Below are 54,838 nucleotides of genomic sequence, written 5' to 3' on the forward strand. Positions count from 1 at the left end.
GGCGAAGTTGATCGCCCCCTTGTTGCCGCTGATCGAGCCGTTGAAACCAAGCTGTTTCAGGACCTGGCGGCTGACTTCCGCAACCGTGACCTTGAGCGTGACCTGATCTTCGCCCTCGATCGTCAGCAGGTTGACGATCTGCGACTGCTGGCGGTTTTCGGCGAAGATATCCGCATCGCCGTTATTGCCCTGTGCGGTGATGTTGCGGGTGGTTGCTTCACCGCCCTTGAGGAAGGCGCGCGCGAGCTTTTCCGCCTGCGACGAATCCTGCGGCGTGCGCACCGTGCCCGACAGCACGATGTTGTCGGAGATGATCTCGACCTTGATGTCAGATTCCGGCAGGAACCGGCGAAGGTTCTGCTGCAGACCAGAGATGTCGCGTTCGATCTCGACGTCGAGGCTGACAATTTCCTCACCGTTCGGGCCGAACACGAAGATATTCGTCTGCCCGACGGTCTTCCCGAACAGGTAGATGCGGCGCGAGGTTCGCGTGACCGCATCGGCAAGCGAAGGATCTGCGACCAGGATGTCGTGCGCATCGGCCGGGAGATCGACAACCAGCGCCTTGTTCAAACCGAGTTGGACACGGCGTTTCACGCCAGGGCCGCCTTCGGTGATGCGGATAAGGTTGGCATCGGAAGCGGCGACTGCATCGCGGACCGACAGACCGACCGGCGCGTATCCGCCTGGAAAGCCCGATACCGACAGGCAGAGGGCTATCCCGGCGACCGAGGACCTACGAATTCTGGCTCTTAGCTTGCTCATGTGCCCGCCCCGTTCACTTCGTCTGCTGTGAGGCAGAACTTTTGACGATCGCCCCTGATTTGATGACCTGGACCTCTGCCTTGCCGCCGCCATGCAGCAGATAATCTGCTGCAACCGTATCGGCTTCCTGGGCATCCGCGACCGAACGGAGAGCAAGCGTCAGGCGCTCTGCCATCTGCTGCGCCACCGTGATGATCTTTGCCTGATCGGGGGTCAGTTCCAGCGTGGCGGTCGTTCCGACCACCGACTTGCTGCCATCCGGCGCCTCCTGGATCTGCTGGTCGATCGCGAGCACCCGGACGTTGTTGAGGACGTTTTCGGTGATGAAATTGCCGCTGTCCTTGTTCTCGCGCACCATGATCACATCGACGCGATCATTGGGGAGCACGAAGCCGCCAGCCCCGGTGGCCACGGAAATCTCGGTCGCGACAGCGCGCTTTCCGGACGGAAGCAGCGAGGACATGATGCGGCTGGAGGAGTCTGCAATCTTCTCGGCGCGGATTGGCTCGCCCTTGAAGATCGGCAGGCGAACGACAGAGCCGGCGACATCGGCGATGGCATCCGGCCGGGCGTCGCTCGTGATAAAGCCTTCGACGACGCTGCCGTTCGGCCACTCTACCCACTGGACCGACTTGTCATTGAGCCGGCTGCCGACGGGAATGTTCTCAGCCGAAACGAGAACTTTCGTCGTCGGCTCCCGCTGGATGACCGTCTCGACGAGGTCCGGGCCCTTCTGACCAGTAAGGCGCATCGCCAGCAGGCCGGCAAGACCTGCCGCTACAACTGCGACTGCGAGAATCATAAGACGAGCGGGCTTCATGAGCTTCCTCGGAGGAATACAAATCAATCCTCGAGAGCATGCGCCGGAATGGTGTAATTATGGTTAATAGGAAGCTTACGATTTGGGTTAACGCAATGTTACCCTGCCGTGCGCGTCGATTAGCTTGCGGCGAGAAGCACAAGATTGACGACAGGCGACTGCTGGAAGGTCAAGTAGCCGCCGATCGCGATCGCGATACCATAGGGAATCTTGCTTTCTGTCACCAGCGAAGCCGGCAGGCGGATCCCCATTGCCATTGCTGTATTGGCGTTTGCTCTCAACAGCAGGAAGATGAGTGTAATAAATCCGCCGACGAAGGCGACGGTCACCAGAAACGAAATCAGGGCGGGCGTAAATCCGAACCAGATTGCCGTTGCCGTCAGAAGCTTGGCATCGCCGCCGCCCATCACGTTCATCGCAAACAGCATGAAGCACACAGCAAACACGGCGGAAGCTGCGGCAATACTCATCCCATAGTCCGCCCATCCAAGACCGACCAGCGGTGCGAAGACGAGAAACGAAACGAGGATAGCGGCAGACAGCTTGTTCGGGATCTTCATGGTGAAAAGATCGCTGATGGCAGCGAGCGCAAGACAGAATGGAACGATCAAGGTTACAATGACAACCATTTCAAGCATCCTTTTGGCGCCGCGTCCCTCGATCTTATGTATCAAGGCCTAAAGCTGTAAAACCGCCCCTGGTGGGGCGGTCTACACATAGACATCACGGTTCTTAAGAACTTACTGCTGGTTCAGCTTGGTAGCGAGGTTCTTGAACTGGTTGTTCAGAGCGCCGCCGAGCGTGGTCGCACCGGCGATCAGGGCCACGGAAATGAGAGCTGCGATGAGGCCATACTCGATGGCGGTCGCACCAGACTCATCCTTCATAAAACGAGCAAAAATCTTGGACATGGAATCTCCTATTCCCACCTACGGTTCAGCACTTACCGACAACTGTTTTCCGCTGTTCGGATAACCCAAACTAACCCTAGACGATTGCTATCGACTTAACGAAGAACCTTTCCAAAGTGTTAACTCCGCTGATACGGCACATTGGGTAAACAACCCACCAACAGCATCATTCAAATCGAAAACTGCGTCCCCGAACATTATATTTATCTAATAAAATATCATAAACATGCGGATATGGGATATTTGCAGCCGCATTTTTGCACGGAAATGCCGCTCTTGCTCCTGTCATCATTGGTTAACGTTTCGGAAAGCTCAGCCTCGATATGTTTACTTAAGGCTTCATTCACCATTCCACGCCATCTTTGAGACACGACTGTTCATCGATTCAAAGGCCACCACGATGGTTGTGCGCAAAATGCTCGTTGCCTTCGCATGCCTTTGCGGCATTGCCACAAGCCTCAGCGGCCCGGCATTGGCGCAGGAAGACGGCCTTGTGCGCGTGTTCATGAATCACGCGCGGGTACTGAAACTGGATAGGCCAGTGGCCAAGGTGATTGTTGGCAACGCGGAAGTCGCCGACGCGACCGTGGCCGACCCGACAACCATCGTCCTGACGGGCCGTGCGTTTGGAACGACCAATCTCGTCCTGCTCGATGAGGACGGCAATGCGATTGCCGACGAACGTATTCTCGTCTCTATTGACGAAGGCAATACGGTTCGCGTGTACCGTCAGACCGAGCGCTCTGTTCTCTCCTGCACGCCCAACTGCGAGCAGCATGTGGAATTCAAGAATACGGCTGGTGCAACGCCCTGACGGCCTTGATCTGACACGACGCCAGACAGAAAATTGCCCAGCTGCGTCGCCCGACCTGCTCTACGTGGACACAGGTGCCTAAACTCTAATCCCATTCGGCAACGGAATATCAATATTCCCCTCCTAGTATTGCGGCTCGAATGGACCGGGGGCGGCAATGCATCAGAACGATAGGCACACTGACGGCGCTGGCGCGTCGCGCGTGCCGGCGACGCACTCTCGGCGTCCGTGGCGCCGGTTCAGCCGGTCCACGGATGGTGCCGCGGCGATCGAATTTGCGCTCCTGGCCATCCCCTATTTCGTGATCGTCTTTGCCATCATCGAAACCTTTGTTGCCTTCGCCGGCGAGCAACTGGTTGCCAATGCCGTCGACACGATGGCCCGCAAGATCAGAACAGGCAACATCACCTACGCTCTCGGCCGTCCCGGCACCGATATGGACCGGACGAAATTCCGGACCGCGTTCTGCGGCGAGATTGCGATCCTGATCAAGTGCGATGCATCGGAAATCGCGACCCCGAACAAGCTCTGGCTCGACGTTCGCAGCTTTACGACCTTCTCGGCGATCCCGAAGACGGTACCCCGGACGCCCGCAAACACCGCTTTCGGCGAACTGGATACGGCCTCCATCAACAATTATTCGCCGGGCGGGCCAAAGACCGTCAATATGCTGAGGGCCTATTACAAATGGGAGGTCATCACCGATCTGGTGCGGCCCTACATAACCAATGTCCGGCCAACCAACGGGACACGGCCCAACTACTTCCTGATCGTCGAGACGGCTGCATTCCAGAACGAGGACTATCCGTGATGGCGACCCCAACAACCAGGCGGGCTGCACAGACCGGATGGCTCTGCCGCTTCAGGGCATTGATCGTTGACACGAAGGGCGCGGGCGCCGTCGAGTTCGCGTTGATCGTGCCGCTTCTGATCTTTCTCTACATCACGGCATTCGAGCTGACGATTGCGCTCAGTGTCTCCAAGCGAACCGCGAGTTCCGCAAGCACGATTGCCGACATCACGACGCAGCAGGCGAGCGTGACCCCGACGTGGCTTGCCACAATGAAGGATGTGACGGGCAGCATCTTTGCGCCCTACGCGCCGCAGAACCTGAGCCTGAAGATCACCGGCGTGCAGCTGGACGCAAACAGCAATCCGACCGTTGCCTGGTCGTGGGATCAGTCTAACGGCAAGCCGTACGCGGTGGGCAGCACCGTCAACGTTCCGAGCGACATGCGCACAGCCAGCACGTTTCTGGTGCGTACAGAGCTATCGGTTACGCACAAGTTGCTGATGATCATGCCGGGACTGCTTCCGCCTCAGCTCCAGACGATCACGCTCAGCCGCCAGTACTACTACCGTCAACGCGTCGGAACCAGTATCGACTGTAACGGCTGCTGACGCGGTCCTCTGCTTCCCCTTTGCCAACATGATCGCGCGACTATATGTATCGCCATCCGGGCAGGTGATTTGTGTCACTTGTCCGCACAGGCGATTTCAATTTCCGGGTGACAGATGGCACGGGCCTTCCTCTTCGTTCTCGATTCCTTCGGCGTCGGCGGCGGCCAGGATGCGCAGGCGTATCATGACCTTGGCTCCAACACGTTCGGCCATATTGCCGAATTCTGTGCCGCCGGTGCCGCGGACCGAGCCGGCTTGAGGCAGGGACCGCTCAGCCTTCCGAACATGTCCTCGCTCGGCCTGCTCGAAATCGCAAAGCTTGCCAGCGGCGACTACCCGATCGGCATGCAGCGGCCCGAACGCGTCTTTGGCCTTCACGGCGCGGCAAACGAACTGTCGCTCGGCAAGGACACGCCGTCGGGACATTGGGAAATCGCCGGCACGCCGGTCACCTTCGACTGGGGTTATTTCCCGACCGAAGGCGATGCGTTTTCGCCCGAACTCGTCGAGGCGATCTGCCGCGAAGCCGATATCCCGGGCATTCTCGGCAACTGCCACGCTTCGGGCACAGACATCATCGCAAAACTCGGAGAAGAGCATGTCCGGACGGGCAAGCCCATCTGCTATACGTCCAGCGACAGCGTCTTCCAGATCGCCGCGCACGAGACCCATTTCGGGCTGGAGCGGTTGTTGAAGCTGTGCGAGACCGTGCGGACGCTGCTCGATCCCTTGAATATCGGAAGGGTCATTGCCCGACCATTCACTGGCGACACGCCGGAGACGTTCGAGCGAAGCGGCAACCGGCGCGACTATTCGGTGCTGCCGCCGGAGCCGACATTGCTCGACCGGCTGGTTTCGGCGGGCCGAACCGTCCACGCCGTCGGCAAGATCGGTGATATCTTCGCGCACCAGGGCATCAGCCGCGTGATCAAGGCAAACGGCAACCACGCCCTGATGGATGCGACGCTCGACACGATGGCGCAAGCCGAGCAAGGCGATCTCGTCTTCACCAACTTCGTCGATTTCGACATGCTCTACGGACACCGTCGCGACGTCGCGGGCTATGCGGCCGCTCTCGAAGAGTTCGACCGGTCGCTGCCGGAAGTGCATCGCCGGCTTCAACCGGGCGATATGGTGATCATCACCGCCGACCACGGCTGCGATCCGACCTGGCGCGGCACCGACCACACACGCGAGCGGGTGCCGATCATGGCGTTCGGTCCCGGCATTCGCTCCCGCTCGATCGGGCTTCGGCCGACTTTCGCCGATATCGGTGAGACAGTCGCTGCCCATCTCGGCATTCCCGCCGGAAGACACGGATGGAGTTTTCTGTGACGAAGAATTTTGTGAAGGCCGAGATCCACTGCCACATCGAAGGTGCTACGCCCCCGCATCTGGCACGGACGCAAGCCCAGAAATACGGCGTGGACATCGCCCCTCTCCTCTCCGGTGACACCTATACCTGGAAGGATTTTTCCGAGTTCATCCTGAGCTACGACGCCATCGCCTCGCTGTTCCGAACGGAAGCCGACTATGCGCTGCTGACGGAGACCTATCTCTGCGAGCTTGCCGCCTGCAACACGATCTACAGCGAGATCATCGTATCGCCTGATCATGGCGACCGCATCGGGCTCGGTGCCGACGCCTATCTCGCCGGTATCTGTGATGGGATCCATGCCGCGAAGGAAAAGACCGGGATCGAGACACGCATCATCGTGACCGGCGAGCGGCATTTCGGCCCTGACAGCGTGATTGCCGCCGCGGAATACGCTGCCCGATGCTGCAACCCGCTCATCACGGGCTTCAACATGGCCGGTGAGGAACGCATGGGTCGTGTCGCGGATTATGCGCGCGCATTCGATATTGCCCGCGACGCAGGGCTGGGCCTGACGATCCATGCCGGCGAAGTCTCCGGGGCATTCAGCGTGTCCGACGCGCTCGATCTCGTGCGTCCATCGCGGATAGGCCACGGTGTACGCGCCATCGAAGATCCCGCTCTGGTCGAGCGGCTGGTCGAGCTCGGAACCGTGCTGGAAGTCTGCCCCGGTTCGAATATCGCGCTGCAGGTCTTTCCGGATTTCGAGAGCCATCCCCTGAAAGCCCTGAAGGCTGCTGGTGTGCGGGTCTGCATCAATTCCGATGACCCGCCGTTCTTCAAGACTTCGCTTGCCCGGGAATACGACATTGCGGCGGAGGTCATGGGTTTTAGCGAAGCCGAAATCGATGCCATGACCCGTGTCGCGATAGAGGCGGCTTTTGTGGACGAGGCGACCCGCGCCGCGCTGCTTGCCAGGTTTGACGCTACAGCGGCACAATGACGACTTGCGCGCGAGACCATTTTCCCGGATGAAGACACGGATAACAGAGAGGTAAAACCATGGACGGCGTGACTGTCATCGATCATCCGCTGGTGCAGCACAAGCTGACCATCATGCGCAAGAAGGAAACCTCGACGGCCGGCTTTCGGCGGCTGTTGCGCGAGATTTCCATGCTTCTCTGCTATGAAGTGACGCGCGATCTCGACCTCACCATGGAGACGATCGAGACGCCGCTGACGCAGATGCAGGCGCCCGTCGTCGAAGGCAAGAAGCTCGTGTTCGTGTCCATCCTGCGTGCCGGCAACGGCCTTCTGGAGGGAATGCTTGAGCTGGTGCCATCGGCGCGTGTCTCGCATATCGGCCTCTACCGGGACCACGATACGCTGCAGCCGGTGGAATACTATTTCAAGGCGCCTGAAAATCTCGATGAGCGATTGCTGATTGTCGTTGATCCGATGCTCGCGACGGGCAATTCGGCGATCGCCGCGATCGAAAAGCTCAAGGAGCGTGGGGCAAAGAACATCCGTTTCCTCTGCCTTCTTGCAGCCCCGGAAGGTCTCAAGAATTTCCAGGACGCGCATCCCGACGTGAAGATCTATACGGCTTCGATCGACAGCCACCTCAATGAAAAGGGCTACATCATGCCCGGCCTCGGCGACGCTGGTGACCGGATGTACGGCACGAAGTAACGCAGTTCAGACTTTGCTTACCTAGATTTCATGCCAATGGCCCGCGGAGCTTTTCGCGGGCCATTTTTTCATTGTCCTTTGTTACCTTCAAGGCGAACTCGCAAAGGATGACCATGCTTCTGCGCACCCTTGTTTTCGCTGGCCTCGCAGCTCTGCTTGCAACGCAGATACCGGCGGTGATGACGCTTGTTGATCGCGTGCCGGAGCCTGCGAGCGGCACTGCGGAAACGCCGAGCTCTGCGAAGGCCCAACCCGCTTCCGTGTCCCCCGGCCGGGTGCGGCTGTCGGCCGATGGCAGAGGCCATTTCAGCGGCCAGTTCCGGATCAACGGCAAGACGGTGGAAGGGCTGGTCGACACGGGCGCATCGGCAGTCACCATCAACGAAAGCACGGCCCGCAAGCTGGGCTTCGGGGTCAACAGTCTCGATTTCCGGTATCAGATGAATACGGCGAACGGCAAGACAGACGGCGCGCGCATCATCCTCGATCGCATCGAGATCGGCAACGTCCGGGTCAGACAGGTCGATGCCTTCGTGCTGCGCGACGAAGCGCTTTCCAGCACGCTGATCGGCATGACCTTCCTGAAAAAACTGAAATCCTTCCAGGTCGAAGATGGCAGCCTGACGCTGATCCCTTAGCGATTACTCGACCCGGCCCAGGATGACCGGCGGCATGACAGGGGCTTCGTCAGACACCGAATAGCAGGCGGTGACGTCGGCTACGGCGCGTGCTGCATCGTCTTGCGTTGCTGCATGGACCATGGCGATCGGCTGCCCCCTGGAGACCCTGGTGCCGAGCGGGAGAATGGCATCGATGCCGACGCGGTGATCGATCGCGTCCCCGGCACGGCGCCTGCCGCCGCCAAGCTCCACCACCGCCATGCCGACTGCGCGCGTTTCGCAGGTGGCGAGAAAGCCATCGGCAGGGGCCAGAACCGGGCGAATGACCGGTGCGTCGGCAAGATAGACATCCGGCCTCTCGCAGAAATCTGCCGGACCGCCCAGCGCATGGGTCATGCGAGCAAAGCGTTCGAGGGCTGCACCGGATGACAGCGCCCGTCGCGCAACCTCTTCAGCTTCTGGCATGGTCGCAACGAGATTGCTGAGGACCAGCATTTCCGCAGTTTCGGCGATGACGATGCTTTCCAGCCGCGTCCCTGCTTTCTCTCCCTTGAGAACCGAGAGACAGTTTCTGATCTCCAGCGCGTTACCGGCTGCATCGGCAAGCGGCTGGTTCATATCCGTCAGCAGAGCCACAGTCTTCAGGCCTGCGCCATTGGCGACATCGACCAGCGAGCGCGCGAGAAGCTCAGCCTCGTCCTTTGACCGCATGAAGGCACCGCTGCCGACTTTCACGTCGAGGACCAGAGTTTCGAGACCGGCTGCGAGCTTTTTCGAGAGGATCGAAGCGGTGATCAGAGAAATGGCTTCGACCGTCGCGGTGACATCGCGGATCGCATAGAGCCTGCGATCGGCCGGTGCCAGTTCCTGTGTCTGGCCGACGATGGCGCAACCGATATCCCTGACGACGGCACGCAGGCGCGTTTCGTCCGGCATCACGTCGTAACCGGGTATGGCCTCAAGCTTGTCGAGCGTGCCGCCGGTATGGCCAAGGCCGCGGCCGGAGATCATCGGAACCGCAAGGCCGCAGGCAGCCGCGAGTGGAGCAAGCATCAACGAGACATTGTCGCCGACGCCGCCGGTTGAATGCTTGTCGGCCACCGGTCGCCCGGCATCCGACCATTGCAGAACACGACCGGAATCGCGCATCGCCAGCGTCAGCGCAATCGTTTCATCCCGCGACATGCCCTTGAAAAACACGGCCATGGCGAAGGCCGCAACCTGACCTTCGGAGATCGTCTCATCCGTCATCGCCGAAATGAATGCGGCTATGTCATTCGATGACAGAACCTCGCCATCGCGTTTGCGACGGATGATCTCCTGCGGGATCATGGCGCCTAGTAGCCGGTGGAAGCGCGGGATGCGGGTGCGCCGCTCAACACGCCGAGGATATCGTCGAGAAGGCTGGAGGCACCGAAGCGGAATGTCGATGGCATGAGCCAGTTCGGGCCCATGGTCGATTCGGCAAGCCGGAGGTAGAGATCCGCATCCGCCACCGTGCTGATGCCACCGGCCGGCTTGAAGCCGATGCGCTTCTTGGAGGCGCGGATGGCCCGCAGCATGCTATCGGCCGCTTCCAGTGTCGCGTTGACGGAAACCTTGCCGGTGGAAGTCTTGATGAAATCGGCACCGGCAGCGATCGCGAGTTCCGAGCCGCGTCCCACAAGCGATGCGTCCTTCAGTTCCCCGGTCTCGAGAATGACCTTGAGGCAGGATTGCGGGCAGGCCGCGCGCACGGCCTCGACCATGTCGGTTACCGCCTGTTCGTCGCCCGCCATCAGCTTGCGATAGGGAATGACCAGATCGATCTCGTCGGCGCCATCTTCCACCGCCTGCCGGGTCTCCTCGACCACGGAGGCGACCGGCAGGTCACCACCCGGGAAATTCACCACCGTGGCAATGCGAACCTTGTGACCGTGGCCCAGGATCCCGCGCGCATAGGCGACAAAGCGCGGCCAGATGCAAATTGCGGCCGCTGCCCCATAGGGTGTCTGCGCCCTCGCGCACAAAGTCTCGATCGCGGCATCGTCGCAGTCGTCGCGCAGGTTCGTAAGGTCAAGAAGCGAGAGCGCAAAGGATGCTACTTCGCGTGGACTATGCAGTTCCATGATCTGCCTCCCTTAAAGAGCGGACATATTTATCGTTGAAAGGATTATATGCAAGCCGTCGGGACGAGTACGGCCGCAGACGGACAGCTATCCAGCTGAATTGAAACGGGAATCAGGCCAGCATTTCCTTGAGGACGGCAGCCAGCCGCTGGCCGCCGACCGGGGCCATATCCTTGGTTTCATCGTGGCTGAGTTCGGCGCCCGTCATGCCCGCACCGAAATTCGTGATCACGGACGCGGCTGCGACCTTCATACCGAAATAGCGGGCGAGGATGACTTCCGGCACGGTGGACATGCCGACGGCATCGGCGCCGAGCGTTCGGGCCATGCGAATTTCCGCAGGCGTTTCGAAGCTTGGGCCCGAAAACCACATGTAGACTCCGGAAAACAGTGGAATGCCGGCTCGTATCGCGGCATTGCGCATATCCAGCGTCAGGCCCGCATCATAGGCCGAGGTCATGCCCACGAAGCGCTGGTCGCCGCGTTCGCCGATCAAGGGGTTCATGCCGGAATAGTTGATGTGATCCGATATCTGCATGACCGAACCCGGCGGCATGTCTTCCCGGAGCGAGCCTGCGGAATTGGTGAGGATCAGGGTCTGGACACCGAGACCGCGCATGACCTCGATCGGGAAGCGCATCGCCTTGGCATCGCCGTGCTCGTAATAATGCGCCCGGCCGGACAGCATGATCACAGGCTCTTCGCCGAGGTAGCCGGCGACCAGTTCGCCGGCATGGCCCGTGACGCCGCTGACGGGAAAGCCCTCTAGCATCGTATAGGGAATGCGGACCTGATCGCGGACTTCCTCCACAAGCGTTCCAAGGCCCGACCCCAGCACGACCGCATGCCGCGGGATAAGGCCGTCCAGCCGGTCGACGAGCAGATCGATGACGTCTCTCATCCGATCGTATCCGTCTCAAAGGCGTAGGGCAGAAGTTCTGCCATCGTCACGGTCTTCTGCACGCCGGCGTCATCGCAGAGATAGATGAGCGTATCGGCCGAGGCGAATTCGGAGATCTTCTGGCGACAGCCGCCGCAGGGCGTGCAGAGCGGAAGCTTTTCGGCAATCACGGCAAGCGACTTCACCTTCTTGCCGCCGCCCATGATCATGGCGCCGATTGCCGTCGGTTCGGCGCACCAGCCTTGAGGGAAGGACAGGTTTTCGATATTGGCGCCGAGATAGACCTTGCCGTCATCGGCAAGGATGGCGGCACCGACCGGGAACTTGGAATAGGGCGCATGCGCTTTCGACATGGCATCGCGGGCAGCTTCGAACAGGTCGTGTGGCGAAAATTCGGACATCGCGATCAGCGCTCCTTGGTATAGGGGACACCGCCGGCCTTGGGCGGGCGGGCAATGCCGATAAAGCCGGCGAGTAGCACGCAGGTGAGGATATAGGGCAGCGCCTGGAAAATCTGCACAGGCACCTCGCCGATCAGCGGAAGCGACTTGCCCTGCATGAAGTTCGCGAATGCATCGAGGAAGCCGAACAGCAGGCAGGCGAACATGACCGGCACCGGTTTCCACTTGGCGAAGATCAGTGCTGCAAGCGCGATGTAACCCTTGCCGGCCGACATGTTGTTGATGAAGGCCGCCGACTGGGCGATCGCGAGATAAGTGCCCGCAAAGCCAGCAAGAAAGCCGGTGACGATCAAGGCCCGGTAGCGCAGCCAGCTGACCGAGATGCCGGCCGTATCGACTGCACCGGGATTTTCGCCGACGGCACGAAGACGAAGGCCGAAGCGCGTACGGTAGAGGATCCACCACGACAGCGGCACCATCAGGAAGGCGATGTAGGTGAGGATATTGTGGCCGGAAATCACGTTCGCATAGAGCGGACCGATGATCGGCACCTCACGCATCATGTCTGCGCCGGGTAGGGTGATGCTGGAGAAGCGGCCGGATGCCGGAACCTGTCCCGTGCGTCCGCCTTGGCTGAACCAGGCCTGGCCAAGCACGATGGTGAGGCCCGCCGCGATGAAGTTCAGCGCGACGCCGGAGACGATCTGGTTGCCGCGGTTGGTGATCGAGGCAAAGCCGTGCAGCATGGAGAACAGGATGGCGGTGACGATGCCAGCACCAAGTCCTGCCCAGGCATTGCCGGTGTAATAGGCGACGCAAGCCGAGGCGAATGCCGATACCAGCATCTTGCCTTCAAGCCCGATGTCGAAAATACCGGCGCGCTCGGAAAACAGGCCAGCGAGTGCAGTAAACAGCAGTGGGATCGACAGGCGGATCGCAGAACCGAGAATGCTGATGAAAACTTCGAAATAATCCATGCGCCTATCTCCCCCCTGCCGGCGATCGGGCAAACTGCTGGTAGGCACGCACGATGGCCGGTCGAAGCATATATTCGAGCGCACCGGCAAACAGGATGACCATGCCCTGGATGACGACGATCATGTCACGCGTGATCGCGGGCATATCGAACGAAAGCTCTGCACCGCCCTGATAGAGGATGCCGAACAGGAGCGCGGAAAGAACGATGCCGGCCGGGTGGTTGCGTCCCATCAGGGATACCGCGATGCCAACAAAGCCGGCGCCACCGACAAATTCGATCTGCAGACGTGCGGATGCGCCCATGACCGGGTTCAGCGCCATCATGCCGGCAAGGCCGCCGGAGATCAGCATCGTGATCATGACGATCTTCGAATACCCGATACCGGCATAGCTTGCGGCAGACGGGCTGATGCCGAGCGTGCGCATTTCATAGCCGAGTTTGGTGCGCCAGATCAGGACCCAGACGAGGAAGCACATGATGAGTGCGATCAGGAACGAGAAGTTGAGCGGAGCCGCACCGAGCTTGCCGCCAAACATGGCGATCAGCCAATCGAGCTTGGGCAACTGGCCGCCCGGCAAAAACGTGCGGCTTTCCGGCGCCATCTTGCCGGGCACGATCAGCATGTGCACCAGCACGTAGTTCATCAGCGACGACACGATGAAATTGAACATGATGGTGGTGATGACGATGTGGCTGCCGCGCTTTGCCTGAAGCCAGGCAGGGATGGCGGCGCAGGCGGCACCGAAGAGTGCTGCCCCGATCACCGCAAACGGCATCGTCACGTACCAGGGAACATAGGCATCGAGCGAGAGCGCCACCAGCGCAGCACCGAGACCACCGAGATAGGCCTGGCCTTCCGAGCCGATGTTGAACAGGCCCGAATGGATGGCGACTGCGACCGACAGGCCGGTGAAGATGAAGCTCGTGGTGTAAAACAGGGTGAAGCCGATGCCTTCGCCGCGGCCAAGCGCACCGACCAGAAGCAGCTGCAGCGCTTCGAACGGGTTTTCGCCGATCGCCCACACCACGATGCCGGAAAAGAAGAAGGCGAGCGCGAGGTTGATCAGCGGGATGACGCCGTAATTGATCCAGCCAGGCAGGGGCACGGATGCGGTGCTCATGCGCCCTCTCCCTTCCAGTCGTTTGCAGGGAGAAGCCCAGGCATCGTAAACTCCAAAAATATCATTCCAGGCCGGATCATGCTGCGATCCCGGCCATCATCAGGCCCAGCGTCTGCTCACCTGCCTCGCCCGACTTTTCGCCGACGACCTTGCCGGCAAACATGACAAGGATGCGGTCCGACAGGGAGCGGATCTCGTCGAGTTCGACCGAGACCAGAAGCACGGCCTTGCCGGCATCGCGCGTATCGATGATGCGCTTGTGGATGAACTCGATCGCGCCGATATCGACGCCGCGAGTGGGCTGGCCAATGATCAGCACGTCCGGGTCGCGTTCGATCTCACGGGCAACGACGATCTTCTGCTGGTTGCCGCCGGAGAAGTTGGCGGTTTTCAGCCGCGCATTCGGCGGGCGGATGTCGTATTTGACGATCTGTTCCTCGGCCTGCTTGCGGATCGCATCGAGGTCCAGCATTGCACCGCCATAGCGGCGGTCGCGGTGGTAGCCGAGGATGGAATTCTCATACTCCTCGAATTTGAGGACCAGGCCCATGTGATGGCGGTCTTCCGGAATGTGCGCGAGGCCGAGCGCGCGCAACATGGCGGGATCTGAACCGGCAATCGACTGGCCGTTGACGATAATCTCGCCGGAGGACGGCTTGCGGATGCCGGCGATGGCCTCCAGCAGTTCCGACTGGCCGTTTCCGGCAACACCGGCAATGCCGACGATCTCTCCGGCGCGGACTTCGAACGACACGTCGTCGACCATCGTCACGCCTCGGCTGTCCTTGACGGTGAGGTTCTTGACCGACAGCAGAACCTTGCCCGGATCGGCCGCGCCCTTTTCGACACGCAGCAAAACACGGCGACCGACCATCAGTTCGGCGAGTTCCTCGACGGTCGTGTCGGCAGTCTTGCGCGTGGCCACGATCTCGCCGCGGCGCATGACGGAGACCGTATCGGTGATCGCCATGATCTCGCGCAGCTTGTGGGTGATGAGAATGATCGTCTTGCCCTGGTCGCGCAGCACGCGCAGGACCTTGAACAGGTGGTCCGCCTCGGGCGGTGTCAACACGCCGGTCGGCTCGTCGAGAATGAGGATTTCGGCGCCGCGATAGAGGGCCTTCAGGATCTCGACACGCTGCTGGCGTCCGACCGGCAATTCCTCGATCACCGCATCAGGATCGACGTCGAGGCCGTAATCGTCCTCCAGACGCTTCAGCTCCTTGCGGGCACTGGCCACGCCCCGGCGCAGCAACTGGCCGCCCTCAGCGCCCAGCATGACGTTTTCGAGCACCGTGAAATTTTCGACCAGCATGAAGTGCTGGTGCACCATGCCGATGCCCGACGAGATCGCGGCCTGGCTGTCGCGGATCGTCACCGGCTTGCCGGAGATGCGAATCTCGCCCTCATCGGCCTGATAGAATCCGTAGAGGATCGACATCAGCGTCGACTTACCGGCGCCGTTTTCGCCGATAATGCCGTGGATCGAGCCTTTGGCAACCGTGAGGTTGATGTTCTTGTTCGCGTGCACAGCGCCAAACTTCTTGTCGATCCCGACAAGTTCGATCGCCGGCTCTTTAGCAGGTTCGAAGCTCAATGATCCGCCCTTCCACTAGATATACAAAAAGGGCGCATGACGACATCGATCGCCATGCGCCCTTTGATGGTTACCTGCTTACATCGGGCAGGCGTTGTCCGACATGTAGTCGTGAACCTTGACGGTGCCGGCAATGATGTCAGCCTTGGCCTTATCGACGGCTGCCTGCATTTCGGGGGTGATCAGCGACTTGTTGCTGTCGTCGATCGCAGCCGAAACGCCGTCTTCCTTGACGCCGAGCGACTGGATGCCGGCCGTGAACTTGTCGTCCTTCAGATCCTTGTAGGCATTGTAGACAGCCAGATCGACGCGCTTGACCATCGAGGTCAGGACCGAACCCGGATGAAGGTGGTTCTGGTTGCTGTCGACGCCGATCGAGAACTTCTTGTTGTCGGCCGCCGTCTGAAGCACGCCAAGACCGGTCGCACCCGCTGCCGCGTAAACCACGTCGGCACCCTGATCGATCTGGTTCTTGGTGAGCTCGCCACCGCGAACCGGGTCGTTCCAGGCAGCGCCGGTCGTGCCGGTCATGTTCTGGAACACCTGCGCATCAGGCTTTGCTGCCTTGACGCCCTGGGCATAGCCGCAACCGAACTTGCGGATCAGCGGAATATCCATACCGCCGATGAAGCCGACCTTGCCGGTCTTCGAGGCGAGGCCTGCGAGAACGCCGACGAGATAGGATCCTTCCTCTTCCTTGTAGAGAACGGAACGCACGTTCTTCAGGTCAACGACGGAATCGACGATGACGAACTTGGTGTCCGGGAATTCCGCGGCAACCTTCTCCATCGCCGATGTCCAGGCAAAGGAAACGGCGACGACCGGGTTATATCCGCGGCTTGCGAAGTTGCGGATAGCCTGCTCGCCCTGCGTATCGTCCTTCGGCTCGAAGTCGCGATAGTCGGTGCCGGTTTCCTTTTTGAACTGCTCGGCGCCGGCATAGGCTGCTTCGTTGAACGATTTGTCGAACTTGCCGCCGGTGCCATAGACGAGCGCCGGCTTGACTTCGGCGGCGATCGCTGTCGACGACAGCGCGGCCACGGCGACGAGGCTCAAAAGTGTTTTTTTCATCATTCAGCCCTGTTTTTTTAAGTTAGGTCCTCCCGCAGCGCCTCACAAAGGTATCGCTCACGGTCACCTGCCCCCCTCTTCGAAGGCTTGGCTGTCGAATACTCTTGCATGGGTGTTGGAAAATTTCACGAGATTTTTTTCGTTTGGTAAAAAACCACAGGCAGGTCGCAACCCTGCTCAAGGCTTCACCAAATTCGCGCCGGCGTCGCTCAAATCCATAGCGGCCTGGGATGATTTTAGGCAGCCAGCCCGGCTAGGCGACAGGACAGCTCACCCCTGTTCCGCGCAAGCCGCAATAGCCGCCGGGGTTCTTCGCCAGATACTGCTGATGGCACTCCTCGGCGTAGTAGTACTTGCCAATCGGCGCGATCTCGGTCGTGATCGAGACGTCACGCCCCGCAGCAGTCAATGCAGCCTGAAACGCGGCAAGCGCCTTGGCGGCCGCAACCACCTGCTCTGCCGACGTGGTATAGAGCGCGGACCGATAGGTCGTGCCGATATCATTGCCCTGCCGCATCCCTTGCGTCGGATCGTGCTCCTCGAAAAACAGCTTCAGAAGCTTACGGTAGGAGACGATCTCCGGATCGAACACGACTTTCACGATTTCCGCGTGACCGGTCAGCCCGGTTGTTGTCTCGTGATAGGTCGGGTTCGGGGTCAAGCCGCCCGCGAAGCCGACCGAGGTGACATGAACGCCCGGGACTTGCCAGAACAGCCGCTCGGCGCCCCAGAAGCAACCCATGCCGAAATACGCCACATCCAGACCTTCCGGATAGGGTTCCTTCAGCGCGCGGCCGTTGACGAAATGATGGTCCGACGTTGCGACCGGTGTCTCTCTGCCGGGCAGGGCCTTTTCAACCGATGGCATGACAGTTTTCTTGCTGAACATATCGATCAAGAACATTTCAACCTCCCGAGTGAGGCGCGCCTCGCCTGCCTCTTGCCCTACCTAGCAGAAAAACGCCCGAACGGCGCGGGTTTCCTGTATCCGACCATCCAGAAAAACAGTGCCAGCCCGAGAAAGATCGCAAAGGCCGGCTGCGCCAGAACCGGGGCCACATAGGGACGCCAGATATCCGAGCCGACATAGGAATTGGCGGAAATCTCCGCCATCGCCAGGCCTTCGGGATCGAAGTTCAGCCAGGCATTGCCGAGGCTTGTCATGACGACCGAGGAGGAGGAAACCGAATTGACCGAGTCCATCGTGCCGGCGACGACGGCTGCGATGAGCGCCGCGAGGCTCAAAGCCCGCATCAGAAACCTTACCGTCCTCATCGCAGGCTCCCCTGATGGCACTCAATCGCTGCAGGAAGCAAAATAGTGGCAAGCCTGATCCGTGACAACGCATGACATAAGATTTGTGCAACTGGCGCAAATCGTCCAGATTCCGGTTGATCCTTGGAAATTCATTGGTATATATCGCGCCGACCGCTGCTTCGCCCAGGGCTTGCGTCGGTTCTAAGGACAGGTGGCCGAGTGGTTGAAGGCGCACGCCTGGAAAGTGTGTATACGTGAGAGCGTATCGCGGGTTCGAATCCCGCTCTGTCCGCCATGCTCATCAACTTTTGTAATCATTTCAAATCCTTATATGTCACTTTGTCCAACAATATCGATTTGTTGGGCGATTTTCTTTTTCCGATCTGATCTTTCCGGCATGGTAGCCACAGCCGCATCGGCCATCATTTGCTGATCTGCATCCCGGGTGTAGCGTTCGACCTCTTTAAGTGAGCGATGACCTGTCACGGCTGCAATCTGATTGGCGCTGTTGTTGGCTTCGGCTAGGCGACGTGCTGCGGCCTTGCGCAGCCCGTGAGAAGTGCAATGCGGCAATCCAGCCTCATTGCATCTATCGCGAAACCAGTTGCCGAACCCGGCCGCCGTGAATGGCTTTCCAAACGCCGTCAGCAGAAATGCAGGCTTCTCCTTCGGAGCCATTTCCAGCGCCTCCATAAGCGATCCATGCATTTTGATTTTGAGTGGTGTCCCGGTCTTTTCCTGCCGAACAGAGATCCGGTCTTTGCTCACGTCTTTCCAACCTAGCTTAACTGCATCGCCCCGCCTCTGCCCCGTGTAGAGCATCAGCGCCATAGCGAGACGCGGCTTTGTTCCTATCGGGTGCTTCGCTTCGTAAGCCGCGATTTCTGCCTCTGTCCATGTGTGGAAACCCTTGGTCTTACTGCTGTAGCCTTTCAGCGCCAGTGTCGGGTCTCGCGCAATCCACTCGATATCGATCGCATGGCGCATAAGAATGCGCAGCATACGAAGATAATTGTTCGCAGCGGCCGGCGTTTCGCTTTTCTTGCCTATGATCGCTTTGACGTGCTGCCGTCGCAGATCCTTCACCATGCGGTCGCCGTGGTCCTGGCGAACCCTTTCGCAGATCCCGCGATATGTCGTCTGCGTGCTGGTCGCGGTCCCTCTGAACTCAGGCGAAGCGTAGTAAGACACTACCAGCGCCGCCATGCTGCCGGCTTTCGTGCGTGCTTTCCCAATCTCGCCATGCGCAGCTTTCTCACTGCGCAACGCCGCCTGGTATTCCTGATCAAACGCGTCCGAAGGGAACTCGGATTTCAGATAGGTCGAGAACAGGCCCTTGCGAAACCTCAAGCGCACATTCTTGTAACGGTCCCGCGCCGGGGAGACATATTTTGGCAAGGCCGTGCGAGAGCGTCTAGCCATCGAGCAAATCATCCCATGAGTTATCCGAGCGCGTTTGAGGCGAGAATGACTTAGAGACAATTCTGACGCCATCGCGGGTAGCGATAACCTCCCCGATGTCCATACCCGCCTGCATCGCGCCACGAATGGCGCGAGCGATGTCGGACTGACGAATGCCAGTGTTCCGCGATTTGCGAGGGGTTGCTGCCGGAGCTTTATCCAATCTCATCACCGAGTGGTTTGCAGCGAAATGCATCGACGATCTCTAATGCGTCACCGAGAAGACCGTTGGCGATTTCCGTGGCGCGCCCGATCGAGGCCGCGATATCTGCGTTTTTACCGCCTAAGTCCTCTGACAGGATGAACGAACCATCGGCGGCAAGATGGACGAGGGCGCGGGCGTTTATAATCAATGTTTCAGCTTCAATGATCTTGTCTCTATGAGCCTTCATGCCGGAACCTCGCCAACCTTGGAGACGAAGTTGCTCACGAAGCGCTCATGATCGTCCCATCCGCCGTCTTCTGCGCGCGCCTGCCCGTAGTAGTGGGAATAACCAAGATCGCGCCCGGATAGCGTAATGATACGTTTCTCCCGAACGAGATATTCCGAAGGCCATCCGTCGATGCTGACGATGTAGATGCCGTCACCCTGAAAGGGCTGAAAGGTGACATCGCCCTGGACGCAAAACCGGAATGATCCATCATCGCGCTTGTTCAGGTTCAAATGCACCTTCGAAACATTCGGATGCATCTGGGTGAGGATTTCACGCAGGCGCGCTGCGCACTCTTGGTACTGGCTCTCCAAGGATTGAGGCAACCGGCCAACTCGGCCACTTACCTTAGCGATCGCCACGGCCGGCAAGGTTGCGGCGTAGCCAGCGGCGGCAATTGTAAAGAATTTCCGGCGCGAGACTCTTGCATCCTCGCCTGTCTGTGATGTATGAATCTCTTGCATTTTGAATGACCTTTCGAAATGACACGAAAAGGCCGACGCGGAGTTTATCAGGACCTTCGTCGGCTTTTTTCGTTTCTGTGGTTTCGTCGCTAAAAACTCTCATCAAGTGAAAAACAATTTCTGAGTTGATCGATCGGCCGTTCTGCTGAGCGGACGATTTGATTTGTGCTCGTAAATTGCTCGGCAGGCGAAGGGGGTACTGCTCCGCCGTACGGCCTTGTTGGATCACGTTGCTCTCCATTAACCATATCACGGTGAATGTAGTATCACGGTGAAGCGATTGACGTCAACCGCGCGATATCACAGTGATACCGAAAAAGTGCGGGGCGATTTTATGGCGGAAAGCAGACCGGGCCGAGGAGCAGATCAGTTCATCGTCAGATTTCCAGAGGGAATGCGCGACAAACTGAAAGCAGCAGCGGACGCTAATGGGCGGTCCATGAATGCCGAAATGATTGATCTGCTTCAGCACGCGCTCGATGACCGGGGCGGCCCCACTCGGGAAGAGGTGTCAGAGGTAATCCATCGGCAGAACGAATACATCGTCGACCTCAAGTCAGCGATGGCGGAGCTCTCGCGGGCAGCGGAGTTTGCGGGAAACGCAGCGGCTGACGCAAATGCTTTACTCGAAAAAGAACGTGAAGTAACGCTGAGTACCCTGCGCCGCGTTCTAGATTACATTCACGAAATACCGCCGGCACTGACGATTTGGGTCGACCACATGGTGCAAATTCTCGACATGGAGTCCGGATGGACAGAAAACGCCGAGGAAGAGAACCTAGTCCTATACCCGAATGCTCCAGAAAACGCCCAGAAGGTTCGCGAACGTTTATCAGCGATCGAACAGCGCCATAATCAGCACATGACAGAACGTATGAAAGAAATTGTTGCTCGATACAGAGAGAACACTGAACGGGCTGATCGTGACGGTTCCGAGGTCTAACCCCTCCAAAGCGGCCAAACTGGCCACTTGCTTTTCCCGAAACAGGGAAATTTTATTCTAATCCTATTCTGGCCTGGACCTCTTGTTGATTTTCGGGACCAATTAGTAGGAGTCGCCAAGTTGGCGACTCTACTTTGCGGTCTGGCTTGATTAGGCATATCAGATTACCGCGATCAACAAGAGGAGTGAGGTCTTATGTTCGATGACTTCCCTAAATCGGATTTCCATATTGTTGGAAGTGATGGGATGCCAAAAGGCTCTGTCAAAGGCATTTACAGCGCAAAGAGCATTACCGTTTTCGATGCGACCGCTAGAATTGAAAGCGGGGACGAGCTTCGTCGCAAGATCCCGAATGGAACTGAGGAAGCTTTTGAGGTACTTGATCCTCAGTTTCACGAGGAATTCGGCGGAATACCGGCACACTTCCAAGTCAAAATCAACCGAAAGGGCGCATTCCAGCCTGGCACTGGAGGCAACTACACTATCCAAATGAACGGGCACAACGCTCGCTTTAATCTTCACTCGACCGACAACTCGACTAATACCGTGAACGACAACCGGGTGTTCACAGAACTGAAAACAGCGATTAGCGAGCATATCACCGACAATACTGCCCGAGCATCGTTGTTAAAGTCGGTGGACGAGATGAGTGCGGCGAAAGCTGATAAGCCTAGCTTTCTAGCTGCATATCAAAGATTTATTGCGGGTGCCGCTGAGCACATGACTGTAATTGCTCCGTTTCTTCCCGCACTAGCGCCAATGTTAGGTTGGAATTATGGACATCAAGTCGTTCGTTGCAGAGACGCTAACGCAGATTCTAGAAGGCGTTCGAGAGGCGCAGAAGAGACCTGGGGGCCAGGATATCGCAGCAGATGGATACAGCATCGGTGCGCCAGATGGACAACTGATGAATGGCGGGACGAGCGGAATTTTTACGACTGTCGGGTTTGATATATCGGTGATAGCCGAAGCGAAAGAAGGGGGCTCGAGTGTGCGCGTTGCAGACACGCACGTTATGGATGGAACCTCAAAGACCGCACAAAATGCCAGCCGCGTGAAATTTTCGATCCATGTTCGCTTGCCAGAAGGCGGCCAGAGCCGAGACGGGCGAGGAACGCGGGCTTCCTATTCGCAGTAAGGAAGTGCACGCGTGGATTACCATCCATTTGATGACTGACTGGAATGATTTCACAACGCACATTGTTGCGTCTAGGAGGGTTAGTTGACGACTGCTGACTGGGCATTTGTAGTTAGCCTGCTCTCTTTTGTCGTTTCCCTCGCGGCTTTTGTTTGGAATGTGTGGTCCAAGTTCATCTACCCCAAACCGAAAGTCCAGATTTCGTTCTTTTCCGGCTTTGTGATGGGCGATGGCTTTGAAGGGCTTGAGATGTTGACGCTGAGCGCGACAAATTACGGGCCTGGGCAGGTTACGCTACATCTCGCCGTCGGACGAACAAGAGTCTCCCGCCTCACGAAACTCAAATCATTCATGTTAAACCCGCTGCATGATTTCCCATCGCAGACTGAATATACGCTCGGACCATTCAGCGGTGGCTTACCAAAGAAAATTGATGTTGGTGAGAATTTCAGCGCCTACTTCACGAAGAAGCACAGCGCTATCGCCGTTCAAAATGTCATTGATGTCGGTTTTACTGACACGTTTGGTAGATGCCACTGGGCCCGCAGACGAGATGTATCGAAGGTTAGGCAGGAGGTTCAGAAAGCTTTCGCCGACGACGGTGAGACTCCCAGCCTGGAATGATCCACAATAACCGTTTCTACTGGCTACAGTTTTGCGAACTTGGCAGTACAACGGTGTTTGTGTCGCCGTCAGCTTGTCGCCGTATGATCTTCAGCTCTCCCGACATCCGCGCGAGGTCGAGCGCCAGTCGCACTGTCCCTTTGCCGACGCCGGCCAATCTGGCCACTTCGGCGTGGGAAAGATCGCAGCGCCGGCCCGCTGCGATCTCTGCTTTGATGACATCCAGGACTTGCGATTGCTTTGCGGTGTAAATGCGATACCTCCTATTGGAAACATTCCTGCGGTTGTTTCGCTCCGCCACTCACGTAGCCTTAGTTTGTTGCATCACCAACTACGACTCAGGCTCGGATGAGTGCGCGCCGCATGACAAAAATCATATAGTCTTTGCAACGGGTTGCCGAAGGTGATCAGACTTTCATGACGAATTGCGGTGCGAATTTGATAAACTGTCATACCGATACAAAAAAACTTTTTTGCAACGCTCCTCAGTTAGTTACATGAAATCCCTTATTTTCCATGAGATTTCCCGCGGAATGCGCTAGCCAAAGCCGGAACAGACTGTTAATCTCCGGTTAAATCAAAGTATGTCATCTTGACAATCACAGAAAAATGTAGTTTCGGCGCCTTGATTATGACTCCTTGCGGAGTTATTTCATTGCTTAGAAATCGACAAAATCAGGAGCAACGATCATGACAAGCACCGGAAAGGATGCGCTCTGGAGCTTTTTGTTCGCAAGCGGTGAATGCCAGCTTGTCAACTTGAAGCTCATGCGCGGTGACGCGCCAGACGTAACGACACAGCGTCTTCGTGAAGAAGTTCACTCGGCACTTCTCCAGTCTCGGACAAGCACATCCGCTACGACTCATTTTTTTGAAAAAGAAGAAATGAACAATGTGGATGTGCGGGAACTTGCCGCCGCCATCTGAATCTATTAGATGTTCATCGATGTAGAAGCCTGGGCGCTCGCTCAGGCTTTTTCTTTAGGTCGGTGGCAGATGCTCCTTAAACAGCTAGTTGAACATTTTGATACTTATACTTGCCTGCCGGTCGGGGTGAATACGGTTCGCGACCAGATCGTCGATCTCGGGATCCAAGACGAGATACGGTTTCATATGGTTGAGATTGACCCCACAATTCTCCGAGGGTTGATATACCGATACAGCAAACATAACGTGCCTTACGGCGAGCCTATCCTTTGCACCGACATTTGCTTGGCTAAAGACCAAGAGTATGAGTGGCAGCGGGTAGTAGCCGTTAAAGAACTGCTGCATATCACGGATACCGATCCGGAGACGGCTCAAAGCGAAGGCGCCGTCGAGAAGCTAATTGAACGACTTTCGCTTCCTTTCGAAATCAGGGAAGAGACGCGATCTTCATTAAACGATCGGGTCCACTTCATTCCTGCCTTGGCGATCCTCGTTCCGAAAGATGTCCGGGACATCCTACGCGACCTACGCCAGAGAGACAAAATCACGCCGATAGATGTAGCGCGAATGGCCAAAATACCTGACAGGTACGGCGCAATGGTGCTGACCGATCTTTTCGAAGACGTCGTATCAGATCTTTGCAAGTAACACTTGGCAGCGCGTGTTCGTAGATCTGCATCCATATTGCAAAACGGTGGCGATCATTTTTAGCGCGGACGCGGCGATATCGTCCGTTCCGATGCCTGGCGCCAGCGAGTGCACAAGGACCCGTGTCGGACTGCGATAACTGCTTCTGCGGGCTATCCACGGCCAGAACTGATGATTTCGACATGATGGGGCGTCCTGTGTGAGATCATATGCATCTGTCATCAGGGCTTGCCGCCGCATCTTGCGGCAAGCCCTGTTTGATTAGGAGCGAATGGCTGCCAGTAAGTCATCGAGATCCGCTGAGATATCGTCAGACGGCTGCGCAGCTGCCTCGATGAACTGCGATTGCGAGATCCGGTCGATGCGTCCACGCGCTTGGCTGCGAGTTGCCCCGGATGCCATGAGCATACGCTCGATGCCGCGCACGATTTGAGAGCGGGGCATATCACTTGCGTCCGGCCCAGCGATCCGGGTCGCGGCGACGATTGCCTTCGGTGTCGGTTGCATAACGTTCCTTTCCGATTGAAAAGCGGCCGGAATTTCCCGGCCGCCGATTTTCGTTAGACTGCCATCTTCAGAAGGCGGATCGCGTTCGGATCTGAGACGCCGCCGCCGACGCGCTTTGTCACGTAGAACAGCACGTAGGGCTTGGCGGTGTAGGGATCGCGGAGGATGCGGATGCCGTGACGGTCGTTGACCGTGTAGCCGAGCTTGAAGTTACCGAAAGCTATCGGCAGCGTGTCGGCCGCAACGTCCGGCATATTCTCGTCGATCTCGACCGGATAACCGAGAAGCGTGGATGGCTGGGCAAGAACGTAGCTTTCCTTCCAGAGATAATTTCCCTGCCCATCTTTCATCGTACGGATCTTGCCAGCGGTCGTGCTGTTCATCAGCCAGCTTGCACCCTGGCGATAGGGAGCGGAAAGAGAGTACGTGAAGGTGATGAGGCCGTCCGCCTGAAGGGCGGTCGCGTGACCCATCGGAACAATCGTCAGATTGCCGCCCGGGTGCCTGCCGTCCGACGCGCCGCCGGCGACATAGGTCAGCAAGCCGCGCGGCTTGTTCACGCCGTCGCCCGCAATGAAGGCAATTCCTTCCTGCTTGGCGAAAACGTCATCAACTTCGCTCGAAAGCCAGTCCTCAATGTTGAACTGTGCATCGTCGAGCAGCTGCTGCGTCACGGCCGGCATCGCGTAGATCTCGCCATTGTCGAAGGTGACGGGCGCGAGAGTGGCGGACGAGGTCTGCGGACGAGACGCCGTTTCGCCTACCCAGCCAGACCCCCATGCAGCCGTATTCCAGAGCGTCGAGTAGGCGCGAACGCCGGTCGCAACGACATTGGAGATCCGCCGCATCGGGCTGATGACCGCAAGCGCCTTGTTAACCTTGCGGTCCCACTCGGTCGGAGCCAAGTAACCGCCGTCGCCGCCCGAACCCGCCGACATTGCGGCCTGGATATGCGACCGCTGGCCGGACGCGTTCGCCTCGCGCAACTCGTTTTCGTTTTTTCCATGGCGCATGAAGCCCGCATAGAGGCGGCTGTACTCAGGATCTGGAGAGGCGTTCTCGATGATGCCGCCGCCGCCCATACCCTGCGCGGAAATCTTCGCGTTGATGTCGTCGATGGCGGTCTGAAAGTTCTTCACTGTGTTGGTCTTGAAGTCGTCGAAAGCCGATTTGACTTCGACGAGCATGTTCTTTGTAGGGTCGCCACCGTTGGCGAAAACGCGGCCGGACACGGCGCGCGGACGAGAGATAACCGACATATCGGCCTCCGATTGATGCGCGAAGGCCCAACTATCGCGGGACACACTTCGGGCATGAGATGAAAATGGGTGAAATTCAGTCGGAGGCAGCGTCCTGCATACCTGTCCGCGCAGCGCCTGGCGTGCGCGCGTTCGATGCTTCGTCAGCCCAGCCTTGCAGCGTCCGGCATGCAAGTTGTCGCTAAGACTCGCCGGAGAGATGGCGAAACAGGAACGCACCGAAACTGGCATGGTTAATTATCCTGGTCAAGCGTGCCGACAAGCCGTCCGCTGTTTTCCAACAGGTTCGCCACATCGGCAGGCGTTGCCCCGCGTGTCAGCATCAGGGCGGCAGCACCTCGCACGGCACCCTCAAAAACGATATCGGCGTCATAGCCGAGCTTGTCGCCAAGACTTGCGACGGCGCGGGCAACAGCGGTGGAGCGGTAAAGGCGAGTGTCAGAATTTGCAGTTTCGTTAGTCATGGTCAGTCCCTTCGTTGCGATAAATAAAAAGCTCAGAAATGGGGAAAAATTACCGGCCCTGAGCCCATCCGGCATCTTATGTATTTGTAATCGCTTCGCTAATTTTCGGCCGCTCCTGATCAGGGGGGCTATCGCGGCCTGATTTTCCTTTTCACGGAAAAAAATCTCTGCATGAGGGGGACGCGGGTGTACAAGCCAGAGCCTCCTCAGACTTTCGACCCCCCTCCCCCTTCGATGACGGTCAGCAGCTGTCTCCGTTCGCGGGCCTCATCCTCGTCAGCCATAAGAGCTTCGGGCGACACGTAGTCGTCCCGGTATGCACCTTGATCGATCTGATCGATCTCGCATCGAAGCACGTGCTTGAGCATGTCTTCACCGACCTCCTCGTGCCAGCGATGCAGTGTGGATCTGAGCAGTGCCACATTGACCTCCCGTTCAGTGACACCGGCTGCACGCAGCCTGACTATCGCGATCTCAATCGAGGCTTCGGCCACGTCGATACCGCTCACCATCTCGCCCGCTCCTCGCGCTGCTTTTGGCTGTCGTGGTAGGCCTTGCTCACTGTCTGGATGTTGTCCTTGTCCCAGAAGAGATCAGGGTCGCCATGATGCGCCTTGATGTGGTCAGCGACGGGGCTGTTCGGAGCAGGATGCTTGCCCACGCAGATGACGCCTGTCTTCCTGCAGGTGTACTCATCGCGTCGATAGACCTCGTCACGCAGCGCTCTCCACTTGCGGGTGTTGTAGAGCTTACGCGATGGATCTTCCTGATCACGTTGACGGCTGCGCTGAGCTTCCGCCTCTTTGCGATCAACGGGCTTTGCAGTGCCAAGCCGAGGCGGCATAGGCGCGAGGCGTGGTGGGAGTGACTTCAACCTACCCATGTGCTGCACCTCCCGAGCTATGCGCCCAGCGAGAAGGCGGCACCCAGCCCTTGGAATGGTTTTCTACATTCTCGTTGGTCGATGATGAGGAACGGAAGGCTTCCACACATTCCCTCTCAAAAGCCCCTTTGACCGTTGCAACGTATGAAGAGAGAGAGTTTTTAACTCCAGTCTCTGAAGCCTTCGGACGTTTGAACCCTATAGCTCGACCAATCCAAGCCAGCCACGACTTACAAATGATCTTGATGACGTTGGTCAGGTTCTTCGCCCCATGCTGCGGACGCTCTCTGACGCTGATGAGCGCACGCTCTTTCGACCGAGCCTTCCTGATCGCGTTCTGCACAGATGTGCGACCGACGCCAGCAAGCCGCGCAACCTCGTCAACGCAGATGTCGCAGAAGCCTTTCTTGCGGCATCGATCGGCTATCACCGACAGGGCGGCCATCTCAGCTTCAGAAAACCCGTTTCGAATATTGGGGGGCATATTGCCGCCGAAGGCCCAGCGCTTGCGCCGATCCACTTCCTTGGCGCGTTCCTCAGATGTCGGCCGACGACGCGCTGCGGCTTTAGCCACACGCTCCGCAGCAAGTGCGGCGGCTTGGCGCTTGTAAGCCTCCGTAGCTGGCTTGGTGCCTTGGCCGCTCGCAAAGTATGCGTCCTGCTCGCGTGGTGGACGGGAGACAAGCCTCGTGCGCAGCAGCGCCGATGAGATTTGGATTCCCTCCATCACACACGCCCCGGAAATGCGAGGGCATGCGCGCGCTTCGACACGTCGATCGCTTCGATAATATCGAGATCAAATTTACGGCGAAGAAACGGTAAGAGCGGTCCGCGCACATCGTCGCGGTTGCGAGAAAGCCACGCTGCAGCAACCCCTATTTTGTTGGGAACGCCGTTTGAAACAACAGTCTTTTCAATGGGGTAAATCTGGCTGTTGGGCTTGCTAAGGCATTGGCGGGAAAGAGGCGGGAGACTTCCGCTCTGTCCGCCATCACTTCCCAACCCAATCTTCAGACTTCCCCGTTGAACATTCCGAGCGCTAGTCGATCTGGCTGCGGTGTTCCAGATACCATTCGACGAAAGCCCCGACGCCCTCGTTGAGGCCGATCTCGGGTTTGCGGCCGGTCAGTGCGAGCAGCAGGTCGGGGCTTGCGAAGGTGCGGGGGACGTCGCCCTGCTGCATCGGCAGCATTTTCCGTTTGGCCGGTTTGCCCATGATCTTCTCGATCGTTTCGACGAAATCCATCAGACCGGCAGGCTGACCACCGCCGATATTGACGATGCGGAACGGACCCTGATGCGACAGCGTGTCGATACCGGCGACGCGGTTTTCCTCAGATGGGATGATCGACGCGAGATCCACGATCGAATCGACGAGGTCGTCGATATAGGTGAAATCGCGGCTCATCTTGCCTTCGCCGTAGATCTCGATCTCCTGATCCTCGATCATTGCCTTGACGAATTTGAACAGCGCCATGTCCGGCCGGCCCCAGGGGCCGTAGACGGTGAAGAAGCGGAAGGCCGTGGTCGGGATCTTGTAGAGATGGGCGTAGCTATGGGCCATCGCCTCCATTGCCTTCTTGCTGGCCGCATAGAAGGTGAGTGGCTCGTCGGCCTTGTCGGTTTCGCGGAACGGAATATCCGGATTGGCACCGTAGACCGAGGAGGTCGAAGCCAGCAGAAGGTGGCCGACATTGGCTTCGCGGGCCGCTTCGAGCACGTTCCACGAGCCGATCAGATTGCTATCGAGATAGGCCTTGGGGTTTTCGAGACTATAGCGGACGCCCGCCTGGGCGGCGAGATGGACGATCACGTCAGGTTTGAATTCGCGGGTTGCCGCCTGCAGCGTTTCCCGGTCTTCCAGCATCGCCTCGACGGGGCGGAAGGATGGAAACTGCACAAGGCCGGCGACGCGCGCTTCCTTGAGCTTGAGGCTGTAATAGGGCGTCATTCCATCGAAGCCGAGAACCTCGTGACCATCCTGGAGCAGACGCCGCGCCAGATGGAAGCCGATAAATCCCGCCGTGCCAGTGATGAAATACCGCATCAATCGTCCCGCAATTGCTTTGCGTAACGTCATAACCGCTTGATGCGGCTATGGACAGACCAATTAGTGGAACAGCCGCAGCCTTGCCGGCGGCGTTCCCTGACGGCCATTCTTGCGATCCACCGCAAACTGGATGAGATCCATGGAGGCCTGATCGGTCAGGGGCTTTGCCATAACGCCCACAACGCCTGAAACTCCGGATGCGACAAGGCCCGGATTGCCGGTGATCATGATGACGATGATGCCGAATTCGGCAAGCGTCTTGGCGATTTCAGGACCCGTCTCGCCGTCTGCCAGCCTGACATCCACGAAAGCGATGTCGGTCTCTCGGGTGTAGTTCAAGGCGACGGTCATGTCGGGTGCAATGCCCACGACGTCGTGCCCGCTGCGATGGACGGCATCCTCGATGTCCATGGCGACAAGCAAGCTGTCTTCGACAATCAGAAATCGGTATTCCACATCAAATTCCTCTGCGCGTTGAAGGAAAACATAGGCGGAAGCGCGGCAGAGGCAAGCCCTGCTCCACATCCGCCGATGCCAAGAGCGCCGCACAACGTTACATCCGGTTACGAAAGGTGACAACCGCTCCGGAACGAGTTTGCAAGTTCTACCGTTGTTAGGCCCGAGCGTATAGAAAAAGGAGAACCACCATGAAGAAGCTGACATTTGCTTCCTGCATCATCCTCGCGACAGCCTTTACCGGCCAAGCCTTTGCACAGCAGGGTACTGTTACAGGCGCCGCAGGCGGCGCGGTCACCGGCGCGATCGTTGGCGGCCCGGTTGGCGCTGCAGTTGGTGGCGTTATCGGCGCTGTCGCCGGGACAGCAATCGACCCGCCACCGCGCGAAGTCGTGACCTACGTCCAGGAACAGCCGCTGCCTACCACCGCCTACAGGGTCGAGCAGCCGATCGCCGTCGGCAAGCGGATCCCGCAGACCGTCGTCGTGACGCCTGTGCCAAGCAATCCGAAATACGCGTACACGGTCGTCAACAACCAGCGCGTCATCGTTGATCCGGAAACCAACACCGTGGTTCAGGTGATCGAGCAGTAAGTTCGATCTGACATCACCAAACAGACAAGGCCCGGCGAGCTTCCTCGCCGGGCCTTTTTGATTGCGGAAATGACTAGACGACGACCTTTTGGTCGACGCGGTCTTCCTGACCGAAGAATTTGAGATACCGCTCGACTTCCGACGGTTCGCCGGTTGCCTTGCGGGGATTGTCGGAAAGCTTGACGGCGGGGCGGCCATTCGCTTCGGTCACCTTGCAGACGACCGAGATCGGCTTGAGACCGGCGATTTCCTGTGGCGCACAATCGGCAAAATCATTGGTGAGGTTTGTCCCCCAGCCGAAGCTCATGCGTGCCCGTCCCTCGAAATGGCGGTAGGTATCGACGATTGCTTCGACATCCAGACCGTCCGAAAAGATCAGAAGCTTCTCTCGCGGATCACGCCCCATCTTGTTCCACCAGGCGATGATCTTTTCGCCGCCTTCAATGGGCGGTGCGCTGTCCGGCCGGAAGCCGGTCCAGTCGGCAACCCAGTCCGGCGCGTCGCGCAGGAAGGCGGCCGTGCCGAACGCATCGGGAAGCACGATCAAGAGGTTGCCGTGATAAAGCCGGTTCCAGTCCTTTAGCACCTGATAGGGTGCCTGGCGCAGGTCCTCATCTGTCTCCGCCAAGGCTGCGGCCACCATGGGAAGTTCGTGCGCGTTGGTGCCGACGGCTTCGAGATCGGAATCCATTGCCAGGAGCACGTTGCTCGTCCCGGTAAAGGCGCCGCCGATCCCTTCCTTCAGGGCTTCGACACACCAGCGCTGCCACATGAAGCTGTGGCGGCGCCGCGTGCCAAAATCGGAGATACGAAGACCGGGAAGCGTGCGCAGACGCTCGACCTTTTCCCACATCTTCGCCTTGGCGCGCGCATAGAGCACATCGAGCGTAAAATAGCCGAGCGTCCGCATGGCCGAGCGGGATCGCATCTCGTTGATGATCGCCAATGCCGGGATTTCCCACATCGTCGTCTCCATCCACTTGCCGTGGAAGGTCAGCTCGTACTGGCCGTTATGCTTGGAAAGTTCGTATTCCGGGAGTTTAAAGGTCGACAGCCAGGTCAGGAATTCCGGCTCGAAAATCTGCTTCTTGCCGTAGAAGGTGTTACCGGTGAGCCAGATCATTTCCTTCTTGGAAAGACCGACAGTGCGGGCATGGTCGAGCTGCTCGCGCAAGGCAGCCTCGTCGATTTCCTCGGCGAGTCTGACGCTCGTCGTCCGGTTGATGACCGAAAAAGTCGCGTTGACGTCCGGATAAAGTTTCCAGATCATCTGCAACATCAGCAGCTTGTAGAAATCGGTGTCGATCAGACTGCGTATGATCGGGTCCAGCTTCCAGGTGTGGTTATAAACCCTGGTCGCAATATCAGTCTTCGTCATGCCTGCCCCTGCCCGGCCAGACGGCCGGCTCCACCACATCGGCGTCTCGCGAGATTTCGAAACCCTGCGCCAATCCCGGGCAAAGTCTTATCGGCAAATGACTTGGCAAGTCCAGAACGCAATTCGGCCGCGAGATCGCGGCCGAACGAGACGGGCCAATCATGGATTTCCGGAGGGACGATCATTGGTTGTCGGGGCCTGCGGCTGGGTGACCGGTGCGTTGCTGGGTGCTGCGCCGGTGGAGTTGCCAGGTGTCGTGCTACCAGCCGGCGGCGTGGCGGTTTGCTCCGTCGGAGCATCTGTCGATTCGCCCCACCACTCTGCGCCGCTCCAGGCGACGACCGCAAGAACGAGACCGCAAACCAGCACGATCAGCATCGGCTTGCCGTAGGAACCCTGCCGCGCTTCGGTCGCAGTTTCCTGAACCGGTGCGCCGTTCGGGTTGGAACTTGTGCCGCGCGAGACGTTCGGTGTGGGTTTGTCGGCATCGAAACGGGTGTTCATGATCACTCCTCCATTGCCGGCATCATCGTCGTCACGCCGGTCCATGCCAGCTAAACCGCGGGTTGGTGCGAATGGTTCCGTTTCGGCCCCTCGGGATCGGGAACATGGCCTAATAGCCGGCTGTGCGGTCCACAACGTGCTGCAGTGCCTCACCCACTTCGAAGCGCTGCATCTGCACCTCGGCATTGCGAAACAGCGCGCGGATATCCGATGCGGAGGCTGCGTGCGGCGTCACGATGACGTTGTCCATGGACCAGAAAGGGCTCTCCTTCGACAACGGCTCCTGTTCGAAGACATCCAGCGACGCTCCACCCAGCATGCCACTCTCGAGCGCCGACACGAGATCGGCCTCGACCTGGCTGCCGCCGCGGCCGGCGTTGATGAAGACCGGTTTGCCAAGAGCGCCGCCTTGACGGAGTTTCGCAAACAGCGACGAATCGAACAGGCCGCGGGTCTCCGGCGTCAGCGGCAGGAGGCCGACGAGGATATCGGTTCGACCGAGAAATGCATTTAGACCATCGGCATCGAACGTCTCGACGCCCTCGATCACCTTGGCACTGCGCGACCAGCCGATGACATTGAAGCCCATGATCTTCAGCTTGGCGACAGAATCGAGACCGAGCTTGCCGAGACCCATGACGCCAACCGTCAGGTCCTTTGCCTCCGGCTGGGCGAGTTCGCGCCACTCGCTGCGACGCTGCTGGGCAAGGTAGGTCGGCATCTGTCGCAGATGACTCAGCGCCTGCAAGACTACCCATTCGCTCATGCGTGTCGTCAGGCTCTGGTCGACGAAGCGGACGATCGGGCGATCCGGCAGTCCGGGTGTGGCGAGGATGGAATCGACGCCGGCGCCGCCGGAAAAGAGCACGTCGAGGTTCGGCGCGCGCTGGAAGAGATCGACATCCGGCTTCCACATGACCGCATAGCGCGCCTGGGACAGATCCGCCGCCTTGTCTGCGGCATGCAGGATGGTTCGCCCGGGGAAGGCGCCCTCGAGGGCCGCGTGCATTTCACGCTGCTCGAATTTGAGATCGATGACGACCGCGCCTTTTTCGGACATGACTTATTCCCGGATTTTGAGATTACTGATTGATGGCGCCGACTTCGACGGCTTCCAGGTTGAAGGCGGCGGCCATCAGGGCGCGGGTATAATCCTCGCGGGGCGCGCGGAAGATCTGATCGGCCGGGCCCTCTTCGACCACTTTGCCGAGCCGCATGACGATGACGTGGTTGGCGAGCGCCTTTACCACCTTCAGATCATGGCTAATGAAGAGGTAGGCAAGGTTGTGCTTCTTCTGCAGGTCGCGCAGGAGATCGACCACCTGCGCCTGCACGGTCATGTCGAGCGCGGACGTCGGTTCGTCGAGCATGACGAAGCGTGGCTTCAGCACCATGGCGCGGGCAATCGCGATACGCTGCCGCTGGCCGCCCGAGAATTCATGCGGATAGCGCCAGCGCGTGGCCGGATCGAGCCCTACTTCGCCAAGCGCCCAGACGACGCGGGTATCGCGCTCATCGGCCGAAAGCTGGCTCTCGTGGACCTTGAGACCCTCGGCGATGATGTCGCCGACCGGCATGCGCGGGCTGAGTGAACCGAACGGATCCTGAAACACGACCTGCAACCGGTCGCGGAACGGTCGCATCTGTTTGAAGCTGTATTTTCCGATATCGTTGCCGATGAAGACGATGCGGCCTTCAGACGAAATCAGCCTTGCGAGCGCCAGGCCCAGCGTCGTCTTGCCGGAACCGGATTCGCCGACGACGCCTAGCGTTTCCCCGGCGCGCAGCGTCAGGTCGACACCATCGACCGCCTTGACGTGATCGACCACCCTGCGCATGAAACCGGCCTTGACCGGGAACCAGACACGGATGTCCTTGCCTTCCATTACCACAGGGCTTTGCGGATCGACGACCGGCGGTTCGCCGCGCGGTTCGGAGGCCAGGAGATGCTGGGTATAAGGGTGCTGCGGTTTCGTGAACACGTCCTCGACGCTGCCTGCCTCGACGATTCTGCCCTTGGTCATGACGCAGACGCGATCGGCGAATTTCCGAACGATGCCGAGATCGTGGGTGATGAACAGCATCGACATGCCGTGCTCGCCCTTCAGCGCGCGCAACAGATCGAGGATCTGCGCCTGCACCGTGACGTCGAGCGCCGTGGTCGGTTCGTCGGCGATCAAGAGTTTCGGCCGGTTGGCAAGCGCCATGGCGATCATCACGCGCTGGCGCTGGCCGCCCGAAAGCTCGTGCGGATAGGCCTGTAGGCGCTTTTCCGGATCGCGGATACCGACCTGGTTCAGCAGTTCCAACGTACGATCCCGCGCCGTCTGGCCGGAGACGCCCTGATGCAGGTCGAGGATCTCGCCGATCTGCTTCTCGATCGTGTGAAGCGGATTGAGCGACGTCATCGGCTCTTGAAAGATCATCGTGATGTCGTTGCCGCGCACGCGGCGCAGGTCAGGTTCCGATGCCTTCAGGAGATCGCGGCCATCAAACAGGATCTCGCCGGAGGGATGGCTTGCCGCTGGATAGGACAGAAGCTTGAGGATGGAATTGGCCGTTACCGACTTGCCGGAACCGGATTCACCGACAAGCGCCAGAACCTCGCCCGGGTTAATGTCGAACGACACCTTGTCGACGGCAAGCGTCGTTGCGCCGCCCTGATGGAAGGCGACGGAGAGATCACGCACGGAGAGAAGCGGTTCGGTCATGGTTTCACCCAAACGTCTTTCTCGGATCGAAGGCATCGCGCACAGCCTCGCCGATGAAGATCAGCAGCGACATCATGATCGACATCGTGAAGAAGGCCGTGAGGCCGAGCCATGGAGCCTGGAGGTTGTTCTTGCCCTGGGCGATCATTTCACCCAGCGACGGCGATCCGGCCGGCATGCCGAGGCCCAGAAAGTCCAGCGAGGTCAGTGTCGCAATCGAGCCCGACAGGATGAAGGGCAGGAAGGTCAGGGTCGCGACCATCGCATTCGGCAAAAGGTGCCGATACATGATCGTGGCATTGCCGACCCCCAAGGCGCGGGCAGCCCGGACATATTCGAAATTGCGGGCGCGCAGGAATTCCGCACGCACGACGCCGACAAAGCCCACCCAGGAGAACAACAGCATGATGCCGAGCAGCACGAAGAAGCCCGGCGGCAGGATGGCTGCGATGATCAGCAGGATATAGAGGACCGGCATGGACGACCAGATCTCGATGAAGCGCTGCATCAGAAGATCGACCCAGCCGCCGAAATAGCCCTGAATGGCGCCTGATGTCACGCCGATGACGGCCGAACAGATGGTGAGCGCAAGGCCGAACAGGACGGAGAGACGGAACCCGTAGATCATCCGCGCCGTCACGTCGCGCGCCTGGTCATCCGTGCCGAGCCAGTTGAGGTTGCCGAGGCTGCAATTGGGATCCTGTGTGCCCTGCGGATAGGCCTTGCAGCGTTCATCGGCAGACATCAGCCAGAAGGGTTTTGTCGGCGCCGAATGGGGGATCTGCGAATTCACCGTTTGATAGGAATAGCGGATCGGCGGCCAGATCATCCAGCCATTGGCCTCGATCTCCTGCTGGATGAAGTCGGAGCGGTAATCCGTGGTGGCGAGGAAGCCGCCGAATTTCTCTTCCGGATAATCGATCATCACAGGATAGAGGATCTCGCCCTTGTAGGACGCGACGATCGGCCGGTCATTGGCGATGAACTCGGCGGACAGCGCCAGAACGAACAGGACCATGAAGATCCAGAAGGACCAGAAGCCGCGCTTGTTGGCACGGAAATTGGCGAGCCGTCGCCGATTGGTCGGCGACATCAGCGGGCGCTTGACGGGCATTGTTTCAGGCGCGGTCGCGGCAGGTGTCTGCATCACACGTCCCTCCGCTCGAAATCGATGCGCGGATCGATCCAGGTATAGACGAGGTCGGAGATCAGGCTGACCACAAGGCCCATCAGCGAGAAGATGTAGAGCGTGCCGAACACGATCGGATAATCGCGGTTGATGATGGAGAGGTAACCGAGGCGGCCGAGCCCATCGAGCGAGAAGATGTTTTCAATCAGCAGCGAGCCTGTGAAGAAGGCCGAGATAAAGGCGCTCGGGAAACCGGCGATGACGATCAGCATGGCGTTGCGGAAGACGTGGCCATAGAGAACCTGCCGCTCGTTGAGACCTTTGGCCCGGGCGGTCGTGACATACTGTTTCTTGATCTCGTCGATAAAGGAATTCTTGGTCAGAAGCGTCGTCGTGGCGAAGGCCGATAGCGACAGCGCGATCAGCGGCAGGGTCAGGTGCCAGAAATAGTCGATGATCTTCTGCCACCAGGTGAGTTCGTCGAAATTATCCGAAACGAGACCGCGCAAGGGAAACCAGTCGAGAAACGATCCGCCCGCGAACATCACGATCAACAGGATGCCGAACAGGAAGCCCGGAACCGCATAACCGACGATGACGATGCCCGACGTCCAGACATCAAAGGTCGAGCCATCCTTGACCGCCTTGCGGATGCCGAGCGGGATCGAGATCAGATAGGACACGATCAGGATCCAGAACCCGAGCGAGATCGACACCGGCAGCTTGTCGATGATCAGGTCGATCACGGACGTGTTGCGGAAGAAGCTTTCGCCGAAATCAAAGCGCGCGTAGTTCCACATCATGTCGAGAAAGCGGGTGAGCGGCGGCTTGTCGAAACCGAACTGCTGCTCGAGCTTCTTGATGAATTCCGGATCGAGCCCCTGGGCGCCGCGATAGCGCGATTCATCGCCACCGCCGCCCTGGCCCATGAGATCGCCACCGCCGCCAGACAGGCGGTCGCCGCTATCCTGTCCCTGAACCTGCGCGATGATCTGCTCGACAGGTCCGCCGGGCGCAAACTGCACAACGAGGAAGGAGATTGCCATGATGCCGACCAGCGTCGGGATCATCAGCAGCAGGCGACGAAGAATATAGGCGCCCATCAGAGCTCCCTGCTTTTCGGCTGTGGCCCGATGCCGGACAAAACTCCGGACGCACGTCCGCTTCGCACGTCTGCTGGGACTGCTCTCGCATCACCGAAATCCGGCGCAGGGGTCAAACGGCAATCCTCATCGTAGGTGCGAATCAATCGGGTCATTTGGAACAGGTGCGCAGAAGCCACGCAAGCCCGTCAGTTTCTATGATCATTTCTTGGCCGCGGTCGACGACCATGACGAGGGGAAGCCGATACCATATTCCGGCAGCTTTGCAGGATGGGTGATCCGGTTCCAGTAGGCGATCTTTGCTTCGCCGGAGTAGAAGAGTGGAACCACGTAACGTTTTGCCAGCAACACGCGATCCATCGCCTTGACTGCGGCAATCTGGTCGTCCCGGTTCGGCGCGAAGACTATTTTCTTGATCAGGGTATCAACCGCCGGATCGGCGATGCCGGCAAAGTTGCGCGAGCCATTGCGATCGACCGACTCCGATCCCCAGTAATCCGCCTGTTCGTTGCCGGGGTTCATCGATTGCCCCCATACGTTCCAGATCATGTCGTAATCGAAGCTGCGGGTCCGATTGATATACTGCGAGGAATCAACGGTGCGAAGCCGTGCCTCTACCCCGATCTTTTTCAGACTTGCGACAAAGGGATTGACGGTACGCTCCAGAGAGGCGCTGCCGAGCAGGATTTCGAAACTCATCGGCTGTCCGGTTTTGGCATTGACCATCCGGTTGCCTTTCAACTCCCAGCCCGCCTCTTTGAAAAGGCTGATTGCCTTGCGCAGATTGTCGCGAACCTTGTTGGGGTCGCCACCGACAGGATTTGTAAACGGGGTGGTGAAGACCGATGGGGGAACCTGGTCCTTCACTTCGTTCAGGATCTCAAGCTCGCGTCCCTGCGGCAGACCGGACGAAGCAAGTTCGGTTCCCCAGAAGAAACTATCGACACGCTTGAGACCACCAAAGGCGAGGTTCTTGTTCAAATCTTCAAAATCGAGCGCGTAATTCAGTGCCTCACGGACCCTCGCGTCCTTGAACATATCGCGCCGGCCATTCGGCACGAGCGCCTGCATGATGCCGCTTGCCCTGAATGGATTGGCGAGCGCTTCCTTTTTGATGCGCCCGTCCTTCACAGCGTCGAAATCATAGCGGGTGACCCACCGGCTGGAACTGTTTTCCTGCCGGTAATCGATCGTGCCGGCTCGGAAAGCCTCGAACTCGACATCGGCATCGGAGAAATAGGTGTAGCTGACGGTCCTGAAATTATTCTGGCCGAGGTTGATGGGCAGGTCTTTACCCCAGTAGTCGTCGCGCAGTTCGAAGCGGATGGCGGATCCGGGCTGCACCGAAGCGATCTTGTAGGGCCCGGACGCCATCGTGGGCTCAAGCGTCGTGCGGGAAATGTCGCGTTGCTTGCCGGCCGCATCCTTGCCTTCCCACCAATGTTTCGGGAGGATGGGGAAGTCACCGACGATCGATGGCAGCTCGCGATTGTTTTCCTGGTCAAACCGGAAGGTTACTTCGCGGTCGCCGGTCTTCTCGACGCTTGCGACATGGCGATAATAGCCGGAATACATGGCACTCAGCTCCTTGAGCTTCGCCATGCTGAAGATAACGTCCTCCGGCGTGACCGGCTGACCGTCAGCCCATGTCGCTTCCGCTCGCAGCCTGAACGTAGCAGTCGACATGTTCTCCGGATAAGACACCGCTTCGGCCAGGAGACCATAGGTGCTGAAGACCTCGTCCTCGGACCGTTTCATCAGCGTGTCGTAAATCATACCGACACCGGCTGCGGAAGCTCCGCGGTCTATCGCCGGGTTGAGGTTGTCGAACGTCCCCTCATCCGCCAGACGCAGTTCGCCTGCCTTCGGAGCGTTGAGATCCACATAGGGCAGTTGCTTGAAATCTGGGGGCAGAGCAAGATCGCCGATGACGGCGATCCCATGCCGCCATCTGGTGCCTGCATCCTGTGCCGCAACGGATGTGCCAATGACCGCGACGGCTGCCACGGTTACAAAACCCATCTTCCACCAAGCCAAGCCCATGCAACATCCCTTTGTCATTCGTGTTGCAGTGAAGCATAGGGCAAATAACAGCAAAAGACAGGCAGCCGCTGTCACAAGCGATTTATCCGCGAAATCCGGCAGCGGATGCGATCTCCATTTCAACAAAATCGCATTCCACGGTAGAAGAAGGACTGATTTGATTTGCGGCGGATGTGCATGAGACCGATTTCTAAGACCATTCTGGGCCTGGCTGCTGCCGCTTTGTTTTGCGGCGCGATTTCCGAACCGACGTTCGCCCAGGAAGAAAAGACTGCAAAACAGCTGTTCGGATCCGTGAAACTGCCCAACCGAGGCGATGCCGAACCGTTGGGCTTTTATGCCAAGGGCTGCCAGTCCGGCGCCGTGGCCTTGCCGACGGACGGGCCGACCTGGCAGGCGATGCGCCTTTCGCGCAATCGCCGCTGGGGCAATCCGGCGATGATCTCCCTGCTGGAACAGTTCTCACGCGATGCGGCCGGTCTCGGCTGGGGCACGGGCATCCTGGTCGGCGACATTTCGATGCCGCGCGGCGGCCCGATGCCAAGCGGCCATGCCTCGCACCAGATCGGGCTCGATGCCGACATCTGGTTCACGCCGAAGCCGCAGCGGCCGCTGTCGCCGGCCCAGCGCGAAGACATTCCGTTCACCTCGATGCTCGACAAGAGCAAGTTCCTGACGGTGGACAGCCGCCGCTGGAGCCCCACCCATGCCCGTCTGGTGATGCAGGCGGCAAGCTATCCGCAGGTGCAGCGCGTTTTCGTCAATCCGGCGATCAAGAAGAAGCTGTGCGAGACCTGGTCAGGAGACCGCAGCCTGCTCGGCAAGGTGCGTCCGGTTTACGGCCATGACGAACACTTCCATATCCGCATGAACTGCCCGCCGGGCGCTGCCGGCTGCGAACGCCAGGCATCGACGCCGTCCACCGACGACTGCAACAGCAAGGCGCTCGCCTGGTGGTTTACCAAGGAGCCATGGGCGCCCCCGAAGCCTGCGGATCCGAACAAGAAGCCGGTAAAGCCGCGCCAGGTGATGCTGTCCAATCTTCCGAAGGCCTGCGCCGCAGTTCTTGGCGCGCCCTCACGCTCCGAACAGGACGCGACTTTCCAAGGTGGCGGCCAGGGCGGTGGGATGGCCTACGCGCCATCGGTACCGCTTCCTGCCGAGCCCACCGGGCTGGACACGATGACGGGCGGCGAGATGCCCGGCCCGGGCTCCGACGTTCCGCTGCCGAGCCCGCGTCCTTCCCGCTGACCGGGATTCCGTCGGGACCATCTTTTCTTCCCGCCGGAGGCAGGCTAGAAGGCCAGCATCAATCGCCAGCAATCCGATCTACGGCTTTGCAGAGGAATTCCATGTCGACGCTTCCCTGCATCGCGCTTATTGCCCACGACCTGAAGAAGGACGAGATGGCGGAATTTGCGCGCCGGCATCAGGCGGCACTATCCAAGTTTCGCATCGTCGCGACCGGCACGACCGGTGGCCGCGTTCTTGAAGCCGCTCCCAATCTCGATGTCACACGCCTGAAAAGCGGTCCGCTTGGCGGGGACCAGCAGATCGGCGCGATGATCGCAACCGGCGAGGTGGGCATGCTGATCTTCTTCATCGATCCTTTGAGCGCGCTTCCCCATGACGTCGACGTCAAGGCGCTGACGCGGCTTGCGACCGTCTACGATATCCCGATGGCGCTCAACCGCGCCACGGCAGAAAAGCTTGTTGATTTCCAGTAGGAGGAGAGAATTCGCCATGGCTGAAGTGCAACCGCACACATTCGCCTTCCCGATCCTGATCGGCGATATCGGCGGCACCAATGCCCGCTTCTCCATCCTCGTTGATGCAACGAGTGCGCCGGATCAGTTCCCGCATGTTCAGACGGCCGACTACGAGACGATCGACGATGCGATCGCCGATGTCGTCCTAAAGAACTCCGTGCACAAGCCACGCAGTGCGATCCTTGCGGTCGCCGGCCCGATCGATGGTGACGAGATCGACCTCACCAATTGCGACTGGATCGTGCGTCCGAAAAAGATGATCGGCGAACTTGGCTTCGATACGGTTCTCGTGCTCAACGATTTCGAGGCCCAGGCACTGGCCGTTGCCTCGCTGTCTGCAGCCGATCGCCAGCCGATCGGTCCGATCGCCGAAGCGACCGAGGCTTCGCGCGTCGTGCTGGGTCCCGGAACCGGTCTCGGCGTCGCAGGGCTCGTTCATGCCCGTAACACCTGGTTCCCAGTCCCCGGCGAAGGTGGGCATGTGGATATCGGTCCGCGTTCGAAGCGGGATTTCGAGATCTTCCCGCATCTGCGCCGCATCGACGGCCGGGTGTCGGCCGAAGAAATCATTTCCGGCCGCGGTCTTCTCAACATCTACAACGCCGTTTGTGCTGCCGATGGCATCGCTCCGAGCCTGGATGCTCCGCCCGAAGTGACCGAACAGGGACTTTCCGGCGAAAACCCGCAGGCGACGGAAACGATCGAGCTTTTCGTCCGCTATCTCGGTCGCCTTGCCGGTGACCTCGCGCTCATCTTCATGGCACGCGGCGGCGTCTTCCTCGGTGGCGGCATCTCGCCGCGGATCCTTGATGCATTGAAGAAGCCCGAGTTTCGTGAAGAGTTCGAAGACAAGGCGCCGCACAACGAGCTGATGAAGACCATTCCGACCTTCGTCGTCACGCATCCGCAGGCGGCCCTTGCTGGTCTCGCCAGCTTTGCGCGCTCGCCTGCGACCTACGGAATTGCGCTGGAAGGCCGTTGCTGGCAGCGGTAGTTGCGCCGGGCCGACGTGCCCGAATGCAACAGCGCGATGGAATCACCCGCGATTGGCTGGCAAAAGCCTGCCCAAGCGTTTAATAGCGCCTTCGGAAATATACTCCGGCATGACGCCGAAACGGGAACGCCCTATTGAACGCCGCAAAAGACAAGAAGCGCCACGTGGATTCCGTCACCATCGTGAGCGTGCTCAAGCGGGTGATCGCCGAGAATGGCCGGGATCACGTGCGATCCTACGCGTTTGCAATATCCTGCCTTGTCATGGTCGCCCTTTCGACAGCCTTCACGGCGTGGATCATGGAAAAGGTCGTCAACGAGGCGTTCGCAAACAAGCGGGCGGATATCGTCTGGCTGATCTGCGGATCGATCCTTGCCGCCTTCGTGCTGCGCGGGTTTGCCACCTACGGCCAGGCCGTGACGCTGTCGAAGATCGGCAACAATATCGTCGCCCGCTATCAGCGCCGGATCTACTCGCACCTGATGTCGCTGTCGGTCGGCTTCTTTGCCGAAGCCCGATCCGCCCATCTTGCAGCCCAGATCAGCCAGAACATCAACGGCGTTCGTGACGTCCTCAACCTGACGGTCACCTCCACGGCGCGCGATCTCCTGACGCTGGTCGCGCTGATCGGGGTGATGGTGACGAAGGACTGGGTCCTGTCGCTCATCGTCTTTGCCGTCGCACCGCCGCTTCTTTATGCGCTGCGCTATGTTTCCAAGCGCCTTCGCGCCGCCACAAGAGAGGCTGTTGAACAGAACAGCCGCGTGCTTGGCGCCATGCAGGAAACCATCCAGGGCATCGCCGTGGTCAAGGCTTTCACGATGGAAGGCGAACTCGACAGCAAGGTGAGCCGCATCATCAAAGCGGCAGAAGGCCGCGCCAACCGTATCGCCCGTCTGTCGGAGCGCACGTCGCCGCTGACCGAAACCTTTGCCGGTTTTGCGATCTCCAGCGTGCTGGCCTATGCGGCGTTCCGCTCGATCTATGACAACGTACCTCCAGGCGCTTTCTTTGCCTTCGTCACCGCGCTGCTGATGGCCTATGACCCGGCACGACGGCTGGCCAAGCTGCAGGTGCAGCTCGACCGTGCCGTCGTCAACGCGCAGATGATTTATGCCCTTCTCGACATGCAGCCGGCACAGCGGGAAATGGCCGGTGCCAAGGATCTCGTCGTCGACAAGGCGCGCGTCGAACTGAAGAACGTCGTGTTCTCCTACGGCAGTGGCAGCCCGATCCTGCGCGGTGTCGATCTTGTGGCTCAAGGTGGCCAGACGACGGCGCTTGTCGGTCCATCCGGCGCCGGAAAATCGACGATCATCAGCCTCATTCCCCGTTTCTACGACCCGGCGGAAGGGGCAATCCTGATCGACGGTCAAAACATTGCCGAGGTCACCAAATCGTCGCTGCGCCATCAGCTCGCCTATGTCTCGCAGCAGCCCTACCTGTTCGAAGGCACGATCCGCGACAACATCCGCTACGGCCGGCCGGAAGCGACGGATGCCGAAGTCGAAGAGGCAGCAAGACTTGCCTATGCCCACGACTTTATCCTGGCGCAGCCGCTCGGTTACGAAACGCCTGTCGGCGAAAACGGCATGAGCCTCTCCGGCGGCCAGCGGCAGCGGCTTTCGATTGCCCGCGCACTGGTGCGGAATGCGCCGATCCTGCTGCTCGACGAAGCGACGTCTGCGCTCGACAACGAGTCCGAGGCCGCCGTTCAGAAGGCGCTCGATACCGCCATGCGCGGACGCACCGTCATCGTCATCGCGCATCGTCTTTCCACCGTCGTCAAGGCCGACAAGATCATCGTGATGCACGAAGGCCGGGTGATGGAAGAAGGCACGCATGAGGTTCTTGCGCAGCGCAAGGACGGGCTCTACGCTCGCCTGAACAACCTGCAACTGCCCGTCAAAGATTTTTCGTAAACTCTCTAGGAAACCCGTCGCCCATGGCCGCAAACGACATGAAGCTTGTAGTGGTTGGCGCGGCAGGCCGTATGGGCCAGGCCCTGATCCGGATCATCCACGAGACTGACGGCGTCACGCTGCATGCCGCGATCGAACGGGAAGGCTCAGCCTTCGTCGGAAAGGATGCCGGTGATCTTGCCGGAACCGGGCCGCTTGGCATCACCGTCACCACCGATCCCCTGAAGGCGTTTCTCGACGCCGATGGCGTTCTGGATTTCACGGCACCTGACGCAAGCGTGACGTTTGCCGGGCTCGCCGCGCAGGCGCGCATCGTGCATGTGATCGGCACGACCGGCTGCGGAGCCGAGCACGAGGAAAAATTCGAGGCCGCCGCCCGCCATGCACGGGTCGTCAAGTCCGGCAACATGAGCCTCGGCGTCAACCTTCTCGGCGTTCTGACGCGCGATGCGGCAAAAGCGCTTCCTGCTATTGGCTGGGATATCGAAATCGTCGAGATGCACCACAAGCACAAGGTGGATGCGCCATCCGGCACCGCGCTGCTGCTTGGCGAGGCAGCGGCTGCCGGGCGTGGCATCGATCTTGCCACGCAGTCGGTGCGGGTGCGCGATGGCCATACCGGCCCCCGCCCTGCCGGCACGATCGGCTTTGCGACCCTGCGCGGCGGATCGGTGGTCGGCGATCATTCGGTCATCCTTGCCGGCGAAGGTGAGCTGGTGACGCTGTCGCACAGTGCCCGCGACCGCTCGATCTTCGCGCGCGGCGCGGTAACTGCTGCCGTCTGGGCGCGCGACGAAAAGCCGGGTTTCTATTCCATGCTCGACGTTCTCGGGCTTTCTTGACACTATCGGAGGAATTCAATTCATGAGCGGTACACTCGTCCTCGTTCGCCACGGCCAGAGCGACTGGAACCTGAAGAACCTTTTCACCGGCTGGAAGGATCCCGAGCTTACTCCGCTCGGCATTCAGGAAGCCGAGACCGGCGGCCAGGCGCTTGCCGATACCGGCATCAAGTTCGATATCGCCTTCACCTCCGACCTCAAGCGAGCCCAGGATACGCTGAAGATCGTGCTCGACAAGCTCGGCCAGACCGACCTTGAAACCATCCGCGACCAGGCCCTGAACGAGCGCGACTACGGCGATCTCTCCGGCCTCAACAAGGACGATGCGCGCGCCAAGTGGGGCGAGGAACAGGTGCATATCTGGCGCCGTTCCTACGACATCCCGCCGCCAGGCGGCGAGAGCCTGCGCGACACCGGTGCCCGGGTATGGCCCTATTACATGACCGAGATCCTGCCGCGCGTGCTTCGCGGCGAAAAGGTTCTCGTTGCCGCCCACGGCAATTCCCTGCGCTCGCTGGTGATGGTGCTCGACCGTCTCAGCAAGGAAGAGATCCTCAAGCTCAACCTCGCGACCGGCGTGCCGATGGTCTACGTACTGAACGCGGATTCGACCGTCGCTTCCAAGAAGGTTCTGGGCGACATGTCCGCCGCCCACTAAGACGCGCCAAGTCTTCAAGATCGCGCCGGCTCGCATGGACAATGCGGGCCGGCGTTTGCATTTGTCAGTTTTCGATCGTGAACTGCACCATGTCGGCCGGAAAGCGGCTGATCGCATACTGAACGGGAACGCCATCCGGATCTGCGTTCAACGCGCGCGTGACCAGCATGATCGCACCCGGCGACAACTCCAGATCCGCAAGGTCGCCGCTGTCTGCGTGCACAGCCGTGATTTCGGTCGAGACGCGGAGATAGTCGGTCAAGCCGAGCGCCACGAAGGCCGCGGTGATCGAGCCGCTGTCGCGATAGGCCTCTGCGATCCCTGCAAAGCGTTCGGCCGGGAACCAGGCGGTTGCCCGTGATACCGGACGGCGATCCGCCTTGCGCAGGGTTTCAAGCCGGATCACGGCAGCACCGACAGCAAGCTGCAGGCGCGACGCCAGATCCGATGTCGCCGGTTCCTCGGATGCCGCCAGCAGCAGACCTTCCTTTTCCTTGGCCTGATCGCCGATGCCCTCGCTGAACCGCGTGCGCCTGGAAATCGGGAAATTCAGCCGTTCCTTGCGCTCGATCAGCGTTCCCCGCCCCTGAACCGCCCGCACAATGCCCTCCTGCGCCAGCGCTGCCAGCGCGCTTCTGACCGTATGGCGGTTCACGCCGAACTCGGCCGCCAGCGCAATCTCCGGCGGCACCTTGCCGGTGGAATCGTAATCGCCGTTCGCGATCGCCGTGCGGATGCGGTCGGCTATCTGCCGCCACAACGCGACGCCGCTCTGCCTTTGAACAATCACCCGATCAGCACCCCTGTCACACGCTTGTTATACCCCACCTTTATTGGTACATGTAATTTGTATGGTTGTCTATATAAATAGACATTTAGGAGATGGCCGATGGATCTTGCGGGAAATCACAAGGCGCTGGCGGAACCGGAAAAGCGGCGCCGCTGCATCGAGCTTCTGGCGCAGACTTCGTGCGACGAACTGAAGGCCGCGTGGAACGGGCTGGCAGAAAAGCCCACCGTCAAACCGGTGCGCGGACCGGAGACCGGTCTGGTGATGGTTCGTGGCCGGATCGGCGGCGGCGGCTCGCCCTTCAATCTCGGCGAAGCAACGGTCACCCGCGCAACCATCCTTCTTGCCACCGGCACGGCGGGCCATGCCCAGGCGCTTGGCACCGACAAGGAGAAGGCGCGGCTGTCTGCGATCTTCGATGCGCTGTGGCAGGAGGCGGAGACCCGCGTTTTCGTCGAAACGGCGCTTCTTTCACCGACGGAAAGCCGCATCGCCACTGAGGACAGACAGAAAGCCGAAGAGACCGCGGCGACCCGCGTCGACTTCTTCACAATGGTACGGGGAGACGATTGATGGCCGTCCATACGCAAGCACTCGCCGGTGGGTTTGCCGACCCGGTCTTCCAATCCCAGACCGTTTTCAAAACGCTGATGGACGGAATGGCGCGGCCCGGAACAATCTACGACGCCGCGCTCCAGGCCGGTCAGCCCGAACCGCTCGGCAATGCGGCTGGCGCGATTGCTCTGACGCTCTGCGATCACGATACCCCCGTCTGGCTGAGTGCCGGGCTTGCAAAATCTGCGATGCCGGAATGGATCGGTTTCCATACGGGTGCACCGATCACCCGAGAAAAGGCGCAGAGCAGCTTTGCCTTCATCGAAGCCGGGATAGCGCCCTCTTCCTTCGGCCTGTTTGCCGCCGGTACCCAGGAATACCCGGATCGATCCACGACCCTGATCCTCGAGGTCTCGGCTCTTGGCGACGGCGAAGAACTGAGCCTGACCGGACCGGGGATCCTCGGCACCAAAACGGTCGCAGTCTCGGGACTGCCGGATATGTTCGGGAGGCTTTGGGACGACAACAGGGCGCTCTTTCCCCGCGGAGTCGACGTCATCCTCACCGCCGGAGCGCAGTTCCTGTGCCTGCCGCGCACCACCCGGATTGCCGGCTAAGCCGAAGGAGATCAAACCCATGTATGTTGCAGTCAAGGGTGGCGAGGCCGCCATCACCAACGCTCACGCATTGCTTGCCGACCGTCGTCGCGGAGACCGGTCACTTCCAGCCCTCACGATCGAGCAGATCGCCGAACAGCTTGGCCTTGCCGTCGACCGGGTGATGGCGGAAGCCTCGCTCTATGATCGGTCGCTCGCAGCGCTTGCGGTGCGCCAGTCGCGTGGCGATCTGATCGAGGCGATCTTTTTGCTTCGGGCCTACCGCACCACGCTGCCCCGCTTCGGTTCTTCCGTCCCGGTCGATACCGCGGCCATGAAGGTCGAGCGGCGCGTCTCGGCGACCTACAAGGATTTGCCGGGCGGCCAGCTGCTCGGCCCTACTTTCGACTACACGCACCGGCTTCTCGATCCCTCGCTGCTGACGGATGAGGTGGTCGCCGATCCTGCACGCAAAGAGGCGTCCGGCGAGGAGATCATGCGCGTTTCCGACATTCTCGCACATGAAGGACTGATCGAGCCGGACGGCGACCTGCCCGATGACCATGCGGCACGGGACCTGACCCGCGAGCCGCTGGAATTCCCAATGGGTCGTGACCTCAGGCTGCAGGCTCTGGCCCGCGGCGACGAGGGCTTTCTGCTGGCGCTCGGCTACTCGACCCAGCGCGGCTATGGCCGCAACCACCCATTCGTCGGCGAGATCCGGATCGGCGAGGTGGAGGTGGAAATGGACATGCCGGAACTCGGCTTCCCGGTCTCCCTCGGTCGCATCCAGCTGACCGAGTGCCAGATGATCAACCAGTTCAAGGGCTCCTCCATAGCACCGCCGCAGTTTACCCGTGGCTACGGGCTCGTGTTCGGGCAGAGCGAGCGTAAGGCGATGTCGATGTCGCTGGTGGATCGCGCCCTTCGTGCGGAAGAGCTTGGCGAGGACATTACCGCGCCGGCGCAGGACGAGGAATTCGTCATTTCGCACTCCGACAATGTGCAGGCGACGGGCTTCGTCGAACACCTGAAATTGCCCCATTACGTCGACTTCCAGGCGGAGCTTGCCATGGTGCGCAAGATGCGCGCCGAGATTGAGGCCGCTTGCCATGCCGATACCGAGATGAAGGATGCTGCCGAATGAGTGCCGATCTCGCCACCTACAATTTCGCCTATCTGGACGAACAGACGAAACGGATGATCCGCCGGGCGATCCTGAAAGCGATCGCCATACCCGGCTACCAAGTGCCGTTCGCGTCGCGCGAAATGCCGATGCCCTATGGCTGGGGTACCGGTGGCGTGCAGGTGACGGCCGCGATCATCGGCCCGGACGATGTGCTGAAGGTCATCGACCAGGGCGCCGACGACACGACCAATGCGGTCTCGATCCGCGCATTCTTCCAGAAGGTCGCCAATGTCGCTGTCACCACCCACACGAAGGATGCGACGATCATCCAGACGCGCCACCGCATTCCCGAGCAGAAGCTGACCGAGGGCCAGGTGCTGGTCTATCAGGTGCCGATCCCGGAACCGCTGCGTTTCCTCGAGCCGCGCGAAACCGAGACCCGGAAAATGCACGCGCTCGAAGAATACGGGCTGATGCATGTGAAGCTTTACGAGGACATTGCCCATAACGGCCGCATCTCCAAGACCTATGCCTATCCGGTCAAGGTAGACGGTCGTTATGTGATGGATCCCTCGCCGACCCCGAAATTCGACAATCCGAAAATGCACATGTCCGATGCGCTGCAGCTGTTCGGCGCCGGACGTGAGAAACGGATCTATGCGGTTCCGCCGCATACCGAAGTGGTCAGCCTGGATTTCGAGGACCACCCGTTCGAGATCCAGACATTCGAGCAGGATTGCGCGCTTTGCGGCGCACACGGGGTCTATCTCGACGAAGTGGTGCTCGACGACCAGGGCGGGCGGATGTTCGTCTGCTCCGATACCGACCATTGCGAAGACCGCCGCGAACACGGCCATGTCGGCGAGATGCTCGCCCCCAACCAGGAGGCTGCGGAATGAGCGACAATCCCCTTCTCAAAGTCAGCGGCGTGTCGAAATTCTATGGCAGCCGGATCGGTTGCCAGGATGTCAGTTTCGATCTGTGGCCGGGCGAAGTGCTGGCCATCGTCGGCGAATCCGGTTCCGGCAAGACGACGTTGCTCAATTGCCTTTCGACCCGGCTGATGCCGAGCGCCGGCAGTGTCGAATACCGGATGCGCGACGGCAATTTCCGCGATCTCTATCACATGAGCGAGGCCGAACGGCGGTTCCTGATGCGCACCGACTGGGGTTTCGTGCACCAGAACCCGGCCGATGGTTTGCGCATGACGGTTTCGGCGGGCGCCAATGTCGGCGAGCGGCTGATGGCGGTCGGTGACCGGCATTACGGCAAGATCCGCGAAACGGCGACCGACTGGCTGGGACGCGTGGAAATCTCCGCGGATCGCATCGACGACCAGCCGCGCGCCTTTTCCGGCGGCATGCGCCAGCGTCTGCAGATCGCCCGCAATCTCGTGACAGGTCCGCGCCTCGTGTTCATGGACGAACCGACCGGCGGCCTCGACGTCTCGGTACAGGCACGGCTGCTCGACCTTGTGCGCGGTCTGGTCAACGATCTCGGTCTCTCGGCCATTGTCGTCACTCATGATCTCGCGGTCGCCCGCCTTCTCTCGCACCGGATGATGGTGATGAAAGACGGTCATGTGATCGAACAGGGGCTCACCGACCGTGTCCTCGACGACCCTCGCGAGCCCTACACGCAGTTGCTCGTTTCCTCGATTCTCCAGGTATAGGACAGACCGATGGCCACTCCACTCGTCGTCTCGGAAGTCTCCAAAAGCTTCATCATGCACCTGCGCGACGGCATCAAGCTGCCGGTCGTCAACGACGTCAGCTTTTCCGTTGCCGGCGGCGAATGCGTCGTGCTCGGCGGCCCCTCGGGGATCGGCAAGAGCTCCATCCTGAAAATGCTCTACGGCAACTATGCCGTCGATGCGGGCCAGATCCTGGTGAATCACCGCGAGAAGATCGTCGATATCGCGGCAGCAGATCCGCGCACGATTATCGAGGTTCGCCGGCATACGATGGGTTACGTCAGCCAGTTCCTGCGCACCGTGCCGCGCGTCGCGGCAGTCGACGTGGTCGCAGAGCCGCTCGTTGCCCGCGGTATCGATGCGGCGGAAGCCAAGGACAGGGCGGTCGAACTGCTCGCCAGGCTGAACCTTCCGCGCGAACTCTGGTTACTTCCGCCCGCCACCTTTTCCGGCGGCGAGCAGCAGCGCGTCAACATTGCCCGCGGCTTCATCACCAGCCACCGCATTCTGCTTCTCGACGAGCCGACCGCATCGCTCGACGCGACCAACCGGCGGGTTGTGATCGAGATGATCGCTGCCAAGAAAGCCGAGGGCGTTGCCATGCTCGGCATCTTCCACGACGAAGAGGTGCGCGAGGCCGTTGCGGACCGTATTCTCGATGTCAGTGCGTTTTCACCACGAAAGGCAGTTGCCGCATGAGTGCCAAGGTCGGTATCAACCCCGTTATCCACGCGACGGCGAGCGTCAGCAATTCGACGATCGGTCGCTACACGGAAATCTCCGAGCGCTGCCGCATCGACGAGGCCGAGATCGGCGACTACTCGTACATCATGCAGGACGGCTCCATCTGGTGCGCGACGATCGGCAAATTCGTCAACATGGCCGCTTCCGTGCGCATCAATGCGACGAACCATCCGACATGGCGGGCAACGCTGCATCACTTCACCTATCGTGCCGCCAACTACTGGGACGACGCGGAAAACGAGACCGACTTCTTCGAGTGGCGACGCGACAACCGTGTGACGATCGGCCACGACGTGTGGATCGGCCATGGTGCCACCGTGCTGCCGGGCGTGACGGTCGGCAACGGCGCGGTGATCGGCGCCGGAGCCGTGGTGTCGAAGGACGTTGCCCCCTATACGATCGTCGGCGGCGTGCCGGCCAAGCTGATCCGGGAGCGTTTCACGAGGGAGGTCGGCGACGGCATGGATCGCCTCGCGTGGTGGGACTGGGATCACCAGACGCTGCGCACGGCACTCGACGATTTCCGGGCGCTATCTGCCGAAGCCTTCCTCGCGAAATATGCGGCGTAGCAGGGCGTTCAAGCCGGGTAAACATGTAACAAAACCTACATAAAACCGACATTCAGGGTTCATGAACGAAGTCTAATCCCATCCTCACCAGGCAATGGGACGGATTGAAAAACATGAAGTTTGAACTGAGGAATGTCACCCGACGTTTCGGCGACCATATCGCAGTCAACGCCGTCAGCGTGGAGATACCTCAAGGTCAGATGGTCGGCGTCATCGGTCGCTCCGGCGCCGGAAAATCGACCCTCCTGCGCATGATCAACCGCCTGCAGGAGCCGAGCTCCGGTTCCATCCGGTTTGGCGATCTCGAGGTTTCCGCTCTCAAGGGCTCCGGGTTGCGCAACTGGCAGCGCGACTGCGCGATGATCTTCCAGCAGTTCAATCTCGTGCCACGTCTTGACGTCATGACCAACGTGATGCTTGGCCGGTTGAACCACCGCTCCACCATCATGAGCCTTCTCAACATCTTTACCGACGACGAGCGGATGGCGGCGATCGCAGCTCTCGAGCGTCTCGGTATCGAGCAGACTGCCATGCAGCGGGCCGGCACGCTTTCGGGCGGACAGCAGCAGCGCGTGGCCATCGCCCGCGCCCTGATGCAGGCCCCGAAAATGCTTCTGGCCGATGAGCCGATCGCCTCTCTCGACCCGCTCAACGCCAAGATCGTGATGGACGCGCTGCGCGACATCAACGAGCGCGAGGGCATTACCGTCATTACCAACCTGCACACGCTCGATACGGCGCGCGCCTATTGCGAGCGGATCATCGGGATGGCCGGCGGCCGCGTCGTCTTCGACGGCACGCCGTCGCAGCTGAATGCTCAGGCCGTCAGCGAGATCTACGGATCGGACCGCGATGGTGCCGGCATCGACGAGACGATGACCTCGACCAGCATCAACAATCCCGTGGCCCCTGCGGCTGCGGGCAAGCAATCGGCCGGAATAGGCAGCCTGGCAAGCGCCAGGGCCTGAGCCGCATCCAGATCGTCTGCCCACGTTAAGGGCGCGTTGCTTCACGACCCAACTCCGGATGATCCGGAAACAGGAGATCACCATGTTCAGAAAAACTATGCTTGCTGCCGCGACGCTCAGCCTGCTCGCCGGTTCCGCCCTTGCCCAGGACGTCAAGGTTCTGCGCATCGGTCTCGACGGCTCGGAAAACGAAGCCGACCAGATCCGCAACACCCAGTGCGTTGCCGATGGCCTGAAGGCTGCGACCGGCGTATCCGAAGTGAAGCTGTTCCCGTCGCCGAACTATAACGGCGTTATCCAGGGCCTGCTTGGCGGCACGATCGACATTGCTTCGATGGGTGCGGCTTCCTATGCCGCCATCGCCCTCAAGGACGACAAGGCCGTCGACCCGATCCTGACCTACACGGGTTCGGACGGCTCCAGCGGTTACTACTCGATCATGGTTGCCCGCAAGGACAGCGGCATCAAGACGCTGGCTGACCTGAAGGGCAAGAAGATCGGCTTCGCCGATCCGGATTCGACCTCGGGCTATCTCGTCCCGAATGTCGCGCTGCCGAAAGAAATCGGCATGCCGGTCAAGCAGTATTTCTCCGAAACCGGCTTTGGCGGCGGTCACGAGAACCTGGTTCTCGCAGTCCTCGACAAGAAGTTCGATGCCGGCACGACCTTCGGTTCGGGCGTTGGCAAGTGGGAAGAAGGTTATAGCGGCGGCAACCTGCACCAGATGGTCGCCAAGGGTAACCTCGACATGGACGATATCGTCCAGGTCTGGAAGTCGCCGCTGATCCCGAACGGTCCGCTGATGGTCTCCAACAAGGTTCCGGCCGACATGAAGGCCAAGGTCAAGGCCTTCTTCATGGAACTGCCGAAGAAGAACCTCGCCTGCTTCCAGTCCTTCACCCAGGGCAAGAACAAGGATTACATCGAAGTCAATCCGGCCTTCTACCAGACGATAGTCGACGCCCGTAAGTCCGTTATCGGCGGCTGATCACCCTTCAAAAGACCTGGCGGCGGCATCTGCAGAAGGTGCCGCCGTTCTGCAACGAGAGACACGGGCATGGCGACGATCAGCAAACAGACGACCGGAAACCTCGGCGGGGACCCCGCTAGCAGACTGGGGCCGGCGGCATCGCTGATGATGCAGCATTACCGGCAGCAGCTGCGAACCCGCCGCGTCTATACCGCTGTTACGATTGGCGTGTTTCTGGTCGTGCTGTTCGCATCGCTGAAATTCGCCAATGACGCCAATGCGGGCAAGTTCTTCGAACGCCTGCCCTATATGTTCGATTTCATTCGCAGCTTCGTGCCTGACAGCCCGATGGAAATCATCCGGGCGATGTTCGACCTTCCCTCCCCTTACGCCGACGGCTCGCTGAAATACGACTACACGGCGGATCGCCACTATATTACCGACACGTTCTACATCCCGAATTTCTTCTACCAGCTGATCATCACCATCAATATCGCGCTGGTTTCGACGATCATCGGTTCCGCCATCGCCTTTCTGCTCTGCTTCTTCGCGTCCACCAATCTTGTCGGCGCCGGGCCTGTGCGTTTCGTCGTTCGCCGCATCATGGAAATCCTGCGTGCCTTTCCGGAAATCGTCATTGCCGGACTTCTGACGGCGATCCTGTCGATCGGGCCGATTGCGGCGATCATCGCGATTACCGTCCACACGATCGGCGCGCTCGGAAAGCTGTTCTTCGAGGTGGTCGAGAATTCGGACATGAAGCCGGATGAAGGTTTGCGGGCCGCCGGTGCGTCTTGGGTCGAGCGGGTACGGTTCGCGATTGTTCCTCAGGTGCTTCCGAATTTCGTCTCCTACACGCTGCTGCGCGCCGAGGTAAACGTGCGCGCCTCGACCATTATCGGTGCGGTCGGTGGCGGCGGTATCGGCGAGGTGTTCCGGCTGGCGATCGGTCGCGATCATGCGGCCAAGACCTATGCGATCATCATCCTGCTGCTCGTCAGCGTCATTGCCATCGACCAGTTCTCGTCATGGCTTCGCCGCCGGCTGATCGGCCAGCAGTCCTTCGAACTTGGCAGGGGAGCAGCCTGATGCCATCGGTACCTGCCATCAATGCATCCGACAGAGAGCGCCTGCGCGAAACCTATCCGCA

General features: G+C 59.6%; 64 protein-coding genes and 1 tRNA gene (2 of these 65 cut by a window edge). 31 read left to right on the plus strand and 34 right to left on the minus strand.

What is annotated here, in order from left to right:
- The 4 genes from ACQY1J_RS19655 to ACQY1J_RS19670 all read right to left on the minus strand — a co-directional run.
- Positions 1-765: the 5' portion of a type II and III secretion system protein family protein gene (locus tag ACQY1J_RS19655; RefSeq protein WP_184654230.1), read on the minus strand. Its footprint begins 792 nt before the window's first position; the window shows 765 of its 1,557 coding nt (coding positions 1-765); its start codon is at positions 763-765; the stop codon falls past the left edge of the window.
- A gap of 13 nt (positions 766-778) precedes the next feature.
- On the minus strand, positions 779-1,585 hold the full coding sequence (cpaB, locus tag ACQY1J_RS19660; RefSeq protein WP_062454122.1) for a Flp pilus assembly protein CpaB: 807 nt from the start codon (positions 1,583-1,585) through the stop codon (positions 779-781).
- A gap of 119 nt (positions 1,586-1,704) precedes the next feature.
- On the minus strand, positions 1,705-2,223 hold the full coding sequence (locus tag ACQY1J_RS19665) for an A24 family peptidase (RefSeq protein WP_062454123.1): 519 nt from the start codon (positions 2,221-2,223) through the stop codon (positions 1,705-1,707).
- Between the two features lie 102 nt (positions 2,224-2,325).
- The gene (locus ACQY1J_RS19670) at positions 2,326-2,496 is read right to left on the minus strand and encodes a Flp family type IVb pilin (RefSeq protein ID WP_062454124.1); all 171 of its coding nucleotides are present in this window, start codon (positions 2,494-2,496) and stop codon (positions 2,326-2,328) included.
- Positions 2,497-2,911: 415 nt separating this feature from the next.
- Here ACQY1J_RS19670 and ACQY1J_RS19675 point away from each other — a divergent pair, with 415 nt between their 5' ends.
- The 7 genes from ACQY1J_RS19675 to ACQY1J_RS19705 all read left to right on the plus strand — a co-directional run bounded on the left by ACQY1J_RS19675 (position 2,912) and on the right by ACQY1J_RS19705 (position 8,356).
- Positions 2,912-3,310, plus strand: a complete 399-nt coding sequence (locus ACQY1J_RS19675; RefSeq protein ID WP_092664131.1) for a pilus assembly protein N-terminal domain-containing protein — start codon at positions 2,912-2,914, stop codon at positions 3,308-3,310.
- 157 nt (positions 3,311-3,467) lie between these two features.
- On the plus strand, positions 3,468-4,121 hold the full coding sequence (locus ACQY1J_RS19680; protein WP_430250628.1) for a TadE/TadG family type IV pilus assembly protein: 654 nt from the start codon (positions 3,468-3,470) through the stop codon (positions 4,119-4,121).
- Positions 4,121-4,711 (plus strand): TadE/TadG family type IV pilus assembly protein, encoded by a 591-nt coding sequence (locus ACQY1J_RS19685; protein ID WP_062454127.1) that lies wholly within the window; start codon positions 4,121-4,123, stop codon positions 4,709-4,711. The genes ACQY1J_RS19680 and ACQY1J_RS19685 overlap by 1 nt, the downstream gene beginning before the upstream one ends.
- Positions 4,712-4,825: 114 nt before the next feature.
- On the plus strand, positions 4,826-6,046 hold the full coding sequence (locus ACQY1J_RS19690) for a phosphopentomutase (protein ID WP_430250629.1): 1,221 nt from the start codon (positions 4,826-4,828) through the stop codon (positions 6,044-6,046).
- Positions 6,043-7,029: an adenosine deaminase gene (locus tag ACQY1J_RS19695; RefSeq protein WP_113167005.1), complete on the plus strand. Its 987-nt coding sequence runs from the start codon at positions 6,043-6,045 to the stop codon at positions 7,027-7,029. The genes ACQY1J_RS19690 and ACQY1J_RS19695 overlap by 4 nt, the downstream gene beginning before the upstream one ends.
- Before the next feature lie 59 nt (positions 7,030-7,088).
- Entirely contained in the window at positions 7,089-7,718 is a 630-nt protein-coding gene (upp, locus tag ACQY1J_RS19700) for a uracil phosphoribosyltransferase (protein ID WP_062454129.1), read from the plus strand.
- A gap of 113 nt (positions 7,719-7,831) precedes the next feature.
- Positions 7,832-8,356 (plus strand): TIGR02281 family clan AA aspartic protease, encoded by a 525-nt coding sequence (locus ACQY1J_RS19705; protein ID WP_184654340.1) that lies wholly within the window; start codon positions 7,832-7,834, stop codon positions 8,354-8,356.
- A 3-nt stretch (positions 8,357-8,359) separates the two neighbouring features.
- Here ACQY1J_RS19705 and deoA read toward each other — a convergent pair whose 3' ends face one another.
- The 10 genes from deoA to ACQY1J_RS19755 form a co-directional block, all read right to left on the minus strand.
- Entirely contained in the window at positions 8,360-9,670 is a 1,311-nt protein-coding gene (gene deoA / locus ACQY1J_RS19710) for a thymidine phosphorylase (RefSeq protein WP_430250630.1), read from the minus strand.
- A 5-nt stretch (positions 9,671-9,675) separates the two neighbouring features.
- Positions 9,676-10,446, minus strand: coding sequence for a deoxyribose-phosphate aldolase (gene deoC / locus ACQY1J_RS19715; protein WP_430250631.1), 771 nt, complete (start codon positions 10,444-10,446; stop codon positions 9,676-9,678).
- 112 nt (positions 10,447-10,558) lie between these two features.
- Positions 10,559-11,347, minus strand: coding sequence for a purine-nucleoside phosphorylase (locus tag ACQY1J_RS19720; protein WP_192087668.1), 789 nt, complete (start codon positions 11,345-11,347; stop codon positions 10,559-10,561).
- Positions 11,344-11,748 carry a cytidine deaminase gene (locus ACQY1J_RS19725; protein ID WP_062454134.1) on the minus strand — a complete coding sequence of 135 codons (405 nt, stop codon included), beginning with the start codon at positions 11,746-11,748 and terminating at the stop codon, positions 11,344-11,346. The genes ACQY1J_RS19720 and ACQY1J_RS19725 overlap by 4 nt, the downstream gene beginning before the upstream one ends.
- Before the next feature lie 5 nt (positions 11,749-11,753).
- A complete protein-coding gene (locus tag ACQY1J_RS19730; protein ID WP_062454135.1) occupies positions 11,754-12,725 on the minus strand; it encodes an ABC transporter permease in 972 nt (323 codons plus the stop codon).
- Positions 12,726-12,729: 4 nt separating this feature from the next.
- Positions 12,730-13,848: an ABC transporter permease gene (locus ACQY1J_RS19735; protein WP_062578673.1), complete on the minus strand. Its 1,119-nt coding sequence runs from the start codon at positions 13,846-13,848 to the stop codon at positions 12,730-12,732.
- 76 nt (positions 13,849-13,924) lie between these two features.
- Entirely contained in the window at positions 13,925-15,445 is a 1,521-nt protein-coding gene (locus ACQY1J_RS19740; protein WP_113166909.1) for an ABC transporter ATP-binding protein, read from the minus strand.
- Between the two features lie 78 nt (positions 15,446-15,523).
- Positions 15,524-16,516, minus strand: a complete 993-nt coding sequence (locus ACQY1J_RS19745; protein ID WP_062580101.1) for a BMP family lipoprotein — start codon at positions 16,514-16,516, stop codon at positions 15,524-15,526.
- 253 nt (positions 16,517-16,769) lie between these two features.
- On the minus strand, positions 16,770-17,420 hold the full coding sequence (msrA, locus tag ACQY1J_RS19750) for a peptide-methionine (S)-S-oxide reductase MsrA (protein ID WP_430250632.1): 651 nt from the start codon (positions 17,418-17,420) through the stop codon (positions 16,770-16,772).
- 41 nt (positions 17,421-17,461) lie between these two features.
- Positions 17,462-17,791 (minus strand): hypothetical protein, encoded by a 330-nt coding sequence (locus tag ACQY1J_RS19755; RefSeq protein WP_430250633.1) that lies wholly within the window; start codon positions 17,789-17,791, stop codon positions 17,462-17,464.
- A gap of 187 nt (positions 17,792-17,978) precedes the next feature.
- Between ACQY1J_RS19755 and ACQY1J_RS19760 the strand changes: the two genes are divergently transcribed.
- Positions 17,979-18,068 (plus strand) — tRNA-Ser (locus ACQY1J_RS19760).
- Between the two features lie 32 nt (positions 18,069-18,100).
- Here the strand turns inward: ACQY1J_RS19760 and ACQY1J_RS19765 are convergent.
- The 4 genes from ACQY1J_RS19765 to ACQY1J_RS19780 all read right to left on the minus strand — a co-directional run bounded on the left by ACQY1J_RS19765 (position 18,101) and on the right by ACQY1J_RS19780 (position 20,370).
- On the minus strand, positions 18,101-19,195 hold the full coding sequence (locus tag ACQY1J_RS19765; RefSeq protein WP_430250634.1) for a tyrosine-type recombinase/integrase: 1,095 nt from the start codon (positions 19,193-19,195) through the stop codon (positions 18,101-18,103).
- 194 nt (positions 19,196-19,389) lie between these two features.
- The gene (locus ACQY1J_RS19770) at positions 19,390-19,626 is read right to left on the minus strand and encodes a hypothetical protein (RefSeq protein WP_430250635.1); all 237 of its coding nucleotides are present in this window, start codon (positions 19,624-19,626) and stop codon (positions 19,390-19,392) included.
- Positions 19,623-20,129 (minus strand): hypothetical protein, encoded by a 507-nt coding sequence (locus ACQY1J_RS19775; RefSeq protein ID WP_430252033.1) that lies wholly within the window; start codon positions 20,127-20,129, stop codon positions 19,623-19,625. The genes ACQY1J_RS19770 and ACQY1J_RS19775 overlap by 4 nt, the downstream gene beginning before the upstream one ends.
- Entirely contained in the window at positions 20,014-20,370 is a 357-nt protein-coding gene (locus ACQY1J_RS19780; RefSeq protein WP_430250636.1) for an Arc family DNA-binding protein, read from the minus strand. The genes ACQY1J_RS19775 and ACQY1J_RS19780 overlap by 116 nt, the downstream gene beginning before the upstream one ends.
- A gap of 93 nt (positions 20,371-20,463) precedes the next feature.
- On the opposite strand from ACQY1J_RS19780, the gene ACQY1J_RS19785 reads away from it, so the two are divergent.
- The 5 genes from ACQY1J_RS19785 (at position 20,464) to ACQY1J_RS19805 (ending at position 24,409) form a co-directional block, all read left to right on the plus strand.
- On the plus strand, positions 20,464-21,072 hold the full coding sequence (locus ACQY1J_RS19785; RefSeq protein ID WP_430250637.1) for an Arc family DNA-binding protein: 609 nt from the start codon (positions 20,464-20,466) through the stop codon (positions 21,070-21,072).
- 195 nt (positions 21,073-21,267) lie between these two features.
- The gene (locus tag ACQY1J_RS19790; RefSeq protein ID WP_430250638.1) at positions 21,268-22,023 is read left to right on the plus strand and encodes a hypothetical protein; all 756 of its coding nucleotides are present in this window, start codon (positions 21,268-21,270) and stop codon (positions 22,021-22,023) included.
- 271 nt (positions 22,024-22,294) lie between these two features.
- Entirely contained in the window at positions 22,295-22,834 is a 540-nt protein-coding gene (locus ACQY1J_RS19795) for a hypothetical protein (RefSeq protein WP_430250639.1), read from the plus strand.
- Between the two features lie 690 nt (positions 22,835-23,524).
- Positions 23,525-23,761: a hypothetical protein gene (locus ACQY1J_RS19800; protein WP_430250640.1), complete on the plus strand. Its 237-nt coding sequence runs from the start codon at positions 23,525-23,527 to the stop codon at positions 23,759-23,761.
- 9 nt (positions 23,762-23,770) lie between these two features.
- A complete protein-coding gene (locus ACQY1J_RS19805) occupies positions 23,771-24,409 on the plus strand; it encodes a hypothetical protein (protein ID WP_430250641.1) in 639 nt (212 codons plus the stop codon).
- Between the two features lie 261 nt (positions 24,410-24,670).
- Here the strand turns inward: ACQY1J_RS19805 and ACQY1J_RS19810 are convergent, their stop codons facing one another.
- From ACQY1J_RS19810 to ACQY1J_RS19845, 8 genes are all read right to left on the minus strand, one after another.
- A complete protein-coding gene (locus ACQY1J_RS19810) occupies positions 24,671-24,916 on the minus strand; it encodes a hypothetical protein (protein WP_430250642.1) in 246 nt (81 codons plus the stop codon).
- A 53-nt stretch (positions 24,917-24,969) separates the two neighbouring features.
- Entirely contained in the window at positions 24,970-26,175 is a 1,206-nt protein-coding gene (locus tag ACQY1J_RS19815; RefSeq protein ID WP_430250643.1) for a phage major capsid protein, read from the minus strand.
- A 233-nt stretch (positions 26,176-26,408) separates the two neighbouring features.
- Positions 26,409-26,639: a hypothetical protein gene (locus ACQY1J_RS19820; protein ID WP_430250644.1), complete on the minus strand. Its 231-nt coding sequence runs from the start codon at positions 26,637-26,639 to the stop codon at positions 26,409-26,411.
- 206 nt (positions 26,640-26,845) lie between these two features.
- Positions 26,846-27,151 carry a hypothetical protein gene (locus tag ACQY1J_RS19825; protein WP_430250645.1) on the minus strand — a complete coding sequence of 102 codons (306 nt, stop codon included), beginning with the start codon at positions 27,149-27,151 and terminating at the stop codon, positions 26,846-26,848.
- Complete coding sequence (locus tag ACQY1J_RS19830; protein ID WP_430250646.1) at positions 27,145-27,522, minus strand: HNH endonuclease; 378 nt, start codon at positions 27,520-27,522, stop codon at positions 27,145-27,147. The genes ACQY1J_RS19825 and ACQY1J_RS19830 overlap by 7 nt, the downstream gene beginning before the upstream one ends.
- On the minus strand, positions 27,515-28,249 hold the full coding sequence (locus ACQY1J_RS19835; protein ID WP_430250647.1) for a hypothetical protein: 735 nt from the start codon (positions 28,247-28,249) through the stop codon (positions 27,515-27,517). Before ACQY1J_RS19835 ends, ACQY1J_RS19830 begins: the two co-directional genes overlap by 8 nt.
- Positions 28,250-28,561: 312 nt before the next feature.
- Positions 28,562-29,569, minus strand: a complete 1,008-nt coding sequence (locus tag ACQY1J_RS19840) for an NAD-dependent epimerase/dehydratase family protein (RefSeq protein WP_430250648.1) — start codon at positions 29,567-29,569, stop codon at positions 28,562-28,564.
- A 63-nt stretch (positions 29,570-29,632) separates the two neighbouring features.
- Entirely contained in the window at positions 29,633-30,028 is a 396-nt protein-coding gene (locus tag ACQY1J_RS19845) for a response regulator (RefSeq protein ID WP_062454141.1), read from the minus strand.
- Positions 30,029-30,219: 191 nt separating this feature from the next.
- Here ACQY1J_RS19845 and ACQY1J_RS19850 point away from each other — a divergent pair, with 191 nt between their 5' ends.
- Complete coding sequence (locus tag ACQY1J_RS19850) at positions 30,220-30,621, plus strand: DUF1236 domain-containing protein (RefSeq protein ID WP_062454142.1); 402 nt, start codon at positions 30,220-30,222, stop codon at positions 30,619-30,621.
- Positions 30,622-30,694: 73 nt separating this feature from the next.
- Here ACQY1J_RS19850 and pncB read toward each other — a convergent pair whose 3' ends face one another.
- The 7 genes from pncB to ACQY1J_RS19885 form a co-directional block, all read right to left on the minus strand.
- Positions 30,695-31,999 (minus strand): nicotinate phosphoribosyltransferase, encoded by a 1,305-nt coding sequence (pncB, locus tag ACQY1J_RS19855; RefSeq protein ID WP_113109321.1) that lies wholly within the window; start codon positions 31,997-31,999, stop codon positions 30,695-30,697.
- 159 nt (positions 32,000-32,158) lie between these two features.
- A complete protein-coding gene (locus ACQY1J_RS19860; RefSeq protein WP_139283899.1) occupies positions 32,159-32,503 on the minus strand; it encodes a hypothetical protein in 345 nt (114 codons plus the stop codon).
- Positions 32,504-32,612: 109 nt separating this feature from the next.
- Complete coding sequence (locus ACQY1J_RS19865; RefSeq protein ID WP_430250649.1) at positions 32,613-33,563, minus strand: 2-hydroxyacid dehydrogenase; 951 nt, start codon at positions 33,561-33,563, stop codon at positions 32,613-32,615.
- Between the two features lie 22 nt (positions 33,564-33,585).
- Positions 33,586-35,214: an ABC transporter ATP-binding protein gene (locus ACQY1J_RS19870; RefSeq protein WP_430250650.1), complete on the minus strand. Its 1,629-nt coding sequence runs from the start codon at positions 35,212-35,214 to the stop codon at positions 33,586-33,588.
- 4 nt (positions 35,215-35,218) lie between these two features.
- Entirely contained in the window at positions 35,219-36,361 is a 1,143-nt protein-coding gene (locus ACQY1J_RS19875; RefSeq protein ID WP_430250651.1) for an ABC transporter permease, read from the minus strand.
- Positions 36,361-37,446: a microcin C ABC transporter permease YejB gene (locus ACQY1J_RS19880; RefSeq protein WP_092663919.1), complete on the minus strand. Its 1,086-nt coding sequence runs from the start codon at positions 37,444-37,446 to the stop codon at positions 36,361-36,363. The genes ACQY1J_RS19875 and ACQY1J_RS19880 overlap by 1 nt, the downstream gene beginning before the upstream one ends.
- Positions 37,447-37,647: 201 nt before the next feature.
- Entirely contained in the window at positions 37,648-39,489 is a 1,842-nt protein-coding gene (locus ACQY1J_RS19885; RefSeq protein ID WP_430250652.1) for an extracellular solute-binding protein, read from the minus strand.
- A gap of 177 nt (positions 39,490-39,666) precedes the next feature.
- On the opposite strand from ACQY1J_RS19885, the gene mepA reads away from it, so the two are divergent.
- The 6 genes from mepA (at position 39,667) to ACQY1J_RS19915 (ending at position 45,674) form a co-directional block, all read left to right on the plus strand.
- The gene (mepA, locus tag ACQY1J_RS19890) at positions 39,667-40,740 is read left to right on the plus strand and encodes a penicillin-insensitive murein endopeptidase (protein WP_430250653.1); all 1,074 of its coding nucleotides are present in this window, start codon (positions 39,667-39,669) and stop codon (positions 40,738-40,740) included.
- 101 nt (positions 40,741-40,841) lie between these two features.
- A complete protein-coding gene (locus ACQY1J_RS19895) occupies positions 40,842-41,216 on the plus strand; it encodes a methylglyoxal synthase (protein ID WP_062454150.1) in 375 nt (124 codons plus the stop codon).
- A gap of 16 nt (positions 41,217-41,232) precedes the next feature.
- Positions 41,233-42,252 carry a glucokinase gene (locus ACQY1J_RS19900; RefSeq protein WP_430250654.1) on the plus strand — a complete coding sequence of 340 codons (1,020 nt, stop codon included), beginning with the start codon at positions 41,233-41,235 and terminating at the stop codon, positions 42,250-42,252.
- Positions 42,253-42,386: 134 nt separating this feature from the next.
- Positions 42,387-44,174: an ABC transporter ATP-binding protein gene (locus ACQY1J_RS19905; protein WP_430250655.1), complete on the plus strand. Its 1,788-nt coding sequence runs from the start codon at positions 42,387-42,389 to the stop codon at positions 44,172-44,174.
- Between the two features lie 23 nt (positions 44,175-44,197).
- Complete coding sequence (gene dapB / locus ACQY1J_RS19910) at positions 44,198-45,016, plus strand: 4-hydroxy-tetrahydrodipicolinate reductase (RefSeq protein ID WP_430250656.1); 819 nt, start codon at positions 44,198-44,200, stop codon at positions 45,014-45,016.
- Between the two features lie 22 nt (positions 45,017-45,038).
- Positions 45,039-45,674: a 2,3-bisphosphoglycerate-dependent phosphoglycerate mutase gene (locus tag ACQY1J_RS19915; RefSeq protein WP_062454154.1), complete on the plus strand. Its 636-nt coding sequence runs from the start codon at positions 45,039-45,041 to the stop codon at positions 45,672-45,674.
- Positions 45,675-45,738: 64 nt separating this feature from the next.
- Here ACQY1J_RS19915 and phnF read toward each other — a convergent pair whose 3' ends face one another.
- Positions 45,739-46,464: a phosphonate metabolism transcriptional regulator PhnF gene (phnF, locus tag ACQY1J_RS19920; RefSeq protein ID WP_430250657.1), complete on the minus strand. Its 726-nt coding sequence runs from the start codon at positions 46,462-46,464 to the stop codon at positions 45,739-45,741.
- A 99-nt stretch (positions 46,465-46,563) separates the two neighbouring features.
- Between phnF and phnG the strand changes: the two genes are divergently transcribed.
- The 11 genes from phnG to phnE (ACQY1J_RS19975) form a co-directional block, all read left to right on the plus strand.
- Positions 46,564-47,037: a phosphonate C-P lyase system protein PhnG gene (gene phnG, locus ACQY1J_RS19925; RefSeq protein WP_430250658.1), complete on the plus strand. Its 474-nt coding sequence runs from the start codon at positions 46,564-46,566 to the stop codon at positions 47,035-47,037.
- Positions 47,037-47,636: a phosphonate C-P lyase system protein PhnH gene (gene phnH / locus ACQY1J_RS19930; protein ID WP_430250659.1), complete on the plus strand. Its 600-nt coding sequence runs from the start codon at positions 47,037-47,039 to the stop codon at positions 47,634-47,636. The genes phnG and phnH overlap by 1 nt, the downstream gene beginning before the upstream one ends.
- A gap of 19 nt (positions 47,637-47,655) precedes the next feature.
- The gene (locus ACQY1J_RS19935) at positions 47,656-48,762 is read left to right on the plus strand and encodes a carbon-phosphorus lyase complex subunit PhnI (protein ID WP_430250660.1); all 1,107 of its coding nucleotides are present in this window, start codon (positions 47,656-47,658) and stop codon (positions 48,760-48,762) included.
- The gene (locus ACQY1J_RS19940; RefSeq protein ID WP_092663942.1) at positions 48,759-49,643 is read left to right on the plus strand and encodes an alpha-D-ribose 1-methylphosphonate 5-phosphate C-P-lyase PhnJ; all 885 of its coding nucleotides are present in this window, start codon (positions 48,759-48,761) and stop codon (positions 49,641-49,643) included. Before ACQY1J_RS19935 ends, ACQY1J_RS19940 begins: the two co-directional genes overlap by 4 nt.
- Positions 49,640-50,416, plus strand: a complete 777-nt coding sequence (gene phnK / locus ACQY1J_RS19945) for a phosphonate C-P lyase system protein PhnK (RefSeq protein WP_062578633.1) — start codon at positions 49,640-49,642, stop codon at positions 50,414-50,416. The genes ACQY1J_RS19940 and phnK overlap by 4 nt, the downstream gene beginning before the upstream one ends.
- Positions 50,417-50,425: 9 nt before the next feature.
- Entirely contained in the window at positions 50,426-51,136 is a 711-nt protein-coding gene (phnL, locus tag ACQY1J_RS19950; RefSeq protein ID WP_092663944.1) for a phosphonate C-P lyase system protein PhnL, read from the plus strand.
- On the plus strand, positions 51,133-51,750 hold the full coding sequence (locus ACQY1J_RS19955) for a DapH/DapD/GlmU-related protein (protein ID WP_430250661.1): 618 nt from the start codon (positions 51,133-51,135) through the stop codon (positions 51,748-51,750). Before phnL ends, ACQY1J_RS19955 begins: the two co-directional genes overlap by 4 nt.
- Positions 51,751-51,863: 113 nt before the next feature.
- Positions 51,864-52,718, plus strand: coding sequence for a phosphonate ABC transporter ATP-binding protein (phnC, locus tag ACQY1J_RS19960; RefSeq protein WP_430250662.1), 855 nt, complete (start codon positions 51,864-51,866; stop codon positions 52,716-52,718).
- Positions 52,719-52,800: 82 nt separating this feature from the next.
- Positions 52,801-53,706, plus strand: a complete 906-nt coding sequence (phnD, locus tag ACQY1J_RS19965) for a phosphonate ABC transporter substrate-binding protein (protein ID WP_062454164.1) — start codon at positions 52,801-52,803, stop codon at positions 53,704-53,706.
- Positions 53,707-53,856: 150 nt separating this feature from the next.
- Positions 53,857-54,777 carry a phosphonate ABC transporter, permease protein PhnE gene (gene phnE / locus ACQY1J_RS19970; RefSeq protein WP_184654341.1) on the plus strand — a complete coding sequence of 307 codons (921 nt, stop codon included), beginning with the start codon at positions 53,857-53,859 and terminating at the stop codon, positions 54,775-54,777.
- A protein-coding gene (gene phnE, locus ACQY1J_RS19975) for a phosphonate ABC transporter, permease protein PhnE (protein ID WP_430250663.1) crosses the window boundary here: on the plus strand, positions 54,777-54,838 show its start. The gene runs 1,291 nt beyond the window's last position; the window shows 62 of its 1,353 coding nt (coding positions 1-62); the start codon lies at positions 54,777-54,779; its stop codon lies beyond the right edge, outside the window. Before phnE (ACQY1J_RS19970) ends, phnE (ACQY1J_RS19975) begins: the two co-directional genes overlap by 1 nt.

The sequence above is a fragment of the Neorhizobium sp. DAR64860/K0K1 genome (assembly GCF_050500205.1).
Classification (GTDB): Bacteria; Pseudomonadota; Alphaproteobacteria; order Rhizobiales; family Rhizobiaceae; genus Neorhizobium; species Neorhizobium soli.

Bases quoted from the DNA above. Each gene is read 5' to 3' on its own strand.
- cpaB (WP_062454122.1), bottom strand. From the start codon at position 1,585: ATGAAGCCCGCTCGTCTTATGATTCTCGCAGTCGCAGTTGTAGCGGCA.
- ACQY1J_RS19665 (WP_062454123.1), bottom strand. From the start codon at position 2,223: ATGCTTGAAATGGTTGTCATTGTAACCTTGATCGTTCCATTCTGTCTT.
- ACQY1J_RS19670 (WP_062454124.1), bottom strand. From the start codon at position 2,496: ATGTCCAAGATTTTTGCTCGTTTTATGAAGGATGAGTCTGGTGCGACC.
- ACQY1J_RS19675 (WP_092664131.1), top strand. From the start codon at position 2,912: ATGCTCGTTGCCTTCGCATGCCTTTGCGGCATTGCCACAAGCCTCAGC.
- ACQY1J_RS19680 (WP_430250628.1), top strand. From the start codon at position 3,468: ATGCATCAGAACGATAGGCACACTGACGGCGCTGGCGCGTCGCGCGTG.
- ACQY1J_RS19685 (WP_062454127.1), top strand. From the start codon at position 4,121: ATGGCGACCCCAACAACCAGGCGGGCTGCACAGACCGGATGGCTCTGC.
- ACQY1J_RS19690 (WP_430250629.1), top strand. From the start codon at position 4,826: ATGGCACGGGCCTTCCTCTTCGTTCTCGATTCCTTCGGCGTCGGCGGC.
- upp (WP_062454129.1), top strand. From the start codon at position 7,089: ATGGACGGCGTGACTGTCATCGATCATCCGCTGGTGCAGCACAAGCTG.
- ACQY1J_RS19705 (WP_184654340.1), top strand. From the start codon at position 7,832: ATGCTTCTGCGCACCCTTGTTTTCGCTGGCCTCGCAGCTCTGCTTGCA.
- deoA (WP_430250630.1), bottom strand. From the start codon at position 9,670: ATGATCCCGCAGGAGATCATCCGTCGCAAACGCGATGGCGAGGTTCTG.
- deoC (WP_430250631.1), bottom strand. From the start codon at position 10,446: ATGGAACTGCATAGTCCACGCGAAGTAGCATCCTTTGCGCTCTCGCTT.
- ACQY1J_RS19720 (WP_192087668.1), bottom strand. From the start codon at position 11,347: ATGAGAGACGTCATCGATCTGCTCGTCGACCGGCTGGACGGCCTTATC.
- ACQY1J_RS19725 (WP_062454134.1), bottom strand. From the start codon at position 11,748: ATGTCCGAATTTTCGCCACACGACCTGTTCGAAGCTGCCCGCGATGCC.
- ACQY1J_RS19730 (WP_062454135.1), bottom strand. From the start codon at position 12,725: ATGGATTATTTCGAAGTTTTCATCAGCATTCTCGGTTCTGCGATCCGC.
- ACQY1J_RS19735 (WP_062578673.1), bottom strand. From the start codon at position 13,848: ATGAGCACCGCATCCGTGCCCCTGCCTGGCTGGATCAATTACGGCGTC.
- ACQY1J_RS19745 (WP_062580101.1), bottom strand. From the start codon at position 16,516: ATGAAAAAAACACTTTTGAGCCTCGTCGCCGTGGCCGCGCTGTCGTCG.
- msrA (WP_430250632.1), bottom strand. From the start codon at position 17,420: ATGTTCTTGATCGATATGTTCAGCAAGAAAACTGTCATGCCATCGGTT.
- ACQY1J_RS19755 (WP_430250633.1), bottom strand. From the start codon at position 17,791: ATGAGGACGGTAAGGTTTCTGATGCGGGCTTTGAGCCTCGCGGCGCTC.
- ACQY1J_RS19765 (WP_430250634.1), bottom strand. From the start codon at position 19,195: ATGGCTAGACGCTCTCGCACGGCCTTGCCAAAATATGTCTCCCCGGCG.
- ACQY1J_RS19770 (WP_430250635.1), bottom strand. From the start codon at position 19,626: ATGAAGGCTCATAGAGACAAGATCATTGAAGCTGAAACATTGATTATA.
- ACQY1J_RS19775 (WP_430252033.1), bottom strand. From the start codon at position 20,129: ATGCAAGAGATTCATACATCACAGACAGGCGAGGATGCAAGAGTCTCG.
- ACQY1J_RS19780 (WP_430250636.1), bottom strand. From the start codon at position 20,370: ATGGAGAGCAACGTGATCCAACAAGGCCGTACGGCGGAGCAGTACCCC.
- ACQY1J_RS19785 (WP_430250637.1), top strand. From the start codon at position 20,464: ATGGCGGAAAGCAGACCGGGCCGAGGAGCAGATCAGTTCATCGTCAGA.
- ACQY1J_RS19790 (WP_430250638.1), top strand. From the start codon at position 21,268: ATGTTCGATGACTTCCCTAAATCGGATTTCCATATTGTTGGAAGTGAT.
- ACQY1J_RS19800 (WP_430250640.1), top strand. From the start codon at position 23,525: ATGACAAGCACCGGAAAGGATGCGCTCTGGAGCTTTTTGTTCGCAAGC.
- ACQY1J_RS19805 (WP_430250641.1), top strand. From the start codon at position 23,771: ATGTTCATCGATGTAGAAGCCTGGGCGCTCGCTCAGGCTTTTTCTTTA.
- ACQY1J_RS19810 (WP_430250642.1), bottom strand. From the start codon at position 24,916: ATGCAACCGACACCGAAGGCAATCGTCGCCGCGACCCGGATCGCTGGG.
- ACQY1J_RS19815 (WP_430250643.1), bottom strand. From the start codon at position 26,175: ATGTCGGTTATCTCTCGTCCGCGCGCCGTGTCCGGCCGCGTTTTCGCC.
- ACQY1J_RS19820 (WP_430250644.1), bottom strand. From the start codon at position 26,639: ATGACTAACGAAACTGCAAATTCTGACACTCGCCTTTACCGCTCCACC.
- ACQY1J_RS19825 (WP_430250645.1), bottom strand. From the start codon at position 27,151: ATGGTGAGCGGTATCGACGTGGCCGAAGCCTCGATTGAGATCGCGATA.
- ACQY1J_RS19830 (WP_430250646.1), bottom strand. From the start codon at position 27,522: ATGGGTAGGTTGAAGTCACTCCCACCACGCCTCGCGCCTATGCCGCCT.
- ACQY1J_RS19835 (WP_430250647.1), bottom strand. From the start codon at position 28,249: ATGGAGGGAATCCAAATCTCATCGGCGCTGCTGCGCACGAGGCTTGTC.
- ACQY1J_RS19840 (WP_430250648.1), bottom strand. From the start codon at position 29,569: ATGCGGTATTTCATCACTGGCACGGCGGGATTTATCGGCTTCCATCTG.
- ACQY1J_RS19850 (WP_062454142.1), top strand. From the start codon at position 30,220: ATGAAGAAGCTGACATTTGCTTCCTGCATCATCCTCGCGACAGCCTTT.
- pncB (WP_113109321.1), bottom strand. From the start codon at position 31,999: ATGACGAAGACTGATATTGCGACCAGGGTTTATAACCACACCTGGAAG.
- ACQY1J_RS19860 (WP_139283899.1), bottom strand. From the start codon at position 32,503: ATGAACACCCGTTTCGATGCCGACAAACCCACACCGAACGTCTCGCGC.
- ACQY1J_RS19865 (WP_430250649.1), bottom strand. From the start codon at position 33,563: ATGTCCGAAAAAGGCGCGGTCGTCATCGATCTCAAATTCGAGCAGCGT.
- ACQY1J_RS19870 (WP_430250650.1), bottom strand. From the start codon at position 35,214: ATGACCGAACCGCTTCTCTCCGTGCGTGATCTCTCCGTCGCCTTCCAT.
- ACQY1J_RS19875 (WP_430250651.1), bottom strand. From the start codon at position 36,361: ATGCAGACACCTGCCGCGACCGCGCCTGAAACAATGCCCGTCAAGCGC.
- ACQY1J_RS19880 (WP_092663919.1), bottom strand. From the start codon at position 37,446: ATGGGCGCCTATATTCTTCGTCGCCTGCTGCTGATGATCCCGACGCTG.
- ACQY1J_RS19885 (WP_430250652.1), bottom strand. From the start codon at position 39,489: ATGGGCTTGGCTTGGTGGAAGATGGGTTTTGTAACCGTGGCAGCCGTC.
- mepA (WP_430250653.1), top strand. From the start codon at position 39,667: ATGAGACCGATTTCTAAGACCATTCTGGGCCTGGCTGCTGCCGCTTTG.
- ACQY1J_RS19895 (WP_062454150.1), top strand. From the start codon at position 40,842: ATGTCGACGCTTCCCTGCATCGCGCTTATTGCCCACGACCTGAAGAAG.
- ACQY1J_RS19900 (WP_430250654.1), top strand. From the start codon at position 41,233: ATGGCTGAAGTGCAACCGCACACATTCGCCTTCCCGATCCTGATCGGC.
- dapB (WP_430250656.1), top strand. From the start codon at position 44,198: ATGGCCGCAAACGACATGAAGCTTGTAGTGGTTGGCGCGGCAGGCCGT.
- ACQY1J_RS19915 (WP_062454154.1), top strand. From the start codon at position 45,039: ATGAGCGGTACACTCGTCCTCGTTCGCCACGGCCAGAGCGACTGGAAC.
- phnG (WP_430250658.1), top strand. From the start codon at position 46,564: ATGGATCTTGCGGGAAATCACAAGGCGCTGGCGGAACCGGAAAAGCGG.
- phnH (WP_430250659.1), top strand. From the start codon at position 47,037: ATGGCCGTCCATACGCAAGCACTCGCCGGTGGGTTTGCCGACCCGGTC.
- ACQY1J_RS19935 (WP_430250660.1), top strand. From the start codon at position 47,656: ATGTATGTTGCAGTCAAGGGTGGCGAGGCCGCCATCACCAACGCTCAC.
- ACQY1J_RS19940 (WP_092663942.1), top strand. From the start codon at position 48,759: ATGAGTGCCGATCTCGCCACCTACAATTTCGCCTATCTGGACGAACAG.
- phnK (WP_062578633.1), top strand. From the start codon at position 49,640: ATGAGCGACAATCCCCTTCTCAAAGTCAGCGGCGTGTCGAAATTCTAT.
- phnL (WP_092663944.1), top strand. From the start codon at position 50,426: ATGGCCACTCCACTCGTCGTCTCGGAAGTCTCCAAAAGCTTCATCATG.
- ACQY1J_RS19955 (WP_430250661.1), top strand. From the start codon at position 51,133: ATGAGTGCCAAGGTCGGTATCAACCCCGTTATCCACGCGACGGCGAGC.
- phnC (WP_430250662.1), top strand. From the start codon at position 51,864: ATGAAGTTTGAACTGAGGAATGTCACCCGACGTTTCGGCGACCATATC.
- phnD (WP_062454164.1), top strand. From the start codon at position 52,801: ATGTTCAGAAAAACTATGCTTGCTGCCGCGACGCTCAGCCTGCTCGCC.
- phnE (WP_184654341.1), top strand. From the start codon at position 53,857: ATGCAGCATTACCGGCAGCAGCTGCGAACCCGCCGCGTCTATACCGCT.